At 45.6% G+C, this 57,671-nt stretch carries 60 protein-coding genes and 1 tRNA gene (1 of these 61 running past the window's edge); 18 read left to right on the top strand and 43 right to left on the bottom strand.

Annotated features, from left to right (window positions below; translation table 11 throughout):
* From rlmN to DK430_RS05600, 7 genes are all read left to right on the top strand, one after another.
* Positions 1 to 688, top strand: the 3' portion of a protein-coding gene (rlmN, locus tag DK430_RS05630; protein WP_162616814.1) for a dual-specificity RNA methyltransferase RlmN. It extends 452 nt beyond the left edge of the window; the window shows 688 of its 1,140 coding nt (coding positions 453-1,140); its start codon lies beyond the left edge, outside the window; its stop codon occupies positions 686 to 688.
* Positions 689 to 709: 21 nt separating this feature from the next.
* Positions 710 to 1,261: a type IV pilus biogenesis/stability protein PilW gene (gene pilW / locus DK430_RS05625; RefSeq protein WP_109078115.1), complete on the top strand. Its 552-nt coding sequence runs from the start codon at positions 710 to 712 to the stop codon at positions 1,259 to 1,261.
* A 141-nt stretch (positions 1,262 to 1,402) separates the two neighbouring features.
* The gene (locus tag DK430_RS05620; protein WP_109078114.1) at positions 1,403 to 2,470 is read left to right on the top strand and encodes a RodZ domain-containing protein; all 1,068 of its coding nucleotides are present in this window, start codon (positions 1,403 to 1,405) and stop codon (positions 2,468 to 2,470) included.
* 11 nt (positions 2,471 to 2,481) lie between these two features.
* On the top strand, positions 2,482 to 3,585 hold the full coding sequence (ispG, locus tag DK430_RS05615) for a flavodoxin-dependent (E)-4-hydroxy-3-methylbut-2-enyl-diphosphate synthase (protein ID WP_109078113.1): 1,104 nt from the start codon (positions 2,482 to 2,484) through the stop codon (positions 3,583 to 3,585).
* 21 nt (positions 3,586 to 3,606) lie between these two features.
* Positions 3,607 to 4,884: a histidine--tRNA ligase gene (hisS, locus tag DK430_RS05610; protein ID WP_109078112.1), complete on the top strand. Its 1,278-nt coding sequence runs from the start codon at positions 3,607 to 3,609 to the stop codon at positions 4,882 to 4,884.
* A gap of 9 nt (positions 4,885 to 4,893) precedes the next feature.
* Entirely contained in the window at positions 4,894 to 5,508 is a 615-nt protein-coding gene (locus DK430_RS05605) for a YfgM family protein (RefSeq protein WP_109078111.1), read from the top strand.
* A gap of 57 nt (positions 5,509 to 5,565) precedes the next feature.
* A complete protein-coding gene (locus DK430_RS05600; RefSeq protein WP_109078110.1) occupies positions 5,566 to 6,018 on the top strand; it encodes a methyltransferase in 453 nt (150 codons plus the stop codon).
* Positions 6,019 to 6,023: 5 nt separating this feature from the next.
* Here DK430_RS05600 and hda read toward each other — a convergent pair whose 3' ends face one another.
* From hda to DK430_RS05570, 6 genes are all read right to left on the bottom strand, one after another.
* Positions 6,024 to 6,728, bottom strand: a complete 705-nt coding sequence (gene hda, locus DK430_RS05595) for a DnaA regulatory inactivator Hda (RefSeq protein ID WP_109078109.1) — start codon at positions 6,726 to 6,728, stop codon at positions 6,024 to 6,026.
* A 105-nt stretch (positions 6,729 to 6,833) separates the two neighbouring features.
* Positions 6,834 to 8,087 (bottom strand): nucleobase:cation symporter-2 family protein, encoded by a 1,254-nt coding sequence (locus DK430_RS05590; protein ID WP_109078108.1) that lies wholly within the window; start codon positions 8,085 to 8,087, stop codon positions 6,834 to 6,836.
* Between the two features lie 123 nt (positions 8,088 to 8,210).
* Positions 8,211 to 8,837: a uracil phosphoribosyltransferase gene (gene upp / locus DK430_RS05585; RefSeq protein WP_109078107.1), complete on the bottom strand. Its 627-nt coding sequence runs from the start codon at positions 8,835 to 8,837 to the stop codon at positions 8,211 to 8,213.
* A 130-nt stretch (positions 8,838 to 8,967) separates the two neighbouring features.
* Entirely contained in the window at positions 8,968 to 10,815 is a 1,848-nt protein-coding gene (gene ppiD, locus DK430_RS05580) for a peptidylprolyl isomerase (protein WP_109078106.1), read from the bottom strand.
* Positions 10,816 to 10,942: 127 nt separating this feature from the next.
* Entirely contained in the window at positions 10,943 to 13,360 is a 2,418-nt protein-coding gene (lon, locus tag DK430_RS05575; protein WP_109078105.1) for an endopeptidase La, read from the bottom strand.
* Positions 13,361 to 13,551: 191 nt separating this feature from the next.
* Positions 13,552 to 13,641 (bottom strand) — tRNA-Ser (locus tag DK430_RS05570).
* Positions 13,642 to 13,795: 154 nt separating this feature from the next.
* Between DK430_RS05570 and dauA the strand changes: the two genes are divergently transcribed.
* A complete protein-coding gene (dauA, locus tag DK430_RS05565; RefSeq protein WP_109078104.1) occupies positions 13,796 to 15,544 on the top strand; it encodes a C4-dicarboxylic acid transporter DauA in 1,749 nt (582 codons plus the stop codon).
* 34 nt (positions 15,545 to 15,578) lie between these two features.
* Positions 15,579 to 16,220 carry a bifunctional 4-hydroxy-2-oxoglutarate aldolase/2-dehydro-3-deoxy-phosphogluconate aldolase gene (locus DK430_RS05560; RefSeq protein WP_109078103.1) on the top strand — a complete coding sequence of 214 codons (642 nt, stop codon included), beginning with the start codon at positions 15,579 to 15,581 and terminating at the stop codon, positions 16,218 to 16,220.
* 66 nt (positions 16,221 to 16,286) lie between these two features.
* On the opposite strand, the gene lipA is transcribed toward DK430_RS05560, so the two are convergent.
* From lipA to rhlB, 10 genes are all read right to left on the bottom strand, one after another.
* Positions 16,287 to 17,249 carry a lipoyl synthase gene (gene lipA, locus DK430_RS05555; protein ID WP_109078102.1) on the bottom strand — a complete coding sequence of 321 codons (963 nt, stop codon included), beginning with the start codon at positions 17,247 to 17,249 and terminating at the stop codon, positions 16,287 to 16,289.
* 62 nt (positions 17,250 to 17,311) lie between these two features.
* The gene (lipB, locus tag DK430_RS05550) at positions 17,312 to 17,950 is read right to left on the bottom strand and encodes a lipoyl(octanoyl) transferase LipB (protein WP_109078101.1); all 639 of its coding nucleotides are present in this window, start codon (positions 17,948 to 17,950) and stop codon (positions 17,312 to 17,314) included.
* 45 nt (positions 17,951 to 17,995) lie between these two features.
* A complete protein-coding gene (gene ybeD, locus DK430_RS05545) occupies positions 17,996 to 18,298 on the bottom strand; it encodes a DUF493 family protein YbeD (protein ID WP_109078100.1) in 303 nt (100 codons plus the stop codon).
* A gap of 72 nt (positions 18,299 to 18,370) precedes the next feature.
* The gene (locus tag DK430_RS05540; protein ID WP_109078099.1) at positions 18,371 to 19,564 is read right to left on the bottom strand and encodes a serine hydrolase; all 1,194 of its coding nucleotides are present in this window, start codon (positions 19,562 to 19,564) and stop codon (positions 18,371 to 18,373) included.
* Positions 19,565 to 19,594: 30 nt separating this feature from the next.
* A complete protein-coding gene (locus DK430_RS05535; RefSeq protein WP_109078098.1) occupies positions 19,595 to 20,461 on the bottom strand; it encodes a septal ring lytic transglycosylase RlpA family protein in 867 nt (288 codons plus the stop codon).
* A 49-nt stretch (positions 20,462 to 20,510) separates the two neighbouring features.
* The gene (rodA, locus tag DK430_RS05530; RefSeq protein WP_109078097.1) at positions 20,511 to 21,632 is read right to left on the bottom strand and encodes a rod shape-determining protein RodA; all 1,122 of its coding nucleotides are present in this window, start codon (positions 21,630 to 21,632) and stop codon (positions 20,511 to 20,513) included.
* Positions 21,619 to 23,565, bottom strand: a complete 1,947-nt coding sequence (gene mrdA, locus DK430_RS05525; RefSeq protein ID WP_109078096.1) for a penicillin-binding protein 2 — start codon at positions 23,563 to 23,565, stop codon at positions 21,619 to 21,621. Before mrdA ends, rodA begins: the two co-directional genes overlap by 14 nt.
* 12 nt (positions 23,566 to 23,577) lie before the next feature.
* Positions 23,578 to 24,045, bottom strand: a complete 468-nt coding sequence (gene rlmH, locus DK430_RS05520) for a 23S rRNA (pseudouridine(1915)-N(3))-methyltransferase RlmH (RefSeq protein WP_109078095.1) — start codon at positions 24,043 to 24,045, stop codon at positions 23,578 to 23,580.
* Positions 24,046 to 24,186: 141 nt separating this feature from the next.
* Complete coding sequence (gene rsfS, locus DK430_RS05510) at positions 24,187 to 24,495, bottom strand: ribosome silencing factor (protein WP_109078094.1); 309 nt, start codon at positions 24,493 to 24,495, stop codon at positions 24,187 to 24,189.
* Between the two features lie 66 nt (positions 24,496 to 24,561).
* Positions 24,562 to 25,818 carry an ATP-dependent RNA helicase RhlB gene (gene rhlB, locus DK430_RS05505; protein ID WP_109078224.1) on the bottom strand — a complete coding sequence of 419 codons (1,257 nt, stop codon included), beginning with the start codon at positions 25,816 to 25,818 and terminating at the stop codon, positions 24,562 to 24,564.
* Positions 25,819 to 26,120: 302 nt separating this feature from the next.
* Here rhlB and rho point away from each other — a divergent pair, with 302 nt between their 5' ends.
* Complete coding sequence (gene rho / locus DK430_RS05500; protein ID WP_109078093.1) at positions 26,121 to 27,383, top strand: transcription termination factor Rho; 1,263 nt, start codon at positions 26,121 to 26,123, stop codon at positions 27,381 to 27,383.
* A 122-nt stretch (positions 27,384 to 27,505) separates the two neighbouring features.
* Here the strand turns inward: rho and DK430_RS05495 are convergent, their stop codons facing one another.
* The 12 genes from DK430_RS05495 to DK430_RS05440 form a co-directional block, all read right to left on the bottom strand.
* Positions 27,506 to 28,741, bottom strand: a complete 1,236-nt coding sequence (locus DK430_RS05495) for an MFS transporter (RefSeq protein WP_109078092.1) — start codon at positions 28,739 to 28,741, stop codon at positions 27,506 to 27,508.
* 233 nt (positions 28,742 to 28,974) lie between these two features.
* Positions 28,975 to 29,205: an acyl carrier protein gene (gene acpP / locus DK430_RS05490; protein WP_005544465.1), complete on the bottom strand. Its 231-nt coding sequence runs from the start codon at positions 29,203 to 29,205 to the stop codon at positions 28,975 to 28,977.
* A 271-nt stretch (positions 29,206 to 29,476) separates the two neighbouring features.
* On the bottom strand, positions 29,477 to 30,205 hold the full coding sequence (fabG, locus tag DK430_RS05485) for a 3-oxoacyl-ACP reductase FabG (RefSeq protein ID WP_109078091.1): 729 nt from the start codon (positions 30,203 to 30,205) through the stop codon (positions 29,477 to 29,479).
* A gap of 24 nt (positions 30,206 to 30,229) precedes the next feature.
* A complete protein-coding gene (gene fabD, locus DK430_RS05480) occupies positions 30,230 to 31,168 on the bottom strand; it encodes an ACP S-malonyltransferase (RefSeq protein ID WP_109078090.1) in 939 nt (312 codons plus the stop codon).
* 96 nt (positions 31,169 to 31,264) lie between these two features.
* Positions 31,265 to 32,215 (bottom strand): beta-ketoacyl-ACP synthase III, encoded by a 951-nt coding sequence (locus tag DK430_RS05475; RefSeq protein ID WP_109078089.1) that lies wholly within the window; start codon positions 32,213 to 32,215, stop codon positions 31,265 to 31,267.
* Positions 32,216 to 32,262: 47 nt separating this feature from the next.
* Positions 32,263 to 33,282: a phosphate acyltransferase PlsX gene (plsX, locus tag DK430_RS05470; RefSeq protein ID WP_109078088.1), complete on the bottom strand. Its 1,020-nt coding sequence runs from the start codon at positions 33,280 to 33,282 to the stop codon at positions 32,263 to 32,265.
* Positions 33,283 to 33,307: 25 nt separating this feature from the next.
* Positions 33,308 to 33,478 carry a 50S ribosomal protein L32 gene (gene rpmF, locus DK430_RS05465; RefSeq protein ID WP_005544470.1) on the bottom strand — a complete coding sequence of 57 codons (171 nt, stop codon included), beginning with the start codon at positions 33,476 to 33,478 and terminating at the stop codon, positions 33,308 to 33,310.
* 16 nt (positions 33,479 to 33,494) lie between these two features.
* On the bottom strand, positions 33,495 to 34,019 hold the full coding sequence (gene yceD / locus DK430_RS05460; RefSeq protein WP_109078087.1) for a 23S rRNA accumulation protein YceD: 525 nt from the start codon (positions 34,017 to 34,019) through the stop codon (positions 33,495 to 33,497).
* Positions 34,020 to 34,119: 100 nt separating this feature from the next.
* On the bottom strand, positions 34,120 to 34,878 hold the full coding sequence (gene bioC, locus DK430_RS05455; RefSeq protein WP_109078086.1) for a malonyl-ACP O-methyltransferase BioC: 759 nt from the start codon (positions 34,876 to 34,878) through the stop codon (positions 34,120 to 34,122).
* 197 nt (positions 34,879 to 35,075) lie between these two features.
* Positions 35,076 to 35,441, bottom strand: a complete 366-nt coding sequence (locus DK430_RS05450) for a hypothetical protein (RefSeq protein WP_109078085.1) — start codon at positions 35,439 to 35,441, stop codon at positions 35,076 to 35,078.
* Positions 35,442 to 35,468: 27 nt separating this feature from the next.
* Entirely contained in the window at positions 35,469 to 36,758 is a 1,290-nt protein-coding gene (locus tag DK430_RS05445) for a phosphatase PAP2/dual specificity phosphatase family protein (RefSeq protein ID WP_109078084.1), read from the bottom strand.
* A 7-nt stretch (positions 36,759 to 36,765) separates the two neighbouring features.
* A complete protein-coding gene (locus tag DK430_RS05440; RefSeq protein ID WP_109078083.1) occupies positions 36,766 to 38,505 on the bottom strand; it encodes a bifunctional alpha/beta hydrolase/class I SAM-dependent methyltransferase in 1,740 nt (579 codons plus the stop codon).
* Positions 38,506 to 38,750: 245 nt separating this feature from the next.
* On the opposite strand from DK430_RS05440, the gene asd reads away from it, so the two are divergent.
* Together asd and bamJ are read left to right on the top strand one after the other, a co-directional pair.
* The gene (gene asd / locus DK430_RS05435) at positions 38,751 to 39,620 is read left to right on the top strand and encodes an archaetidylserine decarboxylase (RefSeq protein WP_162616813.1); all 870 of its coding nucleotides are present in this window, start codon (positions 38,751 to 38,753) and stop codon (positions 39,618 to 39,620) included.
* A gap of 25 nt (positions 39,621 to 39,645) precedes the next feature.
* On the top strand, positions 39,646 to 40,278 hold the full coding sequence (bamJ, locus tag DK430_RS05430) for a BamJ family beta-barrel-assembly machinery protein (protein WP_109078081.1): 633 nt from the start codon (positions 39,646 to 39,648) through the stop codon (positions 40,276 to 40,278).
* A gap of 52 nt (positions 40,279 to 40,330) precedes the next feature.
* Here the strand turns inward: bamJ and proB are convergent, their stop codons facing one another.
* On the bottom strand, positions 40,331 to 41,437 hold the full coding sequence (gene proB, locus DK430_RS05425; RefSeq protein WP_109078080.1) for a glutamate 5-kinase: 1,107 nt from the start codon (positions 41,435 to 41,437) through the stop codon (positions 40,331 to 40,333).
* A 161-nt stretch (positions 41,438 to 41,598) separates the two neighbouring features.
* Between proB and DK430_RS05420 the strand changes: the two genes are divergently transcribed.
* From DK430_RS05420 to folA, 3 genes are read left to right on the top strand one after another with little or no spacing between them, the layout of a single operon-like run.
* Positions 41,599 to 42,381, top strand: a complete 783-nt coding sequence (locus tag DK430_RS05420; protein ID WP_109078079.1) for a threonine/serine exporter family protein — start codon at positions 41,599 to 41,601, stop codon at positions 42,379 to 42,381.
* Between the two features lies 1 nt (position 42,382).
* The gene (locus DK430_RS05415) at positions 42,383 to 42,847 is read left to right on the top strand and encodes a threonine/serine exporter family protein (protein WP_109078078.1); all 465 of its coding nucleotides are present in this window, start codon (positions 42,383 to 42,385) and stop codon (positions 42,845 to 42,847) included.
* A 39-nt stretch (positions 42,848 to 42,886) separates the two neighbouring features.
* Entirely contained in the window at positions 42,887 to 43,372 is a 486-nt protein-coding gene (folA, locus tag DK430_RS05410; RefSeq protein WP_109078077.1) for a type 3 dihydrofolate reductase, read from the top strand.
* A gap of 136 nt (positions 43,373 to 43,508) precedes the next feature.
* Here the strand turns inward: folA and DK430_RS05405 are convergent, their stop codons facing one another.
* A complete protein-coding gene (locus DK430_RS05405) occupies positions 43,509 to 44,003 on the bottom strand; it encodes a hypothetical protein (protein ID WP_162616812.1) in 495 nt (164 codons plus the stop codon).
* A 201-nt stretch (positions 44,004 to 44,204) separates the two neighbouring features.
* On the opposite strand from DK430_RS05405, the gene DK430_RS05400 reads away from it, so the two are divergent.
* Both DK430_RS05400 and DK430_RS05395 read left to right on the top strand, forming a co-directional pair.
* A complete protein-coding gene (locus DK430_RS05400; RefSeq protein WP_109078075.1) occupies positions 44,205 to 44,993 on the top strand; it encodes a DUF7821 domain-containing protein in 789 nt (262 codons plus the stop codon).
* Positions 44,994 to 44,995: 2 nt separating this feature from the next.
* Positions 44,996 to 45,517, top strand: a complete 522-nt coding sequence (locus tag DK430_RS05395; RefSeq protein WP_109078074.1) for a DUF6630 family protein — start codon at positions 44,996 to 44,998, stop codon at positions 45,515 to 45,517.
* 52 nt (positions 45,518 to 45,569) lie between these two features.
* On the opposite strand, the gene paeA is transcribed toward DK430_RS05395, so the two are convergent.
* The 8 genes from paeA to glnB all read right to left on the bottom strand — a co-directional run bounded on the left by paeA (position 45,570) and on the right by glnB (position 52,491).
* The gene (gene paeA / locus DK430_RS05390) at positions 45,570 to 46,883 is read right to left on the bottom strand and encodes a polyamine export protein PaeA (protein WP_109078223.1); all 1,314 of its coding nucleotides are present in this window, start codon (positions 46,881 to 46,883) and stop codon (positions 45,570 to 45,572) included.
* 90 nt (positions 46,884 to 46,973) lie between these two features.
* Complete coding sequence (locus DK430_RS05385) at positions 46,974 to 47,498, bottom strand: DUF1523 family protein (protein WP_109078073.1); 525 nt, start codon at positions 47,496 to 47,498, stop codon at positions 46,974 to 46,976.
* Positions 47,499 to 47,529: 31 nt separating this feature from the next.
* The gene (locus tag DK430_RS05380) at positions 47,530 to 48,312 is read right to left on the bottom strand and encodes a TatD family hydrolase (protein ID WP_109078072.1); all 783 of its coding nucleotides are present in this window, start codon (positions 48,310 to 48,312) and stop codon (positions 47,530 to 47,532) included.
* Positions 48,313 to 48,315: 3 nt separating this feature from the next.
* Positions 48,316 to 49,299: a DNA polymerase III subunit delta' gene (locus tag DK430_RS05375; protein ID WP_109078071.1), complete on the bottom strand. Its 984-nt coding sequence runs from the start codon at positions 49,297 to 49,299 to the stop codon at positions 48,316 to 48,318.
* Positions 49,296 to 49,928 carry a dTMP kinase gene (gene tmk / locus DK430_RS05370; protein WP_162616811.1) on the bottom strand — a complete coding sequence of 211 codons (633 nt, stop codon included), beginning with the start codon at positions 49,926 to 49,928 and terminating at the stop codon, positions 49,296 to 49,298. The genes DK430_RS05375 and tmk overlap by 4 nt, the downstream gene beginning before the upstream one ends.
* A gap of 1 nt (position 49,929) precedes the next feature.
* Entirely contained in the window at positions 49,930 to 50,973 is a 1,044-nt protein-coding gene (gene mltG, locus DK430_RS05365; RefSeq protein WP_109078070.1) for an endolytic transglycosylase MltG, read from the bottom strand.
* A 120-nt stretch (positions 50,974 to 51,093) separates the two neighbouring features.
* On the bottom strand, positions 51,094 to 52,149 hold the full coding sequence (locus tag DK430_RS05360) for an AI-2E family transporter (protein WP_109078069.1): 1,056 nt from the start codon (positions 52,147 to 52,149) through the stop codon (positions 51,094 to 51,096).
* Between the two features lie 3 nt (positions 52,150 to 52,152).
* Entirely contained in the window at positions 52,153 to 52,491 is a 339-nt protein-coding gene (gene glnB / locus DK430_RS05355; protein WP_109078068.1) for a nitrogen regulatory protein P-II, read from the bottom strand.
* A 229-nt stretch (positions 52,492 to 52,720) separates the two neighbouring features.
* Between glnB and DK430_RS05350 the strand changes: the two genes are divergently transcribed.
* Positions 52,721 to 53,539 (top strand): pyridoxal phosphatase, encoded by an 819-nt coding sequence (locus tag DK430_RS05350; protein ID WP_109078067.1) that lies wholly within the window; start codon positions 52,721 to 52,723, stop codon positions 53,537 to 53,539.
* On the opposite strand, the gene DK430_RS05345 is transcribed toward DK430_RS05350, so the two are convergent.
* From DK430_RS05345 to DK430_RS05335, 5 genes are all read right to left on the bottom strand, one after another.
* Positions 53,536 to 53,706, bottom strand: coding sequence for an IS3 family transposase (locus tag DK430_RS05345; protein ID WP_109078066.1), 171 nt, complete (start codon positions 53,704 to 53,706; stop codon positions 53,536 to 53,538). The two genes, DK430_RS05350 and DK430_RS05345, sit on opposite strands and share 4 nt — an antisense overlap.
* Before the next feature lie 7 nt (positions 53,707 to 53,713).
* Entirely contained in the window at positions 53,714 to 53,899 is a 186-nt protein-coding gene (locus DK430_RS13165) for a hypothetical protein (RefSeq protein ID WP_162616810.1), read from the bottom strand.
* Between the two features lie 166 nt (positions 53,900 to 54,065).
* Positions 54,066 to 54,209: a hypothetical protein gene (locus DK430_RS13440; RefSeq protein ID WP_343212221.1), complete on the bottom strand. Its 144-nt coding sequence runs from the start codon at positions 54,207 to 54,209 to the stop codon at positions 54,066 to 54,068.
* Positions 54,210 to 54,486: 277 nt separating this feature from the next.
* Complete coding sequence (locus tag DK430_RS05340; RefSeq protein ID WP_109078065.1) at positions 54,487 to 55,965, bottom strand: surface lipoprotein assembly modifier; 1,479 nt, start codon at positions 55,963 to 55,965, stop codon at positions 54,487 to 54,489.
* A gap of 87 nt (positions 55,966 to 56,052) precedes the next feature.
* On the bottom strand, positions 56,053 to 57,579 hold the full coding sequence (locus DK430_RS05335) for a transferrin-binding protein-like solute binding protein (RefSeq protein WP_109078064.1): 1,527 nt from the start codon (positions 57,577 to 57,579) through the stop codon (positions 56,053 to 56,055).
* Positions 57,580 to 57,671: the final 92 nt, after the last annotated feature.

The following is a 57,671-nucleotide window of genomic DNA, read 5'->3' as shown; positions in this document are numbered from 1 at the left end:
AAAAATTATCGGCAATTTCGGCGTAACGGGCGTGCGTCCGATTACCAATGTGGTGATGATGGGCATGGGCGAGCCGTTGCTCAACGTGGCGAATGTGGTGCCGGCAATGGAAATTATGTTGGATGATTTCGCTTACGGCTTATCCAAACGCCGTGTGACCTTATCCACGTCAGGCGTCGTGCCGGCGTTAGATAATTTAAGCAAAATGATCGACGTGGCATTGGCGATTTCCTTGCACGCGCCGAACGACGAATTGCGCGACGAAATCGTGCCGTTAAACAAAAAATACAACATTAAAACCTTAATTGATTCGGTGAACCGTTATTTGAGCGTCTCCAACGCCAATCACGGCAAAGTGACCATTGAATATGTGATGTTGGATCACATTAACGATCATGTGGAACACGCCCACCAATTAGCGGCAGTGTTAAAAAATACGCCGTGCAAAATTAATCTAATTCCATGGAATCCGTTCCCGGAGGCGCCTTATGCCAAAAGCTCCAACACGCGCATCGACCGTTTCCAGAAAACCCTGATGGAATACGGCTTAACCGTGATCGTACGGAAAACCCGTGGCGATGATATTGACGCGGCGTGCGGACAGTTGGCGGGCGATGTTATCGACCGAACTAAACGTACCGCGCAGAAAAAACGTTTCGGGCAAAATATCGCCGTTCAAGTCCAATAACCTGTTTAGGAGGAAAAATAAATGGTCAAATCTCAAGTTTTCAACCGTGCAATACCGTTTATTTTTCCATTTTTTCTTGCCGCCTGCGTCACCCAACAACACAACGTAGATTTCGACAAACAAAAAGCCGCTAAAGCCCGCGTAGAACTGGCATTGGGCTATTTACAACAACAGGATTCCACGCAAGCAAAACTGAATCTGGATAAAGCGCTGTCCTATGCGCCCGACTATTATTTGGTATCGGCGGCACTTGCCTATTTCTATCAGCAGCAAGGCGATACGGAGCAGGCTCGGGAGACCTATTTGAAGGCGATAAAATTAGATAACAAACAAGGTGATGTCTTGAATAATTACGGTGCGTTTCTTTGTGCGCAAGGAGATTTTGACAACGCCTACATCCAATTTGAACGCGCTCTTAAAACCCCGAATTATTATCATCAGGCGGACACTTATGAAAACCTGGCGTTGTGTGCCTTATCCGCTAAAAATGATGCCGTTTACCAACAAAATCTCGCATTGTTGACGAAAATCGCACCTGAGCGCGCGGCAAAATTACCGCAAGGGATAAAATAGTCTTTTCCCTCCGCCAAAAGTGCGGTCGTTTTTACTCACAAATTTCCTTCCAATCGCAGAATAACGCCATATAACAGTTGCAAAACGGGCGTTACAACCTTAAACTTTAGCACTCAATTTTAGCCAGAAATATCGTCCGTTATGAATATGCAAAATACATCTGAAGCACAACCCAACACCGCACAACAAACCACTTTAGGGGATAAATTCCGCCTTGCCCGCGAAGCACTGAATCTTACGCCGGAACAAGTGGCAAAAGAAATTTCTCTGCGTCCCGCCCTTGTTCATCTCATTGAAAGTAATCAGTTTATCAGCGAAACCATCCCCGCCACCTTCATGCGCGGCTATGTGCGTAGTTATGCAAAATTTTTGCGTATTCCGGACAGCGATTGGGTGAATGTCATTAATTTCGGTAGCGAACAGAAAAATGATTTAGGTAAAAATGCCCGCGCCACCCGTTCCGTTAATCAATATTCCTCGCACAATAACTGGATCGGCTACCTCAGTGCCCTAGTAATTTTAATTGTCGTCGGCATGACCGGCATGTGGTGGTGGGAAAGCCATCAGCAATCCAATGCGGAACGGGATGTATTGGTCAATTCCTACACTTCCGCTCCGACAACCGCTGAAGTGAATGCCGTGCCGGTGAAGACGAATGGCAACGACGTTCCGGTTCCTCAACCGACAGCCAAAATCGAAAACACTTTAACGGATAACGCACCGAAGGGTACACATATCGAAATTGAGACCAAACCCTTAACGGACACCCCGGTTGCAGTCAATACGGCACCTGTAGCGCCTGTGCCACAAGCACAAACACCAACATCGGAGGCTCCGGCAACCGCAAATGTCTTGCAATCGGAGATGGATAAAATCGGCAGTAACGAACAACCGGCTAACCCTCAAGGTGAAGTTCAAGCGACCACCGAGCCACAAAGTGCGGTGGAAAATTCAAGTGTTTCTGCAGCAGCAACAAATGATAATTTGCATATTGAAGTCATCGGCAACTGCTGGATCAGCGTAAAAGACAAAAATCGTAAAGTGTTAGCCCAAAAAGAATACAAACAGGGCGATGTATTAAGCTTCAACGAAGAAGAGCCTTATTCTTTGATTATCGGCGCACCGGGCAATGTCAGAATTACCTATAAAGGTCAAGCCTTCCCGTTGACCGTTGACGGGCGTGTGGCGAAATTCAAATTACCTCAATAATGAGTTAAAGAATGTTAGAAAAACCAAAGATTCAGCGTAGAGAATCAACCAAAATTTATGTGGGGAACGTACCGGTAGGCGGCGATGCGCCGATTGCCGTACAATCAATGACCAATACGCGTACCACCGATGTGGAAGCCACGGTGGCGCAAATTAAATCTCTGGAACGTGTAGGCGCGGATATCGTGCGCGTGTCGGTGCCGACCATGGACGCGGCGGAAGCCTTCAAGTTAATCAAACAACAAGTCAACGTGCCTTTAGTGGCGGACATTCATTTCGACTATCGCATCGCGCTGAAAGTGGCGGAATACGGTGTGGACTGCCTGCGTATTAACCCGGGTAATATCGGACGGGAAGATCGCATTCGCGCGGTAGTGGATTGCGCCAAAGATAAAAATATCCCGATTCGTATCGGCGTGAATGCCGGTTCACTGGAAAAAGATATTCAGGAAAAATACGGCGAACCGACACCGGAAGCCTTATTGGAATCCGCATTACGTCATGTGGAAATTTTAGATCGCTTGAACTTTGATCAGTTTAAAGTGAGCGTAAAAGCTTCCGACGTCCATTTGGCGGTGGAATCTTATCGTTTACTCGCCAAAGCCATTAAGCAGCCGTTACATTTGGGCATTACCGAAGCCGGCGGCGCCCGCGCCGGTGCGGTGAAATCCGCAATCGGCTTGGGCATGTTATTAAACGAAGGCATCGGCGATACTCTGCGTGTGTCCTTAGCGGCGGATCCGGTGGAAGAAATCAAAGTAGGTTTCGATATTTTGAAATCGCTGCGTATTCGTTCGCGCGGCATTAACTTTATCGCCTGCCCGACCTGCTCCCGTCAGGAATTTGATGTCATCGGCACGGTCAACGCCCTTGAACAACGTCTTGAAGACATTATCACGCCGATGGATGTGTCCATTATCGGCTGCGTAGTCAACGGCCCGGGCGAAGCATTAGTATCCGATTTAGGCGTGACCGGCGGTAACAAGAAAAGCGGCTATTATTTATCCGGCGAGCGTCAGAAAGAACGTTTTGATAACGACGATTTAATCAATCAATTAGAAGCGAAAATTCGCGCCCGCGTTGCGCAGCAAGATCCGAAAAATCGAATTATTTAATTGTTATAACAGGAATTTATTGTGGCAAAAACTATTCAGGCAATTCGTGGCATGAACGATTGCTTACCAACGGAAACCCCGCTTTGGCAGTGGGTTGAAAATAAAGTGCGGTCGGTTTTACAGTCGTATGGTTACGCCGAAATTCGTATGCCGATTGTGGAAAGCACACCGTTGTTCGCCCGTGCTATCGGCGAAGTCACCGATGTGGTGGAAAAAGAAATGTTCACCTTTGATGACCGCGATGAAGAAAGTTTAACCCTACGCCCGGAAGGTACGGCGGGTTGCGTGCGTGCAGGCATCGAACACGGTTTGTTATACAACCAAGAACAGCGCTTGTGGTATATGGGACCGATGTTCCGTTATGAACGTCCGCAGAAAGGCCGTTATCGTCAATTCCATCAAGTCGGCGTGGAAATTTTCGGCATTCCGAATCCGGAAATCGATGCGGAGCTCATCGCCTTAACTGCCCGCTTGTGGAAAGATTTAGGCATTTTTGAGCACGTGACGCTTCAACTTAATTCTATCGGCTCCTTGGAAGCACGTAAAAATTATCGTCAGGCGTTGCTGGATTTCCTGCAAAATCATATTGATATTTTAGACGAAGACAGCAAACGCCGTTTAACCACGAATCCGTTGCGCATTTTGGACAGTAAAGATCAACGCGTTCAGCAAGTGCTCAACGACGCGCCGAAATTACACGATTACCTGGATGACGACTCCCGCGAACATTTCGCGCAATTATGCGCCTTATTGGATAATTTAGGCATTCAATACGAGATCAATCAAAAACTGGTTCGCGGTTTAGATTATTACAACAAAACCGTGTTTGAATGGGTCACTTCCGCCTTAGGCGCGCAAGGCACCGTATGCGGCGGCGGGCGTTATGACGGATTGGTGGAACAGCTTGGCGGTCATGCGACTTCTGGTGTGGGTTTCGCCATGGGCTTGGAGCGCTTGGTGTTGTTGGTGCAAGAAGTCAATAAACAAATTTCTTTACCAAGTGCGGTGGATATTTACATCGTTTATCAAGGCGAAGGTACTACCGTGGCGGCATTTGCTTTGGCGGAAAAACTCCGCTCGGAATTACCGCACTTACGCACGCTATTGCATTGCAGCGGCGGTAATTTCAAAAAACAATTCAAACGTGCCGATAAAAGCGGGGCAAAATTAGCGCTCGTTATCGGTGAAGATGAAGTGAAAAATCAACAAGTGGTGGTAAAAGACTTGTTGCAACATAGCGAACAAGTGGTTGTGGCATTAAGCGACATCACAAAGCATATTCAAGATACGTTCAAATAAGGAAAAAACATGGCTTATACCATTGAAGAAGAACAAGAACTGAGTGCCATCAAGGCGTGGTGGAACGAAAACTATAAATTCATCATCCTGTGTTTCGTCATTGCATTCGGTGGCGTATTCGGCTGGAATTACTGGCAATCACACCAACTGCAAAAAATACACAATGCCTCTGCAGAATATGAACAAGCATTGTTTAATTATCAAAAAGATCCGAAAACACAGGCGGAACAATTTGATCAGTTCATTAAAAATAATGAAAAAACCAGCTATGCCGTATTAGCCTTGTTGGATAAAGCCAAAATTGCGGTGGAAAATAAAGATTTCCCGTTGGCTGAAGAGGCTTTAAAGCAAGCCGTGGCGCAATCTACCGATGATATTTTATCTTCCATAAGCGCGTTACGTTTAGCTTCGGTACAATTCCAATTAGGACAATTGGATCCGGCGCTGGATAGCCTAAAACTGGTGAAAGAACAAACCTGGAACAGCGCAAAAAATCTGTTATCCGGCGACATTCAATTAGCCAAAGGCGATAAAGCGGCAGCGAAAGCCAGCTATGAACAGGCGCGGGAAAATGCGGGTCCGTTGGAGCAACAACTGATTCAAGTGCGGTTAAATAATTTATAGTTTTTAAGGCTTGGTTTTTCCAAGCCTTTCTTTTATTCATAGCACAAGGGAAAAATCATGTCGGCAAATAAAGTCAAACTACCGGTTCCACCACCGCTTATTTTTGTTTTCTGCGCATTGCTGATGAAGCTCCTTCCGCCACTTTGGCAGTTTCCGATTTCTTGGGGATTAGTCATTGTTTTTGCCGTCCTAGGCTGTCTCATCGGTTCGGGCAGCATTCTGCAATTCTTATTGGCAAGAACCACCGTCAATCCACTGCAATTAGAAACGGCATCACAATTAGTCACCACCGGCATTTATAAATACACCCGTAATCCCATGTATTTAGGCTTAGTTTTTGTGTTATTGGCTTGGATGTGCTATTTGGGTTCCCTGTCGGCAATTTTAGGCATTGTGTTATTCGTGTGGTACATCACCGAATTTCAGATTAAACGGGAAGAAGAAAGTCTGAGAAAAATTTTTGGAGAGACGTTTACGGCATATTGTCGCCGCACCCGCAGATGGTTGTAAGACGGTTATAAGGACAGGATTTCCTTGACGAACGGAATGGTCAGTTTGCGCTGTGCCTGTAAAGAAGCCTGATCCAGTTTTTCTAAAGTTTCAAACAGGGTTTTCATATCCCGTTCCAGTCGCTTAAATAAGAAGTTTGCCGTTTCATCCGGCAATTCGATGCCGCGCTGATGGGCATTTTCCTGCAACACGGCAATTTTTTGCGCATCGTCCAGCGGCATTAATTGATACACTTCACCCCAGGTTAAACGGGAATGTAAATCGGGCAAACGCACAGCCAAATTCGCCGGCGACTGATCCGCGCTGATCAACAACAGCGTTTTACCGGTCTCCCGAATGCGATTAATTAAATCAAAAATCGCCAACTCCCATTCTGCATTGCCGATCACTTCCTGCACATCATCCAAACACACCACATCCTGTTGCTCAAGATTCTCTAACACCGCAGGTGAAAAGTATTGCGCCTTGGTTAAAGGCACATAAAGTGCTGGGCGTTGTCGGGTTAAATAATGACGGTAAACGGCTTTCAATAAATGACTTTTGCCACTGCCGCGATTACCCCAAATATAGAAAAATTGCTGATGAAGATGAGTGAAGTTTTTTTGCAGGGAATTGAGCAGAAGCTGATTATTTTCTGCGTGGAAATTTTCCAGAGTATCATCATCCAATTGATGAATAGGCAAAGGAAGTTGGAAATGTTGCTCGCTCAAATCAAATACCGAAATGCTGACATAAAGTGCGGTAAGAATAAACGAAATTTTTTCATTTAGAAAGCCATTGGCGGATATTTTTCTCCCCACCAATGACATTTTATCTTAATCCTTAAGCGTATCGTTTTTCGCTTTCGGCAACACCAAATTTAAGATGATGGCAACCACGGCACACAAGCTGATACCTTTTAAGGAGACGCCGCCCACATCAACGAACATATTGCCGATACCGAAAGTCATCACCACCGCAATAATGCAGAGATTACGCGCTTCGGTGACATCCACTTTGGCGCGGATTAAGGTGCTCATGCCCACCACAGCAATAGAACCGAACACCAACATCATGATACCGCCCATGACGATAGTCGGAATGGTGGATAAAAACGCGCCTACTTTGCCGCAGAAAGAAATAGCAATCGCCCAAACCGCAGCCCAAGTCATGATATTCGGATTGAAGTTACGGGTCAGCATGACGGCACCTGTCACTTCCGCATAAGTAGTATTCGGCGGTCCGCCTAATAATGACGCGGCGCTGGTGGCGATACCGTCACCTAATAAAGTACGGTGTAAACCCGGTTTTTTAATGAAATCTTTACCTGTCACCGAACTGATTGCCATAATCCCGCCCACATGCTCCACGGCAGGTGCGATGGCAATCGGTAGTAGATACAAAATCGCTTCCAGTTTGAATTCCGGCGCAGTGAGATTCGGCATACTGAACCAAGGCGCGTCCAATACCGGTTGGAAATTAATCAACCCCATGAATAAACATAAAATGTAACCCACGGCAATACCGAACATAATCGGAATTAATTTCATCAACCCTTTAGAGAAAACGGCAACACATAAGGTGGTAATTAAGGTCACCATGGAAACCAACACCGCATCGTTGTATTGATACGCGCTGTTCTTGCCTAGCGCCATATCCACTGCGACCGGCGCCAAGCCCATCCCGATGATAATGATTACAGGGCCGACCACTACCGGCGGGAAAATTCGTTCCAGTGCTGCCGCACCGCGCAGTTTGACCAACGCGCTTAATGCCACATAAACCAAACCGGCACAAGCTAAACCGCCCATGGTTACCGGAATGCCCCAAGTGGCGACGCCGTATTGAATCGGTGCGATAAAGGCAAAGGAGGAGGCAAGAAAAATCGGCACTTGTTTGCCTGTACATAATTGGAAAAGTAAGGTTCCGATACCTGCGGTGAGTAATGCGGTATTCGCATCCAAGCCGGTAATTAAAGGCACTAAAACCAATGCGCCGAAGGCGACGAATAACATTTGTAAGCCGACAAACGCCTGTTTACCAACGCTTTGACGCGCTTCCGGCGCGCCTGATTGTGTTTCTGTTGTCATATAAAGTTTCAACTCTCTGTCTGAATTAACTTAAAAGTGCGGTTGTTTTTTTCAGCGTTTTTAGATCGCCTAACCACAAAAGAGGCGGATAAAAATCCGCCTTCAATTCGGTTGAAATAAGGTTTATTTCGTACCGAAAATCTTATCGCCAGCGTCACCCAAGCCCGGAATAATATAGCCGTTTTCGTTTAAGTGATCGTCAATAGACGCAGTATATAACTCAATATCAGGATGGGCTTTTTCCAGTGCGGCAAGCCCTTCCGGTGCGGCAACCAATACCAATACTTTAATATGCTGGCAGCCTTTTTGTTTAAGCAAGTCAATGGTCGCAATCATGGACCCGCCGGTGGCTAACATCGGATCCACTACGATTGCCAAACGTTCATGCAAATCACTGGCAAGTTTTTGGAAATACGGCACCGGTTCCAAGGTTTCTTCATTACGGTACATCCCCACCACACTGATCCGCGCGCTCGGCACATGTTCCAATACGCCATCCATCATGCCGAGACCGGCACGCAAAATCGGCACAACGGTCACTTTTTTGCCTTTAATACGATCGATTTCTACCGGACCGCACCAACCGTCAATAATCACTTTTTCCGTTTCTAAATCGGAGGTCGCTTCATAGGTTAATAAGCTCCCTACTTCGGTAGCTAACTCGCGGAATTTTTTAGTATCAATATCAGCGGCGCGCATTAAACCTAATTTATGCTTTACTAACGGATGTTTAACTTCTACTAATTTCATCGTATGTCTCCTTTTTCTTGGATAGTTAGACGCGAAAAATTAAATCGCGGAATTGTAAATGAAAATGTGATGGATGAACAGCACATCGCAGACAAAAATAATGCCTATGATTTCATAGGCATTATGTGAATTATTGCTCCTGATTCATAAACGAATCGTTAATTTCAATTTTGGCTTTTGCACGCAAAGCATTTAACAAATCATTTTGCAATGCCATTTGAGCGGCACGTTCAAGTTGTACGGCAAATTGTTGTTGCTCCTGCTCGCTTAATGCGCCGTCGACGACTTTATCCAATGCGATAATCACCACGTCGCCTTTGCTTTCTTTAGCGGCCTGATAAACCGTTTTACCTTCCGCCGGTTTCGGCATAGCAAACACGGCATTGTGCAACATCGGATCGTTATTTTCGGCAAAGACCAAACGTTGTTGAGAACCAAATTTCAGGCGTTCAATGGTCTTTCCGGAATCTAATTCCTGCACTAATTTATTTGCTTCCGCTAACACCACCGCCTCTGCTTTTTGACGTTTTAAGCGTGTCGTAATCTCATTTTTCGCTTCATCTAATGACTTCACGCTTTCCGCTTTATGCTCTAACACACGAATCACAACGGAATGTTGATCACCCACGTTCATCGGTTCGGAATTGCTACCGCCTTGAGAAATATCGGAGTCAAAAATCGCTGAAATCACATTCGGGTAATTTAGTGCTGCCGGAATATCCTTACGGGAAAAATAGCCGGTTTCCTGCACTTTCACCCCACCGGCTTCCGCTGCGGCTTGCAATGAGGAGGAGTCCTCAAAGGCTTTTTCCGCCACGCGTTTTTCAACAGAATAGAATTGATTACTCACCAAGTTTTGACGAATTTGCGCAATAATTTGCGCTCTAACGTTTTCCAACGGCAATACGGCAGGCTCTTTACGCTCTTCCACCAAAATAATGTGATAACTGTTATCCAGTTTAATCGGTTGGCTGAATTTGCCGACAGCTAACGCATTGGCGGCATCTTCAAAAACTTTTGGAAATTCACCCGCACTTACCCAACTTAAATCACCGCCTTTTTCTGCGGTAATCGGATCAATGGAATGATTTTTCGCTAAGATGGCAAAATCCGCACCGTTTTGTAGCTGTTGATACAAGTCCTGTGCCTGTTGTTCGGTTTTCACTTGAATATGCGCCAAACGTTGCTGACCTTGCGTCATGAATTGAGATTTATTGTCTTGATAATATTGAGCAATTTCCACATCGGTAATATTGATGTTTTTCTCCATATTGGCGTCGGATAAATCAAGATATTGTACTTTCACCGATTCCGGTAGGGTAAATTCGGCTTTGTGTCCATCGTAGTAAGCCTGAATTTCTTCTGCACTGACGGTTTGTTTGGCGATTTCATCAGCTAAGGACAATTTCGCCAAACGGACATCGCGACGTTGAAAGAACAGTTTCGCCAATTCGTCCTGCTGTACCGGCACAGTGAAGGCGGTAACCCCTAAACCGCTTTGTAATTGTTCCAAACGTAAGGCTTCGCGTACATAACCGGCATAGGTTTCTGCACTGATGCCGTTACTTTGCAATACCTGCTGATATAACGCATTATCAAATTTACCGTTACTTTGGAAACTCGGAGTAGTGACGATTTCCTGCTTAATGCGTTCATCGCTAACACCCAATTTGAGATCTTTAACGTATTGACGTAATAATTCCTGATCGATTAAGGAAGATAAAACCTGTCTTTTCAGATTTGCCACCACAGACGGGGAATCCGCTTCCTGTGGGCTCAGATTTTGAGAGGCAATATTGTATTGATTTTGAAAAGCTTGCTGCGAAATTTCTTCCCCATTCACTGTCGCCGCCGAACTATCGGTTCTGCTGTAAAGATAACCTGCCATAGAACTGATAACGAACGTGACAGTAATAAAACCAAAAAGAAACTTGGAAGCCCAGTTATTTGAGGCTCCGTGCAGTTTTTCCATTACCATTGAAATGTATCCTATAAAAATGACGCAAAAATTTGCACGATTATAATCTAAAGCGCGTTTGCACGCACTAGCAAAATAAAAAAAGCCAAATTATTCGATGATAATTTGGCTTTTGAAAAACGTTTAATTAATTGACCGCACTTCTGGTAACGGTTTTCTTACGACGGTTGGTTTTCACTGCCGAAATCGGATCCAATTTGACGAATTCGACACCCAACGGCGGATTTTCCAACGCCAGGCTCAACACCTCATCAATAGTTTCCACCGCGTGAATCTTCAGATCCCGTTTAGCATTTTCCGGAATATCTTCCAAATCCTTCACGTTATCTTTCGGAATAATCACGGTCTTAATGCCGCCGCGATGCGCCGCCAGTAATTTCTCTTTTAACCCGCCGATTGGCAATACTTTGCCGCGCAAGCTGATTTCACCGGTCATCGCCACTTCCGATTTCACCGGATTACCGGTTAAACAGGACACTAACGCAGTGCACATGGCAATCCCCGCACTCGGGCCGTCTTTCGGTGTTGCGCCATCCGGCACGTGAATGTGAATATCACGTTTTTCGTGGAATTCCGGGTTAATGCCCAATTTATCCGCACGGGAACGCACCACGGTCATTGCCGCCTGAATGGATTCTTTCATGACGTCGCCAAGAGAACCTGTATAACTGAGTTTGCCTTTGCCCGGTACGGAAGCGGTTTCAATGGTGAGTAAATCACCGCCCACTTCCGTCCACGCCAAACCGGTCACTTCACCCACGCGGTTTTGCGTATCCGCACGACCAAATTCAAAACGTTTTACGCCAAGGTAGTCGTGCAGGTTTTTCGCACTGACTTTGATAGATTTTAATTTCTTATCTAACAATAAGGTTTTCACCGCTTTACGGCAGATTTTAGAAATTTCACGTTCCAAATTACGCACACCGGCTTCACGGGTGTAATAGCGGATAATGTCCACAATGGCACTGTCGTCAATGGTTAACTCACCCGCTTTTAAGCCGTTACGCTCCATTTGTTTGGCGATTAAATGACGGGTGGCGATATTCAGTTTTTCATCTTCCGTATAGCCGGATAAACGAATCACTTCCATACGATCGAGCAATGGTGTCGGAATGTGCATGGAGTTTGAGGTCGCCACAAACATGACATCAGACAAATCGTAATCCACTTCCAAATAATGATCGTTGAAATGGGCATTTTGTTCCGGATCCAACACTTCCAGCAAAGCAGATGCCGGATCGCCACGCATATCGGAGGACATTTTATCGATTTCATCCAACAGGAAAAGCGGGTTTTTCACGCCGACTTTCGCCATTTTCTGAATCAGTTTACCCGGCAACGATCCGATATAAGTTTTACGGTGGCCGCGAATTTCCGCTTCGTCACGCACGCCGCCTAACGCCATACGCACATATTTACGCCCTGTTGCGTTCGCAATGGATTGCCCCAAAGAGGTTTTCCCTACGCCGGGAGGGCCCACCAAACAAAGAATCGGGCCTTTCAATTGATTCAAACGGGTTTGTACCGCAAGGTATTCCAAAATACGCTCTTTCACGCGTTCCAAACCATAATGATCGGCATCCAGAATTTCCTGCGCTTTGGCAATGTCCTTTTTCACCTTCGTGCGTTTATGCCAAGGCACCTGCAACATCCAGTCGATATAACTGCGTACCACCGTGGCTTCCGCCGACATCGGCGACATCATTTTCAGTTTTTGCAGTTCGGCTTCCGTTTTTTCACGGGCTTCCTGAGGCATTTTCGCGTCTGCAATTTTTTGACGAAGTTGTTCAATTTCACTGACAGTATTTTCTTCTTCGCCCAATTCTTTTTGAATGGCTTTAATTTGCTCGTTCAAATAATAATCGCGTTGGCTTTTTTCCATTTGCTTTTTCACGCGACCGCGAATACGTTTTTCCACCTGCAACAAATCCGCTTCCGATTGCATTAAACCGAGCAAATATTCAAAACGTTCCACCACATTTGTCATTTCCAATACCGCTTGTTTTTGCGCAACGGAAACCGGCAAATGTGACGCCAAGGTATCGCTCAATTGCTCAAGATTTTCAATTTGTTGCAGCGCGGAAAGAATGTCAGGCTGCACTTTCTTATTTAAATTCACATAATTTTGGAATTCATCCAACGCGGCTTTATGCACCACTTGAAGTTCTTTTTTATTACCAAGCGTGCTACCAAGCGGTTCAACCTGTGCCTGAAAATGCTCACCGGAATCCTCAATATGATGAATTTTGGCGCGTTGTTGTCCTTCCACCAACACTTTCACTGTGCCGTCCGGCAATTTCAGTAATTGAATGATGTTGGCAATGGTGCCGACATCATATAAATCCTCAATGGACGGCTCTTCCAACTCCGCCTGTTTTTGCGAAACCAATAACAACTGTTTTCCGTTATTCATGGCTTCATCAAGGCTGCTAATGGATCTTGGTCTACCGACAAATAACGGCATGACCATAAAAGGAAACACGACAACATCGCGCAATGGCAATACCGGTATCGTTTGTAATTCTGATTTTTTTGCTCTCATCATGTACTCTCTTATCTAAATTCCGCTGATTTGGCTTAATATTGGGATATATTATGTAAATTCAAGACCTAAAACAGAGGCGCCGACACACAAAGTGCGGTCGTTTTTTAAAATGTTTTTTATTGTTGGAATGGCAGTCAGTATAACCGAAATCGATTGGGGTAAGGCAAAATAAAAAGAAAATATATTAAGAATGGCGGTGAGAGGGGGATTCGAACCCCCGATGCAGTTTCCCACATACACGCTTTCCAGGCGTGCTCCTTCAACCACTCGGACATCTCACCGTGATTAGGACTTGCGCACTATAAGGATTTCATTGAGCCTCGTCAAGTATTTTTGCAATTTGTCTGATTAGACGATAAAAATTTCGCCAATAATCGGGTAAAATACGCGTTCATTCAAGGGCTATTCCATTCAATCTCACATCTTCTATTAATTATGTTAAAAAAATGGTTTCTTTCTAAAAATGTTTTTCTGGCGGTTAAACCTTTCAGCGCGCTAAAAGACAGCTTCCGTGCGGGTTATACCTCGCGTCATTTGGTTAAAGATATTATCGCGGGGTTAACCGTCGGCATTATCGCCATTCCCCTTTCCATGGCATTGGCTATTGCCAGTGGTGTGCCGCCGCAGCATGGTCTATACACTGCGATTGTGGCGGGAATTATTATTGCGTTAACCGGCGGCTCCCGATTTAATATTTCCGGTCCGACCGCCGCCTTTGTGGTGATTTTATACCCCGTCACCCAACAATTCGGGCTAAGCGGGTTGCTCATGGCAACATTGCTGTCAGGGGTTATTTTGGTCTTGATGGCGCTGTTCCGTTTAGGGCGATTAATCGAATATATCCCGTTGCCTGTCACGCTCGGCTTTACTTCAGGTATCGGCATCGTTATCGCCACTTTGCAAATTAAGGATTTTCTCGGCTTAACCATCGAACAAATGCCATCTCACTACCTCGAAAAAGTACAGGTAATTTTGACCGCACTTCCAACTATCAACTGGGCGGATACGGGCGTCGGCATCGTTACACTCATTGTGCTAACCCAATGGCATAAACTCCGTCTGCCCATTCCCGGACACTTACCGGCAGTGATTATCGCCACCTTATTATCCTTAGGTTTGGCGCATTTCGGCTTTTCCGTGGCAACCATCGGTTCGCAATTTCAATATACTCTGTCCGACGGCACCACCGGCTTCGGCATTCCGAGCGTTCTGCCTGAATTTGCCTTACCGTGGAATATACCTAATGCACAAGGTAATCTAATTGACTGGAACTTCGACACCATTCAAAGCCTGCTCCCCGCCGCGTTTTCCATGGCGGTATTAGGCGCCATCGAATCCCTGTTATGTGCCGTTGTATTAGATAATATGACCGACACCAAACACCATTCCAATAACGAATTATTAGCGCAAGGTTTAGGTAACATTGCTTCGCCGTTCTTCGGCGGTATCACGGCAACCGCCGCCATCGCGCGTTCTGCGGTGAACGTCAAATCCGGCGCGGTATCGCCGTTTGCCGGCGTAGTGCATGCGCTATTGGTGCTGTTCGCCTTGTTATTCTTCGCTCCGGCACTGTCCTATTTGCCGCTATCATCCATGGCGGCGTTATTGTTGGTGGTTGCCTGGCATATGGCGGACTTACCGCAAATCATTCAACTGATTCGCCGCTCCGGACGCAATGAAATCACAGTGCTACTGGTTTGTTTGGTACTTACCGTGTTGTTCGACATGGTGATTGCCATCTCCGTCGGCGTACTACTGGCAAGTCTGCTGTTTATCCGCACCATCGCCGAAATGACCAAATCCATCAGTATTGCCGTGCCGGAGGATTTGGACGATGTATTAATTTACCGGATTAGTGGACCGCTCTTTTTCGCTGCGGCGGATAATCTGTTCGCCGATTTGCATGACAAAACCGTACACACCGATCACGAAATCAAGCACATTGTCTTACAATGCGACGCCGTGACCGTGCTCGATACCGGCGGCATTCACGCGCTTACCCGCTTCGTGCAACACATGCTCCCGCATCAACAACTTTATATGTGTAACATGCAATTCCAACCGCTACGTACTATCGTAAAATCCGGTAGCCTGCCGGAAATCAAAAAAATCAATTTCGCGACGGATTTAACGGAAGCACTGAATAAGATTCGGGAGTTTGAGGGCATTGAGATCGCACAATAGCATGACAACAAAAAGAGATGAAAAAGGAGAAATGATGTCCGTAACATTAGAACAAATTACCACGCAACTCCGCCGACTTAAAGTCGTGCCGGTGATTGCTTTAGAACAGGCGGAAGACATTTTACCGCTGGCAGAAACCTTGGCAAACAACGGGCTGCCGGTGGCAGAAATCACTTTCCGCTCATCTGCCGCAGAAGAAGCGATTCGTTTATTGCGCCGACAACGCCCTGATTTTCTGATTGCGGCAGGAACGGTATTAACTGCCGAGCAAGTGGTTGCCGCCAAAAACAGCGGCGCGGATTTTGTGGTCACACCGGGGTTTAACCCCAAAATCGTGCAATTATGTCAGGACTTAAATTTGCCGATTACACCGGGCGTAAATAATCCCATGGCAATTGAAGCGGCGCTGGAATTCGGCATTGATACCGTGAAACTTTTCCCGGCAGAAGCCACCGGCGGTGTGAAAATGATCAAGGCGTTATTAGGGCCTTATGCACAGCTACAAATCATGCCGACAGGCGGCATCGGTATGCAGAACATTAAAGACTACCTCGCCGTTCCCAATGTGCTGGCATGCGGCGGCTCTTGGTTTGTAGAGAAAAAATTAATTAACGAAAAAAACTGGCAGGAAATCGGTCGGTTAACCAAAGAAGTGGTTGATTGGGTCAATTCGTAATCGTCAGCAACAAAAAGTGCGGTCAAAAAACACTTAAATTTTCGACCGCACTTTTATCTCAAACTTTTACTTCACCAATCCACCGCTCGCCTGTAAATCGGCGTGGTAGGAAGAACGGACGAACGGGCCGCAGGCGGCATGTTCGAAGCCCATGTTTTGGGCTTTTTCGCGGAACATGTCGAATTCTGTCGGCGGGACATAACGCGCAACCGGCAAATGGTGACGGCTCGGTTGCAAATATTGTCCGAGGGTCAGCATCGTTACGCCGTGGTCGCGTAGATCCTGCATAACATCCAGAATTTCTTCGTTGGTTTCGCCTAAGCCCACCATCAGACCGGATTTGGTCGGGATGTTCGGGAACATGGCTTTGAACGCTTTCAATAAACGCAGTGACCACTGATAATCGGCGCCCGGACGAATTTCGCGGTATAAACGCGGTACATTTTCCAAATTGTGGTTGAACACATCCGGCGGATTATCTTTTAATTTTTCCAATGCCAATTCAATACGCCCACGGAAATCCGGCACCAAAATTTCAATTTTAATGTTCGGATTTAACGCGCGGATTTCACGCACGCAATCGGCAAAATGCCCTGCTCCGCGATCAGGTAAATCGTCACGGTCAACAGAGGTAATAACCACATAACGCAGTTTCATGTCTTGAATGGTTTCCGCCAATTTACGCGGTTCTTCCGGATCAGGCGGCAACGGTTTGCCGTGCGCCACATCACAGAACGGGCAACGACGGGTACAAATAGCGCCGAGAATCATGAAAGTTGCCGTGCCGTGGTTAAAACATTCGTGCAGATTCGGACAGGACGCCTCTTCGCAGACGGAATGTAAACCGTGACGACGCATACCGGATTTAATGCTTTGAATGCGCGCGCCGTTTGCCGGAATTTTGATTTTCATCCATTCCGGTTTTTTGAGCAGTTCTTGCTCAGGATCGATATTTTTCACCGGAATAATGGAGGTTTTGGCGGCATCGCGATATTTTACGCCGCGCTCCATTTTAAAAGGTGTTCCCATTGATATTCCTTAATTTTTTGCAGATTTGCAGAGATAATGAGATAAAAAACGAGTTGTCGATGTTAACGAGTTGTTACATTATACCCCAATTGCTCGGCGAAATGTTTAACTAATTGTGGGGAAACCTTATCGCAGTCGGCATCCGATGCGGGAATAAAATCCACCAGTTGGCACATTTCTAGGCCTGCGTAGCCACAAGGATTGATTTGATGAAACGGCGCCAAGTCCATATTAATGTTAAATGCCAAGCCGTGGAAAGAACGCCCGTGTCGAATGCGTAAACCAAGGGAACAAATCTTTTTACCGTCAATATACACACCCGGCGCATCGGGTTTCGGGTAGCCTTCAATGTCGTAATCCGCCAGCGTTCGCACCACTGATTGCTCAAGTGCGGTAACTAATTGGCGCACATTTAAATCCTGATGGCGCTTCACATCAATCAGGACATACATAATTTGCTGCCCCAACCCGTGATAGGTAATCTGCCCGCCGCGATCCGATTGCACCACAGGAATAGATGTGTGCTGCAATAAATGCTCCGGTTTGCCCGCCTGACCTTGGGTAAACACTGACGGATGTTGCACCAGCCAGATTTCGTCAGGCGTCTCTTCCGTACGATTATCGGTGAACGCCTGCATCTCGTGCCAGACCGCCTCGTAATCACGAATACCAAGTTGTCGTACAATTAATTCGGGTTGCATGATGGTTTCCTAAAAATATTATTTTTTATGACCGCACTTTGATGGTTACAACACCATCCGCACACCTTCAATCTCCGCCAATTCTTTATACAGCTTCTCGATTTGTTCGATGTTCTCGGCGCGTACGGTGATAGAGACGGAGTGATAGGTACCCTTGCCGCTTTCTTTCATACTTGGGTTGTAATCGTCTTTGATGGTTTTATGCACCACCTGAACCACGTCGTCCACTAAATCGGGACGGGCGGCGCCTACCACTTTGAAGGTGAAATCACAGGGGAATTCAAGCAGATCTTTTAATTTTTTATCTTGTGCCATGTCGGTTAAATTTACCGTTTTTTTATCAGTCATGGTATTTTCCTAAAAAATTTAACCGCACTCTCCGAAAAAAGTGCGGTCGGTTTTTCAAATGTTTTTTAAAGGCTAGTCAAATAAACTTTTGATGGTGAGCACTAACCAGTCCCAGATTTTGCCGAAGATACCGCCTTCTTTCACTTCCTGCAGGACTTGCAAGTTCACGCTGGCGATGTCTTTGCCATCCAGTTGGTAAATCACTTTACCCACAACCTGCCCTTTGGCAAGCGGCGCTTCAAGGTATTTTTTCTCCAATTCATAGCGTGCTTTAAGTTCGGCGCTTTTGCCCTTCGGAATAGTGATGAATGCGTCTTGCAATACCCCTAACTGCACATTGCTCTCATCCCCATAATACACGCGCTGTTCGGAAACAGGTTTACCACCAGGTTCCAGTGTTTTGAAGGTTTCAAAGTTGGCAAAGCCCCATTGTAATAATTTCTTGCTTTCCACTTCGCGGCCTTTATAAGTCGGCACGCCCATCACCACGGAAATCAAACGCATATTGTTCGGATTGGTTGCGGATGCTACGAGGTTGTAACCTGCTTTATCGGTGTGACCGGTTTTCATGCCGTCCACGTTGATGGTTTTGTCCCATAACAAACCGTTACGATTCGGCTGTTTGATTTTGTTAAAGGTAAAATCTTTTTCGGCATAAATTTTATATTCATCCGGCAAATCACGAATAATATGGGCGCCGATAATCGCCATATCGCGGGCGGAGGAATACTGATTATCTTCATCTAAACCATGCACGGTGGTGAAATGGGTATTTTTCAAACCGAACTGTTCTACATATTTATTCATGGTATCAACGAAGTTCATTACCGTGCCGGAAACGTGCTCCGCCATTGCCACACAAGCATCATTACCGGAAACGATGATGATGCCGCGATTTAAATCGGCAACGGAAACCTGTTGATTTAGATTTAAGAACATTTTGGACGAGCCCGGGAATTTCTGGCTCCAAGAACTTTCGGTGATGGTCACCATGTCCGTATTATGAATTTTGCCCTGTTTAAGCGCCTGACCTACTACATAGCTGGTCATCATTTTAGTCAAAGAAGCGGGATATTGACGTTGGTCCGGGTTAAGAGACGCCAAAATGGCGCCGGAGTTATAATCCATTAAGACATAGGTTTGCGCATTAATTTCCGGTACGGCAATGTTAAATTGCACGTCTTCCGCCGCCATTGCGCCGAGCGACATTGCCAATGCGCCTGCAACTACCGCAATCTTGCTGTTTTTTACTGCTTTGTTAAACATAATATTGAATATCCTACAATTATGTAATTGTTATTGATTATAAGAATACACAATCAGCGGTTCGGAATGATTGAGCCGTCTTAATTGTGTCTTCAATTCGCTAATTTCTTGTTTTGAACTAAAAGGCCCCAAATGGATATGGTATTTTTTACCATGTGCGGCAATTTCCGCTTTCACGTTACTTAACGCCAGATCCTGAATGATTCGCTCGGCATTTTTCTTACTGGCGACATTGACCATTTTAATTTCATAGCGTTCGGCATTTGTAGCCTTACGGCTTTGTCGCGTCTTAGTCGTCGCCGACGCAGAAGCAGTTTCATTATCGGCCAGGCGTTTTAACCCTTCTTCCGTTCTGCTGGTCTGTGCCAAGGTAGAAGTACCCGCGCCGGAAAGCTCGCCTTTGGCATCCACATGTAACGCTTCAACTTTAACCAATCCCATGCCGTAATTGACGATGCCGATTTCCTTCGCCGCCGCATGGGACAAATCAATAATACGATCTTTGGCGAACGGACCTCTGTCATTGATACGCACAATCACTTTACGTTGATTGTACATATTAGTGACGACCGCATAAGAATTCAACGGCAGGGTTTTGTGCGCCGCCGTATATAAAGTGGAATCGTAAATATCGCCGTTAGAGGTTTTGCGTCCGTTAAACTTATGATGGTAATAGCTGGCAATACCTTGTTTGGAATAATTTTTTGCCGTTTGGTGCGGCTTTGTGGTGTAGGTTTCCCCTTTTACATTATAGGTTTGCGCTTTATCGGACATCGGACGATAGGTCAACGACGGTCCTTCAATGCCATATAATTTTTTTGTTTCGGCTTGCACGGAAAGTGCGGTGCAAAATGAAAACAAAATCATCATATATTTTACAGTTTGCTTTAAATTCATTGAGTTTTTCTCCCCCTCTGTAAAGCACACAATTAAGAAAACTGAAAACTTAATTAGTTCCTTTCAGAAAGTGTTCTTTGTGAGTATGGATTGACATGACCAAACCGAAGCCCGCCATAATCGCCACATAAGACGTGCCGCCATAACTCACCAATGGTAAAGGCACGCCCACAACGGGTAAAATGCCGCTCACCATGCCGATGTTAACAAAGACATAAACGAAGAAAATTAACGTTAACGCCCCCACTAAAATGCGCCCGAAGGCACTTTGCGCATTAACACCAATCATTAAACCGCGCGCAACAATAAATAAATAAATGGCTAATAAAATCAGGAAGCCAATCATGCCGTATTCCTCACTCAACACGGCGAAAATGAAATCCGTATGCGGCTCGGGTAAAAATTCCAGCTGGGATTGCGTGCCTTGTAGCCAACCCTTGCCCCACATACCGCCGGAGCCGATAGCAATTTTAGATTGCCAAATATGATAACCCGCGCCCAATAAGTCTTTTTCCGGATCAAACAAGGTTAGCACGCGGGTTCTTTGATAATCGTGCATGAGGTAAAACCACATAATCGGGATAAACCCGGCGAGAGCGACAATGGCAATTAAAATGAGCCACCAACTCATGCCGGCTAAAAATACCACAAATAAGCCAGAACCGCTAACCAAAATTGATGTGCCTAAGTCGGGCTGAATCGCCACTAACAAGGTCGGCACAATAATAATGATCAGGGCAATAAAAGTTTCTTTTAATTTAATCGGCTGCGGACGATTGCCTAAATAGACCGCCACCATTAACGGCACCGCCAGTTTCACGATTTCCGACGGCTGAAAACGCACGACGCCCAAATCCAACCAACGTTGCGCTCCTTTACTGGTCGCGCCGATGAGATCCACCAAAATCAGCAAAACGATGCCGGCACCAAATAAATACGGCGCAATGCGCTTATAAAATTTCGGCGGGAATTGCGCCATGACCAACATCACGGCAAATCCGAGCGCCACTTGGACAATACGGCTACGAAACATGGCTTCGTTGGCACCAGAGGCGCTATATAACACCAACATACCGTAACCGGTAATCACCACCAATCCGATAAACAACCACAAATCAATGTGCAAACGTCGCCACAGTTCCAGCCAAATATTACGATCATTCATTTTCATTCGGCTCGTCTCCCATTTCAGGTTCGGCTTCCGGCAATGCCGGCACCTCCGTTTGCGGTGTGTTCTGCTTAAAATAGTAATCCATAATTTTTCTCACGATCGGTGCCGCATTACTGGAGCCGCCACCGGCATTTTCCAAAATCATCGACACCACAATCTGCGGATTATCATAAGGCGCAAACGCGGTAAACCAGGCATGATCGTGCAATTCTTTTTTAAGGCTTCCGGCATTATAGGTCTGGTTTTCTTTCAGACTGAATACCTGCGCCGTACCGGATTTTCCGGCAACGCGATAAGGCGTGCCGATAAAGGCCTTACGCCCCGTTCCGCCGGCGCCGTTCACCACGTTATACATACCGCGTTTTGCCTCATCCCAGAAAAACTGTTTCGGTTCGGTAATATCTTCGTATAACAACGGATCTTTATAAGGCTCCATTACGGAACCTTCCACGCTTTTCATTAAGTGCGGTGTGTTTACCTTACCGTTATTCACCAAAATACTGGTAGCTTTCGCTAACTGCAACGGCGTCGCTGTCCAATAGCCTTGTCCGATCCCTACGGAAATGGTATCGCCCTGCACCCAGGCTTTTTTATAACGCTTTTGCTTCCATTCACGGGTCGGCATATTGGCGCTGGTTTCTTCCTGAATATCAATCCCCGTCGGCACGCCGAAACCGAAACGCTTCATCCACTCTGACAGGCGATCGATGCCCAGATTGTAGGCGGTTTGATAAAAATAAGTATCGGAAGATTCGGTAATGGCTTTGTTTAAATTGGTCATGCCGTGCCCGCCTTTACGCCAGTCACGGAAACGTTTGGTGCTGTTCGGCAACATCCAATATCCCGGATCATAAATGGTCATATTCGGCGTGATTACATTTTCCTGCAAGGCGGAAACGGCAATGAAAGGTTTAACGGTAGAAGCCGGCGGATACGCCCCTTGCGTCACACGGCTATACAACGGACGATTCGGATCATTCAACAAACGGCGATAATCCGCCCCGGAAATCCCGTCCACAAAGAGATTATTGTCATAACTTGGTACGGAAACCATTGCCAAGATGCTGTTATCTTTCGGATCCATTACCACCACGGCGCCTTTATGCCCCGCCAATAAATCGGTCACATACAGCTGCAAATCCAAATCAATGGTTAAATGAATGCTTTTGCCAGCAATCGCCGGCTGCTCGCGTAATTTGCGAATGACTTTGCCGCGACTGTTCACTTCCACTTCTTCAAAACCGGTTGTGCCGTGCAGGGAATCCTCATAATAACGCTCAATGCCGAGTTTGCCCCAATCGTGCGTGCCGGAATAATTGGCGTATTTTTCCTCTTTTTTCAGACGTTCCACATCACGATCGTTAATTTTCGACACATAACCTAGAATATGGGTCAGCGGCTCACCGTACAAATAATGCCGTTTAAAATACGGCTTCACGTCCAAACTCGGGAAATTGTATTGGTTCACCGCAAAACGGGCGATTTGCTCTTCCGTCAAATTCGGTTTCAACATAATCGGCGTATAGCGGGAAGAACGGCGGCGTTCCTTTTTAAAGTTCTCAATGTCTTCATCGGTCAACCCCACCAGCACTTTTAATTCTTCAAAAGTGCGGTCTAAATTTTCCACCTTTTCAGGTACGATATATAAACCGAAGAAAGTTAAATTTTCCGCCAATAATTTACCGTTGCGATCGTAAATCAGCCCGCGTGTCGGCGGCAACGGCAACAACTTGATACGATTGCCGTTGGAACGGGTTTGATAGCCATCGTAATTAACCACCTGCAAATCATACAAGTTTAAAATCAACACCACCGACAACACCAACACGCCGATAAACGACACCAAAGCACGACGGGCAAACAAATTGCGTTCGGCTTTTTTATCACGAATCGGATCGTATTGCGGTTGATTTAATAATTTCTTTAAGCTCATCTTGTAATTGATTTATTCTCGATGATACGGATGGTTAGTGGTGAGTGACCAGGCGCGATACAGACTTTCCGCCACGACCACACGTACTAACGGATGTGGTAAGGTAAGCGGCGATAACGACCAACTTTGTTCGGCGGCAACCTTACATTCCGGCGACAGTCCTTCTGGCCCGCCAATAAGCAGACAAACATCGCGTCCGTCGTTTTTCCAACCTTCTAATTGTTGCGATAATTGTTCTGTGGTCCAAGGTTTACCGGGAATGTCCAAGGTGACGATTTTGCCTTTTCCCGCCGCCGCTAACATGGCTTTGCCTTCTTGTTCCAAAATGCGTTTAATATCGGCATTTTTGCCCCGTTTCCCGGCGGGGATTTCAATCAGTTCAAAAGGCATGTCTTTCGGAAAGCGGCGTTGGTATTCCTCAAAACCCGTGGTGACCCACGCCGGCATTTTGGTTCCTACCGCAATCAACTGAATTTTCACCTTTCGCTCCTAAAAAACACCTTTAAAAACACTTGGAAAATTACTCATAAATCACTGGAGTGATTTATTCGCCCCTGCGGGGCCGTTGGCAAAGCCAACGTTCAAAAAACGTTGTTTTTTGTGACCGCACTTTTATGGCGCTTACGCCCAAAGTTTTTCCAACTGATACATTTCACGGCTTTCCGCCTGCATGATATGCACGATGGCGTCGCCCAAATCCACCACCACCCAATCAGCGGTGTCTTTGCCTTCATCGCCGAACACGTCAATGCCGGCAAGTTTGCATTCGGTAATGAGTTTCTGCGCCAAGGAAGACACATGACGGGATGACGTGCCTGTGCACAAAATCATGGTATCGGTAATGGAAGATTTGCCCTTCACATTTAACGGTAAAATATCGGTGGCTTTTAAATCGTCTAATTTATTGACGACGAAATCGACTAATGACATTATTTTTCCTCAATTGACAAAAGGCGCGAATTTTAACATTGAATAAAATTCACGCCAATCTTTTGACTAGCGTTTTGCCCGAAACGGCTTGCGACGATTGTTATTCTGCGCGTTGAAATTGCTTTGCCGTTTCAATCGATAAGGCTTCGGAATGTCCTGCAACAACGCGTTCGGATCGTATTGGCTGACGGGAATGTTGTGCCCGATATATTCTTCGATCGCCGGTAAATTCATAGCGTATTGTTCACAGGCAAAGCTGATGGAAATGCCGCTTTCACCGGCACGCCCGGTACGCCCGATGCGATGTACATAATCTTCCCGATCATCCGGCAAATCGTAGTTGAACACATGGGTCACTTCGGCAATATGCAACCCGCGCGCCGCCACATCCGTCGCCACCAAAATATCCAAGTCGCCGTCGGTAAATTGTTTCAATAAAGACAGACGTTTTTTCTGCGCCACATCGCCCGTTAATAAACCCACGCGATGTCCGTCCGCCGCCAAATAGCCCCAGATTTCTTCACATTTATGTTTGGTATTGGCGAAGATAATGCAACGCTCCGGCCATTCTTCTTCCAGCAACGTCAGCAACAGTGGGATTTTGTCGTGGTTGGAGGGGTAAAATAATTCTTCTTTAATTTGCTGCCCGGTTTTTTGTTCCGGCTCAATTTCCACATATTCCGGATCGTTCATATCTTCAAAGGCAAGCTCACGCACTTTGTAAGACAAGGTCGCCGAGAACAACATGGTCAGCCGTTGTTGTGGCGGCGGACATTTGCGCAGTAAATAGCGAATATCGCGAATAAAGCCCAAATCGAACATACGATCCGCCTCGTCCAACACCACCGTTTGAATCTGATCCAAGCGGATAATGCCCTGTTTCACATAATCAATTACCCGCCCCGTGGTGCCGATCAACACATCCACGCCGTTTTCAATGGCTTTTAATTGCTTATCGTAACCGTCGCCGCCGTAAGCAAGTGCGGTCTTAAATTTTGTCGTTTTTAAGAAAATCTGTGCGTCATGTTCGATTTGCACCGCCAATTCGCGGGTCGGCGCCAAAATCAAGGCGCGTGGCTGGTTGCCTTCCGTTTGCTTCGGATAGGTCAATAAATGGTGAAAAAGTGCGGTCAAAAATGCGATCGTTTTTCCTGTGCCGGTTTGCGCCTGCCCGGCAACGTCTTTGCCTTGTAAAGTCACCGGCAATGAAAGCGCCTGAATGGGCGTACAAAAATCAAATCCTTTGTCGTTTAACGCCTGTAAAACCAAAGGATGTAACGGGAAATCGGCGAAACGCGCCGAGCTTAAATAATTCTGTTGCATAATCTTAAATTCATCGTAAAAAATTGCCGCTAAGGATAGCACGAACAAGGCAAATCCCCAAAAATTACACGCAATTAATTGAGGGAATTTTGTAAACAAAGATTAAAGAGGAAAACGAAAAAACGCCTGTAAAAACCACCGCACTTTTCCGGCAACATCCCGGCGAAACCGAACAAAATCAGAAAAAATCCGCTAAAAACTAGACAGTGCCTAAATTTAATGCTAATTTACGCACCAATTTCAAATTCACTTCCATTCATTTATTTCTAAACATTCAACTCTAAACAAACTTCAAATTAACTATGCATCTTACAGAACTTAAAAATATGCCGGTTTCCGATCTGGTGAGACTTGGCGAAGATCAAATGGGCTTGGAGAATTTAGCCCGTTTACGCAAACAAGACATTGTTTTTGCGATTTTGAAACAGCACGCCAAAGGTGGGGAAGATATTTTCGGCGGCGGCGTATTGGAAATCTTACCGGACGGCTTCGGCTTCCTCCGTTCGGCGGATAGCTCCTATTTAGCCGGTCCGGATGATATTTATGTGAGCCCAAGCCAAATTCGTCGTTTCAATTTGCAGACGGGGGATAAAATCGAAGGGAAAATTCGACCGCCGAAAGAAGGCGAACGCTATTTTGCCCTCCTCAAAGTTGACCAAGTCAATGACGACAAACCGGAAGTCTCCCGCAGCAAGATCCTTTTCGAAAACTTAACCCCATTACACGCCAACTCCCGTTTAAGAATGGAACGCGGCAACGGCTCTACCGAAGATTTAACCGCCCGTATTTTAGATTTAGCCTCCCCTATCGGGAAAGGTCAGCGCGGCTTAATCGTGGCGCCGCCGAAAGCGGGTAAAACCATGTTGCTGCAAAATATCGCGCAAAGCATTACCCACAATTACCCTGACGTCGAACTTATCGTGTTACTGATCGACGAACGTCCGGAAGAGGTAACGGAAATGCAACGCTCGGTAAAAGGCGAAGTGATTGCGTCCACCTTTGACGAACCGGCGACCCGTCACGTTCAGGTCGCGGAAATGGTGATTGAAAAAGCCAAACGTTCCGTCGAACACAAAAAAGACGTGGTGATTTTGCTCGACTCCATCACCCGTTTAGCGCGCGCTTACAATACCGTGACCCCAGCATCCGGCAAAATCTTATCCGGTGGTGTGGACGCCAACGCCTTACATCGTCCGAAACGTTTCTTCGGTGCGGCGCGTAACGTGGAAGAAGGCGGCAGCCTGACCATTATCGCCACCGCCTTAGTGGATACCGGTTCAAAAATGGACGAAGTGATCTTCGAAGAATTTAAAGGCACCGGTAACATGGAATTGCACCTTTCCCGTAAAATCGCGGAAAAACGCGTATTCCCGGCAATCGATTTCAACCGTTCAGGCACACGTAAGGAAGACTTGCTTACCACACCTGACGAGTTGCAAAAAATGTGGATTCTGCGCAAAATCCTTAACCCGATGGGCGAAGTGGAAGCGATGGAATTCCTTATCGACAAACTCGCCGTGGCGAAAACCAACGAAGAGTTTTTTGAGATCATGAAACGCTCGTAATTCTTACCGCACTTTCCATGAAAAAGCCGCTGTTGATAATCTTAACAGCGGTTTTTTGTTATTGGTTCATCAGCAAAAGTGCGGTGAAAAAACACGCCGTTTTTAGACCGTACTTTCTTGCATTAATGCAATTCTTTGCCCTTCAACTCCGGTACAAGGAACACCGTTGCCAACATATCAATGACATAAATCACCGCCAATAAGGCAATAGCGGTTTGGAAGGAATAGGCGGACACTACGGCGCCTACCACGATCGGGCCGAATCCACCGACCGCACGCCCTAAGTTAAACAAGACATTTTGTGCGGTAGCACGGGCTTGGGTCGGGTAGGCTTCCGCCATTAAAGCACCATAACCGCCCATCATGCCGTTCACGAACATCCCTAAAAACGCGCCGGCAATCAACATGGCGGTCGGATCCGTTAATTGGGAATAGGCGAAAATGCTCACCACCGCGCCCGCTTGGAATAATAGGAAGCTTGGTTTGCGCCCGATATGATCCGCCAAGCGGCCGAAAATCCAGATGCCGACCATCATTCCGCACACGGTAACCGCAGTCCAAATACCGGATTTGGTCAGGCTGAAGCCAAGTCGTTTGGAGAGAAAATTCGGCATCCAAATCATAATGCCGTAATAACCGAAGTTTTGCACGGAAGTCAACACCACCACGCCCAAGCTGATTTTGGTGGTGGCTTTGTCTTTCACCAAGAGTTTGAACGATTGTAATTTAGACGACCAACGGCTTTTTTCCGGTTTAGCTTGGGAAAGTGCGGTCTGTTTTTGTACGAAAATTTCCGGCTCATGCAAATGTGCGCGTAAATACCACGCCACAAACGCCGGGAAGATCCCCACCACAAACATGCCGCGCCAACCGATGTGCGGCAGCAATACCGGCGTCAGTAATGCCGCGCCCAGTACGCCCACCTGCCAACCGAGCGCTACATAAGATGCCGCTTTGGCACGATGACGGGCCGGCCAGGCTTCTGCCGCCAACGCCATACCGATACCGAACTCACCGCCCAAACCGATACCGGCGATGGTACGATAAATCAGCAGATCCCAGTAGCCCTGCGCCAGCGCACATAAACCGGTGAAAACGGCGAATAAGATGATTGTCCAAGTGAGTACGCGAACACGTCCGTATTTGTCACTCAGCGCACCAAAGACGATACCGCCGAAAACCGCGCCCACTAAGGTCCAAGTTACCAAAGAGCCGCCTTGAGCCGGGGTTAACCCTAAATCGGCGGAAATGGCACTTAACATGAAACCGAGGATGAGAAGATCGAAACCGTCCATGGCATAACCCACGGCGGAACCCAGCAAGGCTTTCCAGCCATAGCTATTTACTTTTGTTGTCATTTTGAATTGTCCTTCTGTTACTCACAGGTAACATTTAAAGTTGAGAGAGAAAGGATTTCTTAGGCTGTGTAAACAAGGCTAAAAAATTGTGCGCTAGTTTACTGCTTTCAGGAAAAATTTCAACAAAGAAGGATAAAAGTGCGGTCGTTTTTAGATGTGTTTTTTTATAGCAGAAATGGGATCGGCAGATAAAATTTAGGCGGTTATGAAAACCGCCTAAATTAGAAAATCAATTATTGATTGTTTTGAACGTAATCAATCGCTGATTGAACTGTTGTGATTTTTTCTGCTTCTTCGTCAGGAATTTCGATATCGAATTCTTCTTCTAAAGCCATCACCAATTCAACAGTATCTAAAGAATCCGCACCTAAATCTTCAACGAAAGACGCTTCAGGTTTTACATCTTCTTCTTTCACGCCTAATTGTTCAACGATGATTTTTTTTACGCGTTCTTCAATGCTCATTTGTTTCTTCCTATGTTTAAGTTTTCGCTTACTGCGATAAGTTACGTAGTGTATGTATTTGCAAAAAATTTGCAACGTTTCCGGTGAGAGGTCAAACCTCAAAAAAACATTGAATTTTCACAACAACATACAGTGAAAAAATAGTTACGTCTTTCACGAACCCTTGAATGACCTAACCAAGTTACATTGCGGAGGGGATTTTAACACTAAGCCGAACGTTTGGCTATTGCTTTTCTCCGATTTGCCGCATGGAACCTTTGGCTAACGCCGCTTAGCTCATGTACATGCCGCCGTTAACGTGCAACGTTGTGCCGTTGATGTATGCCGCATCGTCCGAAGCCAAAAATGCCACCGCTTTGGCAATGTCTTTCGGCTCGCCTAAACGCCCTGCCGGAATTTGAGTTAACAGGTTGTTTTTTAATTCTTCACTTAACACTTCCGTCATGTCGGTGGCAATAAAACCCGGTGCAACGACGTTTACGGTAATGCCGCGTGATGCCACTTCTTTTGCCAAGGCTTTACTAAAACCGATTAAACCCGCTTTTGCCGCACAGTAGTTACTTTGTCCCGGGTTACCGGAAGAGCCTACGACAGAACCGATGTTAATGATGCGCCCAAAACGTTTTTTCATCATACTGCGTAACATGGCTTTGGAAAGGTGATAAACGGAGCTTAAGTTGGTTTGTAAAATATCGAACCATTCCTCATCTTTCATACGCATTAACAAATTGTCGCGGGTAATGCCGGCGTTGTTGACCAAAATATCGATGTCACCGAATTCTTTTTTGATGTATTCCAATACCGCTTCGATAGAGGCTTGATCGGCGACGTTTAGCACCAATCCTCTGCCTTTTTCGCCCAAATAGACAGAAATGCTTTCAGCGCCTTTTTCGGAGGTCGCCGTACCAATTACGAACGCACCTTTGGATGCCAATTCTTCCGCTACCGCACGACCGATACCGCGCGTTGCGCCTGTCACTAATGCAATTTTGCCTTGCATAGGTTTACTCCTTTTTCGTCCTTATTATGCTAATACTTCTTCGATTGAATCCAAGGATTTCACGTCATTAACAGACACCGCCTGCAATGAATCTACAATACGCTTGGTTAACCCGTTTAACACTTTGCCCGGGCCGATTTCCACCAACACTTCTACACCGTTGTGCGCCATTTTTTCTACCGTTTCCGTCCAACGCACAGGGCTGTAAAGTTGACGAACCAACGCGTGACGGATAGCCTCGGCTTCACTTTCCCCTTTCACATCTACGTTGTTCAGAACAGAAACCGTCGGTTCTTTTAACGTAATGCTTTCTAAAGAAACGGACAATTGATCCGCCGCCGGCTTCATTAAAGCACAGTGGGAAGGCACGCTCACCGCTAACGGTAACGCGCGTTTGGCGCCAGCTTCTTTACATAATGCCGCCGCACGTTCTACCGCCGCTTTGCTACCTGCTATCACCACTTGTCCCGGCGAGTTAAAGTTCACCGCAGAAACCACCTCGCCCTGCTCCGCTTGTTTACAAGCGTTAATAATCGCTTCGTTATCCAAGCCGATAATCGCATACATAGCGCCCGTGCCTTCAGGTACAGCTTGTTGCATAAGCTTGCCGCGCAATTCCACCAACTTAACGGCGTCTTGGAAATCTAACACACCGGCACACACTAGGGCGGAATATTCACCCAAGCTATGCCCTGCCATCACATCAGGTTTGAACTGCGGGTATTTTTCCTGCCACACACGATAAATCGCCACAGACGCAGTTAACAACGCAGGCTGAGTTTGCCAGGTTTTATTCAACTCTTCCGCCGGGCCTTGTTGCACCAATTGCCACAAATCATAGCCCAATACCTCGGATGCCAGTTTGAAAGTGTCCTGCACCACAGGATAATCCGCCGCCAATTCAGCAAGCATACCCACGGCTTGTGAGCCTTGCCCCGGGAAAACCATTGCAAATTTTTTCATACTTTTTTTCCTACTTAAAAATGTGAGAAAAACCGACCGCACTTTAAGTGTCAATACCTAAAAAGTGCGGTCATAAAATCCATTAAATTTTTGTTATTAGAACCTAACCAGTGCGGATCCCCAAGTCCAACCACCGCCGAAGGCTTCCAGCAACAACAGTTGCCCTCGTTGAATACGTCCGTCGCGCACCGCTTCATCCAACGCCACCGGCACCGTTGCCGCGCTGTTATTGGCATAACGATCGAGCGTTACCACCACTTGCGACATATCCATTTCCAGTTTTTTCGCCGTTGCCGTGATAATGCGTAAATTCGCCTGATGCGGCACCAACCAGTCAATGTCTTTTTTATCTAAGTTATTGGCAGCCAGGGTTTCTTCCACCACGTTGGAAAGCTCACGCACGGCAAGTTTAAAGGTTTCGTTGCCTTGCATTTCGATATAACCGGATTTGGCTTCACCACGCTCAGGTTGCGGAAGCACTAACGCAGCATTTTTATCTGCCGAAGCGTGTAAATGGGTAGAAATAATGCCTTCTTGTTCGGAAGTTTGCAAAATCACCGCACCTGCGCCGTCACCAAATAACACCACCGTGCTACGATCCGTTTCATCTAATTTACGGGAATTTAAATCAGAACCGATAACCAAGGCTTTTTTCACTTTGCCGCTACGAATAAATTGATCCGCAATGCCTAAGGCATACACAAAGCCTGTACAGGCGGCGGCAATATCGAAAGAAATGGCATCATCAATTTCCAACATACCTTGAATCTGGCAAGCAGCACTTGGATAAGCATGAGAATTACTGGTGGTAGCGACTAATACCAATTCGATTTCCTGCGGGTCAATATCAGCCGCTTCAATGGCTTTTTTTGCCGCTTCAAGGCCCATGGTGGAGACGGTTTCATCAGGACCGGCAATACGGCGTTCACGAATACCGGAACGGGTTACAATCCATTCATCTGAAGTATCTACCATTTTTTCTAAATCGGCGTTGGTGCGGATATTTTTGGGCAAATAGCTACCGGTGGATAAAATTTTGCTAAACATAGTCATCTCGTTAAAAATAGCAAGGAAACTCACTAACCTATTGATATTTAATTCTTATTTAAACCCGCTAAAATTTTTTGCGGAATTTGACGGCGGGCTTGTAGCGCCGCATCGGCAATGGCATTGGCAAAAGCCTCGATATTTGCACTGCCGTGGCTTTTCACCACGACGGAAGTTAAACCAATCAAAGAAGCGCCATTATATTGATCCGGATTGATTTTTTTTAAGCGTTGGTATCTGTCTTTAAATAAAGATCGGATTAAGCAGCCGAAAACGGTACTTAATATACTATTTTTCTTTTCACTTTTCAGTAGTGAAATCACATTCTTCGCGGCGCCTTCCAAAGTTTTTAGGGCGACATTACCGGCGAAACCGTCACTGACAATCACATCCACCATGCCGTTTAACAGGAAATTCCCTTCGATAAAACCGACGTAATTAAGTGCGGTGTCTTTTTGCAGTAAATCGGCGGCGTCGCGCAAAGATTTGTAGCCTTTCACCGCCTCAATGCCGATATTTAACAAAGCAATGCGCGGATAGACCAAATCCAAGGTATTTTCGGCGAAAATGGCGCCCATTAAGGCAAATTGATATAAATTTTCCGCATCACATTCTACGTTGGCACCCAGATCAAGCATGATGGTGCGCCCGCCGGTGATGGTAGGAATGGTAGAAATCAACGCAGGGCGATGGATGCCTTCCAGCGGTTGCAATAAAATTTTTGACAGTCCCATTAACGAAGCCGTGTCTCCGGCGCTGACACAAGCTTGCGCCATTCCTTTTTGCACAGCTTCGATCGCCAGACGCATTGACGTATCTTTGCTGTGACGTAAAGCATAGGAAATACCTTGCCGATTATCAATAACACGAGCGCAATGAACAATATCGCAACGTTGTCGAATAGAATTAGGGGCTGCGGATAAAAGCGGAAGGATTTGTTGGCGATCGCCGAACAGTACAAGAGAAAGCGTTGGATCACGCTCCAAGGCTAATATGGATGCTGGGATAGTAATACGGGGACCTATGTCCCCGCCCATCGCATCTAACGCAAGGGTTAGACGACTCAAGTGATTACCTTTTTGTAATGGATAATTACTTGTTAATCACTTTACGACCACGATAGTAACCGTCAGCGGTTACATGGTGACGCAAATGAGTTTCACCACTTGCTTTATCAACAGAGACTGCAGCTGTGGTTAACGCATCGTGTGAACGACGCATATCACGACGTGAACGGGATTTTTTATTTTGTTGAACAGCCATTGGCTATACTCCTAAATTATTTTTGCTTTAAATTAGCTAATACAGCGAACGGGTTCGGTTTTTTTGCCAGTTCTTCCGGCAATTCGCCAAAAACCTGTTCAGCCACGGACACTTCACAGTGTTCAGATGAATGCATTGGCACAATCGGCAGACTTAAAATTAATTCGTCTTCAATCGTACCGAGTAAATCTATTTCACCGAATTCATTGAATTCAATTGGCTCATAGATTTCCGGCAATACATCAATTTGATCCAAATTAGCCACCGGACTGTAACAAAATTCACAATCGATGGTGTAAGTAAACGGCTCACCACAACGCTGACAATTCAACTCAACATCAACATTGGCATGACCTTTCATGACAACCAATTTTTGCGGATCAATAAAGAACGATAATGTAACCTGTGCATCGCTGAGCACTTTACTGACCGATTCGGCAAGACGGGTTAATTGATTAACGGAGTAATAACCCTGATAATCCAATCTTCGTTGTGCGTCTTTCACCGGATCAACAGTGAGGGGTAGTTTTACCTTTTGCATAGGGAGCGCATATTACCCTTTGGGAATAAAATAGTCAAAGGAAATTATTACCCTTTTACTTAAAAAACCGTGTGGAAATCTCACTCCGTCGCACAATTTTTTATTTCTTTCTCACCAACACAAAAATCGGGGTATAAGTTAAGCTGACTTTGCCCGAATAATCCGCATAGCGTCGACGATACTGATCGCAAAATTGCACGATTTTATCCCGACTCCAAATCTGGTTATTGGTTGCCGTGACGCCGGTTTCTTTTAAATGTCTTAACACCAATAACGGAGAATCGAATTTTAACTGGATTTGCGTTTGTTCCAAATGCGTTAGATGAAATGCCTCCAACAACCAGCTGTACCACTGACATAAATGCGGGTAATCCAAACCGATGCCGCTTAATTTTCTTACTTCGGTAAGATTTTCCGGTGTAAAAGTACTAAATAACAAGACACCGTTGGGATTTAAGCGATCTAAACAAGATTGAATAAATTGCTGTTGATTTTCAAACCATTGCACGGTGGAACAAGACACAATCAAATCGTATTTTTTCTCGGTGAACGCCAAATTTTCGCCGTCTGCCTGATAAAACGCATAATTTTGATGAGGAAGATTCTTTTTTAATTGTTCGGAAACATCACACAAATCATTCAGGTCCCAATTTTTCGGGTGAATGTTCTGCATTAAGAGACGGGTGAAAATCCCTGTGCCACAGCCGATTTCCAACACATTTTGAAAACCGGTTAATTGATTTTTTAATAAGATTTGAAGTAAATGTTGCCCAATTTCCTGCTGAGCGATAGCATTTTGTTCATAACTTTCCAATGCTTCAGAAAAAAATTGAGCAACCCGCTGTTTATTAATCACCATGATGTTTTATGAAAAGCGCGTTGTTAGTTATTTAATAAAAAAACACCATCACTAAATAAATGGTCCTTAGGTTAGTGATAGGAGAAATCAGGGCACTATTCTACATGAAAAATCCCTACACATTTTAGGCTTTACAAGGAATTTACACTGAATTACATAGGGTTACATAAAGTTACACATTGTTACAGAAAACCAAATCAAGCGGCAAAAAACAGTAACAAGAATTGCATTCCTGTGCCGTATAAGACATATTTCCACAATGTTAAAGTCCCCTGTATACGTTCCCCAATATGACGATCACCTTGCGACATTTTCAGCTTTAACGCCTCAAGCGCATTATCCAATTCTTCCGTGGTAATGTGCTGTTGTGCCAAATCCTGAAATAGCATTTGGTCAAAATAAAGACGAATGTGCAAATAAAGCAAGGCAACGCAAAGTAAAATCTGTAAACAAAAGAACCCCAAACCAAAGCGGGAGGACAAGGCAAAAATCACCAGATTCAACACGGCGACGTAACGTGCCGTAGCAAGCAGATGAGCGGTTAAACGGGCTTGAGCGGACATAATTCCTCCTAAAAGTGCGGTTGTTTTTCAGGGCGTTTTTTGCAGGAGTTGAATCGCATCCAACACCTTTTGCTCCGTTGCTGCGGGCAGTACCATATGCGGACGCGCAACGCGTAATTGTCGTAAGGCTTCGGTTAAATTTTCACAATCGCCATAAACCGCCAGCCAAACCAACATCGCAGCGGCACTGCGCCCATATCCTAAAGCACAGCAAACCAACACCGATTGACAAGTATTGTGCAAACGTTGTATTTCCTGTGCCGCCCGTGCAAGATCGCTCGATTCGGGCGGTACCATATCTAACAGCGGCACGGAAACATACTCCTTGGGCGGATTCATGCAGGGATATTCGGCACACAAATCCAGCACCGCCTCAAATTTTTCCGCTTGCGTAATGCTACCGATAAACACGCCCGGCAACACTTGCGACGCTTTCGGTTGATGTCGTAACCAATAGAAAATATTCAGTCTCACGCCGAGCAGATATGGTAACAACAAAAGGGTTGCAGCCATGCTATGTCTGCCGTTCACCTGCTTTTGAAACAGTATTGCTCCCGACCGGGCGTAAGCATACGCCACCAACAACAAAGCAACGCTTATCCAAATACACCAAAGATATACGCCGCCAAGCAATGCCGGCAAAAGAACGATGAGTGCGCCGGTGAAGTAATAGCAGGCGAGCTTAAGGCGAAATCTATCGGCTTTTTTGCCGCGTAACGGGCTAGCCCTATCATAAGGCAATGCCCAGAGAATCAAACAGCCCACCAACGCGCCGGTAGGCATATCAATAAAATGGTGTTGGTACGTCGTCAGCACGGATAGCGCAATTAAACCCAACCAAATGATCAAAGGAAAACGCCAGATTTTCGACAAATAGCACCAATAAAAAGTGCCGACGATCATCGTCAGAATAATATGTAACGACGGCGCTTGGTTATACGGTTGATCAAAGGTCGCCAAGGAAGTAAACAACAGCCCCGAAAGTCCGTCCGCAGGCGGCTTTTGCCAACTAAATTGCAACGGAAACAGAAGAAAACAGCTAACGGCTATCAATTGTGCCGCCAATAACTGCGCCACATAACGCCGTAATTCCCGCTCGTCACGCGCCAGAAAAAACGCCAGTGCATACATGACATTGAGCGACCAATAAGGCACTATCGTCCACGCCCAAAAAGGAATATTGCTTTCCCAAGCAAAGGCGATTTCCGCCACATTTTCCCGCTGGGCGCTAAACCAGTTACTGAAGCCGTAAGTGGCATAGAACAGCACACCCACGGCAGCTAAATAAGCAAGCCGATGCCAAACCGTTTTTTTCATAGGCAGCCTATTTTTTCAGCGCCAAACTCACGGTAAAAATGCCGTCTTCATCAATCCATTGATGGATTTTCTCAAACCCGGCTTTTTCCACCAGTTGATCCATTTCCTGCTGGCTACGGCGACGCATGACCCAATCGGGGCTGCCGGCTTTATGGCTGGTTAAACAACGGGCAATAAGCTCCAGTTGCGGATGCCAAGGCTGCCCCGTATAAATTAGATAGCCGCCCGTTTCAATGGCATCGCCGAAACCGTATAAAGAATGCATGATCAAATCGTTGTCGGCAAACAGTTCATGCAACCCCGACACGATCCCCAGCGTCGGGCGCGGATCAAGATTTTGGTAATTATTGCGATCGTAAGCATTCACTTGATCAAAACTGACCACCTCTTGTAACCGACGTTCTTCAATCAGCTTATGTCCCGCTTCTACGTTAATCGGGCTGTAATCACGCAACCGTACGGAATCGGGCAGCTTGTCCGCAGTTAATGCATCCAGCACATAACGCCCGTGCCCTGAAGCGATGTCCAGAACATGCACGGGTTTGCCCGCTGCGCGTAATTTTTCCATTGCCAGCTTAATCGCCTTGCCGATATTCACTTTACGCTGACGAATGCCGCGCCAACCGATGGCATTTAAGTAATTCTTATCCACTAATACACCGAATTTATTGGTGCCTTGCGGTTGGTTACGATACACATAATCCAGCGTGCTGCCGGAATCATAGCCGGTTTCCTTACCGATTTTCAGCCCCTCGCTCCAATTTGCGCCAAGTTTCATCAAGCTTCGATAAGCCGCCCAAAACGCGCCGCGCAGGCTAAAAGGCGAAAGCGGTGTTGCCAGTTCATCAGCCTCAATACGGCTGGCACTATGAATATGCGCGTTGGTCACATCCACGCTTTGTAGCGGCTCGGCAAAACGCTGACGAATGAAACGACGTATTTCTGTAAACGCCAGCTCCCGATTTTCTTCGCCCAACGTATCGTGATAAAAACCGGGCAGCACATGACGTTCTTTAATGTGGCTGCCCAAGTGATTATAAAAATCATGTTGCGGTTTGTGATGCACCACCCAGTCGCTGCCGGAAATCAATAACTGAATCGGTGTAGTAATCGCCTGTGCGTCCGCCACCACGCGATCCGCCGCTTCATATAAACCGAGCAAAATGCGCACGGAAATGGCACGGGCAATGAGTTTATCGTTATTGTAACTGTCCTGACGGGCTTTATTATGGGTGAGGTAATGGGCTTTCACATAGCTGTTGACGAAGAAATTACCGCGCAGACGGTACATCAGCTTCAACCCCGCGCGGGCAAAAGGTACATACAGTTTCACTTTAAAGGCGGGCGACGCCAACACCGCACAACGAATTTTCGGCGCATAATCATGTAACCAGGAGGAAACCAACACCGCCCCCACACTTTGCGCGATTACGCAGATATTTTCCGCCTTAATGCCGTATTCCCGTTCAATATGCTGCATAAACGCCTGAATATCGGCAACGGAAGTGCCCAAACTCGGGCTGTCGCCGCGCTCTCCCGGGCTTAAGCCGTGTCCGCGCGCATCCCAGGCAAAATAAGCGAAATCTTCAAAACCGAGTTCATCCGCCACAAACATCATGCGTCCGGAATGTTCGTGTCCGCGATGAAACAGCACAATCGCCTTATCACAACTGCCGTCTTTTGCCGGACGATAACGATAAAAAAGCTCGGTATCATCACTACCGCGAAAATATTTTTCTTGTTCCATAGTTGCTTCCTTCTTATTAGGTTAAAAGTGCGGTGGAAATTTTGGGTATTTTTCCCGTCGATTATACTCAACATCACCGTTGCTAAGCATTGCGAATGCGATGCATTTTTGTCGATTTTGTCACAAAATCGGAAAATTTTCCCCCTAGCCGTACCAAACGCACAAAAAGGCTCGTCATTGCACAAGCCGAATAAGTTGTTATAATCACCCCTCATTCATTTAATTTTGTAGAAAAAATAACCATTATGAATAAATTTAGCTATTGGCAACGTCTGAAAGTTGCTTTTCAATACGTTATGCCGCAACTGTCTCTCACCCAACTGGCGGGCTGGTTCGCCAAACAAAAATGGGGCGCAGTGACGCATTTTGTGATCAAACTCTTCGCCAAGAAATACAACGTGGACATGAGCGAAGCGAAAAAACAACACTTCAGTGACTACGAAAGTTTCAACCAATTTTTTATTCGTGAACTGAAAGACGACGCACGAAAAATAACGGAAAATCCTACCGCACTTTGCTTGCCGGCAGACGGCCGCGTAAGCCAAATCGGACACATTGAAGACGACTTATTATTACAAGCCAAAGGGCATTTTTTCAGCCTGTCCGATTTGTTGGCGGGCGATGAAGAATTAGTCAACACCTTTAAAAACGGCGAGTTCGCCACTATCTACTTATCACCGCGCGACTATCACCGCGTGCACATGCCGTGTGACGCCACTTTGCGTAAAATGATTTATGTGCCGGGCGATTTGTTCTCCGTGAATCCGTTCTTGGCAGAACATGTGCCGAATTTGTTTGCCCGCAACGAGCGGGTAATTTGCCTGTTCGATACGGAATTCGGCCCGATGGTGCAAATTCTGGTAGGCGCCACCATCACCGCCAGCATGAGCACCGTATGGGCGGGCGTAATTAATCCGCCGCGCGCCAATGAAGTGAAAGTGTGGACTTACCAAGGGGAAAACGCGGTGAAATTAACCAAAGGTCAGGAAATGGGCGCGTTCCAATTAGGCTCTACGGTCATTAACTTATTCCCTGCCGATCGCGTGACATTAGCGGAACATTTACAGGTGGACGTGCCCGTAAGAATGGGTGAAATCCTCGCCACCATCAACTAGTTTTATCAACAGAAAGGAAAACAACATGACAGCAGAATTTTTCAATCAAGTGAAATTAGACGATACCCAAGCCAAAGGCAGCTACGGTATCGGTTTACAAATCGGTCAGCAATTATTGGAAAGCCAATTGGCAGTGAAAGCGGAAGCCGTGGCAAAAGGCATTTATGATGTATTAAATCAACAAACGCCGGCATTGGATTTCAACGAAATCAGCCAAGCGTTGCAACAGCTGCAACAACAAGCGGCGGAAGCGCAACAAGCGCAATTCAAAGAAATTGAAGCGGCAGGCAACGCTTTCTTAGAAGCCAACAAACAAAAAGACGGTGTGAAAGTTACCGACTCCGGCTTGCAATATGAAGTATTGGTTGAAGGCAACGGCAATATCCCTTCTCCAACGGACAAAGTCCGTGTACACTACACCGGCACGCTACCGGACGGCACCGTATTCGACAGCTCCGTCACACGCGGTCAACCGGCAGAATTCCCGGTCAACGGTGTCATCAAAGGTTGGGTGGAAGCCCTTTCCATGATGCCGGTGGGCTCCAAATGGCGTTTGGCGATTCCTCACGAACTGGCTTATGGCGAACGCGGTGCCGGTGCGGCAATTCCGCCATTCAGCCCGTTAGTGTTTGAAGTGGAATTATTGGATATTCTTTAATCCGACAAATCATCCGATAAAAACGGCGTTAGTGATAACGCCGTTTTTCTTTTTACAACACGATCATATCGTCCCGATGAATCGCTACCGCGCCGTATTCGTAGCCCAGCAGTTGCTCAATATCATGAGATTGTTTGCCTTTGATTAACGCCAACGCATCACTGTTATAGCGCGGCATACCAAGGGCGATGTCCTTGCCTTGCGCATTACGAATACGCACCACTTCGCCCCGCGAGAAACGCCCACTCACCTGAACAATCCCCGCCGGCAGCAAAGATTTATGCTGAATAAGCACCGCACTTTGCGCCCCGTCATCAATGGTCAGCACGCCGGCGGACGGTGCGGCGAAAAGCCATTGTTTGCGACTTTCCAAACAATCCGCCTGCACCGTGAATTTGGTGCCGATTGCTTGGTCATACGCCAAATCCACGATCACATTGGCTTGATTGCCCGGCGCGATAATGGTTTCGATGCCCGAACGGGTCGCCACGTCCGCCGCCGTAATTTTGGTGGACATACCTCCCGTGCCCAAATTCGTGCCGCTGCCGCCCGCGATAGCACGAATCTGATCGGTGATTTTCTCCACCACCGGAATCAGCTTCGCTTGCGGATTTTTGCGCGGATCGCTGTCAAACAAGCCTTGTTGATCGGTCAATAAATATAGCTGTTCCGCCTGCACCAAAATCGCCACCAGCGCCGATAAATTGTCATTATCGCCCACTTTAATTTCCGCCGTCGCCACGGCGTCATTTTCGTTAATCACGGGGATAATGTGATTGTCCAACAACGCGTGCAAGGTGTCGCGCGCATTCAGAAAACGCTCGCGATCTTCAATATCGGCACGGGTCAGCAACAGTTGCCCGATATGGATATCATAAATGGCGAACAACTTTTCCCAGGTTTGAATCAGCTGACTCTGCCCCACCGCCGCCAATAATTGTTTGGACGCTACGGTGGGCGGCAATGACGGGTGGTTTAAATAATGACGACCTGCGGCAATGGCGCCGGAAGTGACGATCACCAAGCGAAAGCCCGCCTGATGTAATTGCGCCAACTGGCGGACGATTTCCATCATATAGGCTAAATTCAGTTTCGGTGTGCCTTGTGTAAGCGTGCTGGTGCCGAATTTCACCACAATGGTTTTGTTATTCTGTTGCATACTGACTCCTCTCAAAAATGCGCTTAACTTAGCATAAATCCTGAAATTTATCCAAAAATCCCACCGCACTTTTAAGCCTATTTTAGGCTTATTCCATTAAGCGTTTTTTGTTCAATGGGAAAGATCTATAATACGTCTAGTTAATTTTAGGTAGATTCATCATGGAAACAAAAACTATCCCCGACTATCAGCGGGAAATCACGCGTTTATGCGTGCAAACGGCACTGTTGTTGCTGCAACATGGTGCGGAAAGCACCGTTGTGGCGCAAATGGCGCAACGGCTTGGGTTAGCGTTAGGGGTGGAAAGCGTCGAATGCGCCCTCACCGCCAACGCCGTTATTATCACCACCTTAGCGAACGGTCACTGTATTACCACTGCCCGCAAAAGCACCGATAAAGGTATTAATATGCAAATGGTGACGGACGTCCAGCGCATTGTGATATCCGCCGAACATAAAATCTACGATATTCACTTGGTGAAGAAAAAACTCGCACAACTCAAGCCGTTAAAATATAACCGCTATTTTGTGGTCTTGATGATCGGCTTATCCTGCGCCTCTTTTGCCCATTTATCGGGTGGCAATGCGTTGATTTCGCTCATTACCTTCTTAGCCGCATCCGTCGCCATGTTCGTGCGTCAGGAACTCTCCAAACGGCACTACAATCCGGTTATCGTATTCGCCGTCACCGCCTTCGTCGCCTCCCTCATCGCCGGCGTCAGCCTGAAATATCAGCTCGGCAACGATCCGCAAATTGCTTTAGCCTCCAGCGTGTTATTGTTGGTGCCGGGCTTTCCGTTAATCAATTCTCTGGCGGATATTTTAAAAGGTTATGTGAACATGGGCATCGGGCGCTGGACAATCGCCACCATTCTCACTTTCGGCGCCTGTCTCGGCATCGTCTTCGCCTTGAGCGTACTCAACATCACCACTTGGGGGCATTAAAATGGATTGGTTACTTTTATTACTGGATGATATGTTTTTCGCCGCCATCCCGGCGGTGGGCTTTGCCTTGGTGTTTAACGTACCGCCGAAAGCCTTGAAATATTGCGCCCTGCTCGGTGCGCTAGGGCACGTCACCCGCACCATTTTAATTCAGTGCGGCGTGCCCATCGTGTTCGCCACCTTGGTGGGCGCAGCACTCATCGGCTTTATCGGCGTGCATTTATCCCATCGCTATTTGGCGCACCCGAAAGTGTTCACCGTCGCCGCGATTATTCCCATGATCCCCGGCGTGCAGGCATATAAAGCGATGATCGCCATCGTGCAAATTCACCATTACGGCTTCTCCGACGCCTTATTTGAACAGATGATCGCTTCCTTCATCAGCACCACCTTTATTCTCGGCGCGCTGGTTTTCGGCTTGGCATTGCCCGGCTTACTGTTCTATCGGGAAAAACCTGTGGTATAGTAACCGCACTTTAACCCGTTAAATGCATTAGGAAAATACATGAGCTTAAGCCTGATTGTCGCCATGACGAAAAACCGTGTCATCGGCAAAGATAACCAAATGCCGTGGCACCTGCCCGCCGACCTCGCCTGGTTCCGCCAAAACACCACCGGCAAACCCGTCATCATGGGACGCAAAACCTTTGAAAGTATCGGACGCCCGCTCCCGAAACGCACCAACATCGTACTCTCGCGCCAACCTTTCGAGCATGACGGCGTGATTTGGAAAGACAGCTTGGAAAGTGCGGTGGATTTTGTGCGCGATTCGGACGAAATCATGCTTATCGGCGGCGGTCAGCTATTCAAACAATATTTACCCCAAGCCACCCGCCTTTACCTCACCGAAATCCAAACGGAACTGGACGGCGACACCTTCTTCCCGCAAATAGATTGGAATGACTGGCATCTCAAATTTGAACAACACCGCCCTGCCGACGAACAAAATCCTTATGATTGCCGTTTTTTGGTGTTGGTGCGGAAGGGATAGTTTTTGTGTAAAAGTGCGGTAGGTTTTAAGGATGTTTTTTATATTTAACATTTATAAAAACACGCGTCCTGCCCGATATAAAAAACACGAAAAAAAACGACCGCACTTTTAGCCAAAACAGTGCGGTCGTTGTGTTTTAAAGACTAATTTCCGGGTGATCGATAAACCAGTCGCTTAATTCTTTTGGTAATGGCGTAACCTGTTCTTCATCAATCTGCCGAATGAGCGATTTTACCTTGCTTTCACACTCGAAATGCTCAACCAATCTACCCGTTTTACGGCTTAAAATCTTCGCATTCACCTCAATGACGTCTTTCTCATCCGCTAAACCGACCTCTTCAAAAACATACCAATGATTGCCTTTTGGCACAATAAACTCACTGCCATTAGAAAAATGCGAAATATAGGCTTGTTCAAGGGGAATGTCCTGAAGATAGTATTTCACTTCGTGATGATATTCTTCGGGCTTTTCTGTTCCCGGGACTAATTTATCCGAATAAGTACGGGAAAAATAAATCCGGCTTGGTATTTCATCGGTTTTTTGCACGGAAAGATCTAATTCGGATTTATCCGCCAAAACACAGCTAAACAAACCCACCGATTGAATATCCGCTTGTGCAACGGGTGCCATAAATAATAGCGGTATCAAAAATGAAGCGGAAAATAATAGTTTACGCATAAACGCCCTTAATATTGGAATAGGCGATGAATTCTAGCACTGCGATTAAATTAAAAAAATACCTAAATAAAACACTTAGCTATTTCTAATGCTAAGAAAGTGCGGTAGGATTCGACGCTTATTTTTATGAAAATAATAAAGGAAAAAAATCAGATGCGACGTTTCGTTGTACTTGCCATCATTGCTTTTTTACTGGCGTTGCCGGTGACTTGGTTTTTAGGTATGCACCCCTTTCAATCCATATCGGATTGGGAAAGATGGGGCTATTGCGACGGAATGGAAAGCCTTGAGGCTTGCGCGGATAAAATCACCACCGCTTGGCTTTTCTGGCGAAAATTCCCTACGTTTTGGGGCGTGATAATGGGCGGTTTAACGCTGTTTTATATCAGCGGAAAACTGTTGGTTTGGACTATCAGGAAATTAATTATGCCGAAAGATGTTATCGTAGTTAATCAACAATTATCCAATATCGCCACTTATATGGATAAACTTGAGATAGTTAGTTTAGCGGTCAAAAATTACACATTTCTATCGAACATCAAAATCAATAAAATCAATTTTAGTAAAGATATATTTGAATGTTTTGAAGAAAATAAGGAATTATTTAACGGGCTGGATTTTGACGGCACACCTTATGATTTACAACAGCAATTCTTCGCTCTGGCAAATGCCGCGCCGATTAGCGAAGCGGAATTTAACCAAAATATCGGGTATGAAATCATGCATTTCAGCTTTTATTTTTATGCCGATAAAGAAACCCGAAAATCCGGCATTCACTCCTTTCCGGTAGATTTTATTGCCTACGCACCTTATGTAAATCAGCCTTACTTGCTATTTGATACGAAAAAACCTTATATACCACCGATTTTTTTGAAACCATTCTTTATGCCAAACCGCTTAATGAAAATGAGCCACGATTTACTCTATTTAAACAGGCGCTAAATGTGGTCAATAATTTCATTGAAAATGACGGAAAAGAAGAAGTTATTGACAAAAATGCCCGCTTTGATGAATTACTAACTTTATTGGAAAGCCCTAAATATATTGAGCCGGAATATCTTGCAGAAGCCAAACAACGTTATCAACGGTTTAATGAAGATCCTAAAAAACTTTTTGCCGAACTTGTTAGAAACGATTTTGCTTATGAAGAAGATGCCTTTGAAAATTCCGTCAAGCTTTTCTTTTTAAAGGTTTATTTCAACCATTATAACGATGACTGGAAAATAGACTACGAAGCCCTAAGTGATTTTATTTCGGCAAGCACAGGCAAACCTTTTGAGATTACCTTTGAAGAAGCTGAACACGAATTTGAACCGATTAAAGCCAAAGTCGAAAACGAAACGGATTACACCTTATTGGATGTTGACACCGGTGGCGATGAAACCCTTTTCTTAATTTGCCGAAAAGCAGCCGAATTTCGAGTGTTAGAAATTGCCCGTATGTTGGCATTCCCGATTGAGGGCTAAGAAATGGCAATGTGAATGTTCGCTTTACCAATGGTTACGAAGGGTGAATAAATCACCCCTCACTCTTCTCCGCCATCGCTAAATCCTTCCTAAACGACACCATCAGCTGATCGATTTTAAAATTCTCGGTGTCGATGATTTCAAATTTATAGCGGTCGTAGAGCACGAAATCGGTTTTTTTCGGGATTTTGCGTAGCATATACATCATAAAACCGGCGATGGTTTCATAATTTTCGTCGTGCGGGAAGGTTTCGATGTCCAACGCGCGTTTGACGTCTTCCAACGGCGTGGCGCCGTCCACCAGCCAGGAATCTTCGTCACGGCGGATAATTTGCTCTTCTTCGCTGGAAACCAGTTCGCCCATCACGATGCTCATCACGTCATTTAAGGTGACGATGCCGACCACCAAGGCGTATTCATTGACGATCACGGCAAAATCCTCGCCGGTGGATTTAAATAGCTCCAACACTTCATATAAAGATAACGTATCCGGCACGAACAACGGTTTGCGCAATAAACGGTTATCGGTGAGTTGCACCTGTTCTTCTTTGAGAAATAAGGTCAGCAAACTGTGGGATTCCACATAGCCTAGAATATGATCCAAGCCCTGATCGCAAATGAGCAGTTTGGAATGGGCGTTTTGGGTGAGGGTATCCAGCACCTGCTTACGGGTAAAAGTGCGGTCTAAAAAAATGATGTTTTCACGGGTGGTCATGGTAGAGGTGACCGTGCGTTGCTGCATATCGAAAATGTTCTCAATCAGATAATGCTCCTGTGCTTTTAACACGCCCGCTTCCGCGCCCGCATCTACCACCGCCACGATGTCTTCCGGCGTCATGCTTTCTTCGCGCACGGTGGAGACTTTGAACAGACGGAAAATGAAATTGGCGATGGAATCAAACACCCACACAATAGGTTTTAACAGGAAGATACAGATTTGCATAATCCGCACCGTACGCAGCGCCACCGTTTCAGGATTGGTCATTGCCAAACGTTTCGGCATTAAATCCGCAAGCAAAATAAAGGACGCAGTGACGATAAAAAACGCCAACCAGGACGCCGCGCTTTCCACCCAAGCGGCATCAGTATATTGATGAATAAAACTTTGTAAATGCACGCGAATGGTCGCTTCGCCGATCACCCCGCCCAACACGGCGACCATGTTCAAGCCGATTTGCACGACGGTGATAAATCGCCCCGGCTGTGCTTGTAATTTGAGCACCATGGCAGCCTTGACGTTGCCTTCGTTGACCATATTCTGCAATTTAATGCGTCTTGCGCCCGCCAGGGAAATTTCGGCGGCGGAAACCACGGCACTGATAATAATCAGCAGAATTAAAACTAAAATTGCGGTAAGTAAACTCATAACGTTCTCAATTCATTGATGTCAATAAAGAAAAAGTGCGGTCGTTTTTTAAAACGTTTTTCAACCGCACTTAAAAGAGAAAGGAAAAGGTTAGTTTTCGCTGTCGAACCAGCCGCGCACAAACTGCACGGAGAAGAATAAGGTGAACAGCAAAATCACATAGAAAATGTAGGCAAAAATCGGATGGCTTGGCGATTCACCTTCCGCCACGGCTTTCACGGATAAAGCATTCGGAAACTCGTTAAACATGGTAATACGCCAGCCGTAGTATTTCATTTGCACGGTTTTTTGTTCGTTGCCTAATGCTTGCGCTTCCGCCTGAAGGTTTGCCGAACCGAATTTGAAATAGAACGGAAAGCCCCAGCCGGTGTCTTCGTTGCGATACACCCGCACTTTGCCGTCGGGATGTTGGGTGTTGATGAAATACACGTCACGGGTCGGGCCATCCGCCGGGTTGGTTTTGGTAATCAAACCGTCTTTGTCCATACGCTTCACTTCTACACCGGTAACCTGCGTCACGTCATAGCGCGGGAAAACATAATGCACGGTGGCAAACAAAAACAGGTGAAACACAAAAATCACCGTAATGAAAAAATATTTAAAAAATTTACGCATTATTCCGTCCTTTTTCCAACTCGATTGAGCCTCATTGTACCTGAATTTTAAATAAACGCTCGAAGTTTTGCGTGGTGATTTGCGCCATCTCTTCCGCCGACACACCTTTCAACGCCGCCACGTATTCGCACACTTCGCGGGTGTAAGCCGGTTGGTTTTGTTTACCGCGATAAGGCACCGGCGCCAAATATGGCGAATCGGTTTCCACCAATAAACGATCTAACGGCAATTTACGCACCACATCGCGAATCTCCTCGGCATTTTTAAAGGTAATAATGCCGGAAATGGAAATATAAAAGCCCAGATCCAAGGCTTGTTTTGCCATGTCGTCGTTCTCCGTAAAACAATGCAAAACCCCACCGCACTTTTCCGCGTGATTGTCACGTAACATACGGATCGTGTCTTCGCGCGCCTCGCGGGTATGAATAATCACCGGTTTATTTAACTGATTGGCAACCTCAATCTGGCTGGCAAACACCGCCTGTTGCGCCGCTTTATTTTCCGCACTGTAATAATAATCCAGCCCGATTTCGCCGATGGCGACCACTTTCGGATCTTGCGCCAAACGCAGTAAACGCGCGGCATCATAAGGTTCTTCTTCAAAATCCAACGGGTGCACGCCGCACGCAAGAGAAACGTTGTCAAATTGCGCCAATGCCGGATAGGCTTTTTCAAAACGGCTCAAAGTCACGCCGATTGCCAGCAAATGCTTCACATCCCGCGCCTTGGCTTTCGCCACCACATCAGCGATATTTTCATGTAATTTTTCGTAATCCAAGGCATCCAAATGGCAATGGGAATCCACAATAAACATATCTTATCCTTCAAATACTTCGGTAATTAAACGGGTCAGCCCGTCCAGTAAAATCAACTCCAAATTCAACGTGGAATTCGCCGCCAAATCCGACCGCACTTTGCCGACAATTTGCGTCGCTTTTAACAACGCCTGCGCGGAAAGCCCTTGGCTAAATTGCACCACGCCGCGTTCAATATCCTGACAGATCCAATCTTCACGAATATTAAGTTTGTTTTTCAGACTATCGCTCAAAAACGCCGACAGCCAATCCAGTTGCTGCAACACAATCTCTTTATTAAAAAACGGCAATAATGCCAACGGCGAACAGCGACGATAAAACAACCAGAATTGGCGTAAAAATTCCCGTCGTTGTTCCAATAGATTTTGCTCCAACATAGCAAGCGCCAACAGCGGGCGACCATAATTCACGCGAAGTGCGGTTGAAATTTCCGACGTTTCTGCGGACGTCTGAGATTGCAACCACTGCACGGCAACCGCCGTTTCCGGCGGCAGAATATTCCACACCTGACAGCGGCTGTAAATGGTCGGCAACAAGGCTTTTTGCATATCGCATTGCAAAATAAAATAGGTATTCGGGCGGGGCTCTTCCAAGGTTTTCAAAATGGCGTTGGCGGCGGCTTCCGTTAAACGGTGCGCCTGTTCGATATAAATCACCTTATTGCCGTTTTGTTGCGCGTGCTGAGTCGCTTGTTCGTTCATGGCGCGAATTTGATCCACACCGATGTCTTTGTTTTCAATGGACGCAATAAGATGAAAATCCGGGTGACTGGAGGCCTGCATTAAATGACAAGCATGGCACGTACCGCAAGGCGCCGCGCCCTTCGGCGTTAAGCACATCAAACGTTGTGCCAAAAGGGTACAAAGCTGCTCCGCTCCCAAACCGTTATCGGCACGAATCAGCAGGGCATGATGCCCTAAGGCCTCCTCAAAAGCCTGAGTGATTTTCTGATAAACGGGGGAAAGCCAGGGGTATAAAGACGTCATTTTGACAGCGAAATCCACCAATTTTTGACCGCACTTTGGATGTCCGCCTGCACCTTCTCAACAGGCTGCTCCGCATTAATCATGACCGCCTTCGGATTGTCTTTCACCAATTCCAGATAACGGGCGCGGGTGCGGTGGAAAAAATCCAAATTTTGCTGTTCGATACGATCCAGTTCGCCGCGTCCGCGAGCGCGTGCCAAACCGACGGTGGGATCGATGTCCAGATACAGGGTTAAATCCGGTTCAAAATCGTCCAATACGGTTTGCTTTAAATTACTTAGAAAGGCATGACCTAACTGACGACCGCCGCCTTGATATGCCTGCGAGGACATATCATGTCGATCACCGACAACCCATTTACCTTGCGCCAACGCAGGCTTGATGACATTTTCCACCAACTGCACGCGCGCCGCATAAAGCATGAGTAACTCCGCTTTATCAGTCACCGGCTCTTCATTTTCATGTTTGATGAGCTGACGGAGTTTTTCCGCTAAAGGCGTACCGCCCGGCTCGCGGGTGAAAATGACATTTTGAATACCCAGTTCTTTTAGGGTATCCACGACACATTGGTGGGCGGTGCTTTTGCCCGCGCCCTCCAAGCCTTCAATGACAATAAATTTGCCTGCCATATTATTTTCCGTTTTGTTGGCGATACCAGCGTAAATAGTCTTGCACCGCTTTGTTATGTTCATTTAGGTTGCGGCTGAATTTGTGACCGCCCGTGCCGTCCGCCACAAAATAATAAAAGTCCGTTTGTGCCGGGTGCGCTACCGCCTGTAACGCGCTTTCGCTCGGCATGGCGATCGGTGTCGGCGGTAAGCCGTCAATCACATAGGTGTTATAAGGTGTCGGTGCTTCTAAATCTTTTTTACGAATATTGCCGTTGTAGTCATCACCCATGCCATAAATCACCGTCGGGTCGGTTTGCAGTTTCATTTTAGCTTTTAAGCGATTAATAAACACCGACGCCACCTGTGGGCGTTCCGACGCGATACCGGTTTCCTTTTCCACAATAGAAGCGAGAATCAACATTTCGTAAGGGTTCGCCAACGGCAGATCTTTATCACGCCCGTTCCACGCTTTATCCAAGGCTTTTTTCATGCGTTCTGCGGAACGTTGTAAGAGTTCCAAATCGGTGGAATTCGGCGTGTAATTATAGGTGTCGGGATACAACCAGCCTTCGATTTTCAGCCATTCATACACCTCTTTCGAAGCTTCCGGAATCGCCAGTAAATGAAAAATCTCCTGCTCGGATTTGTCTTTTAAGGTCTGTTTTAAGTGCGGTGCGTTTTCAAGGCGTTTTCGCCAGGTTTTGAAAGTATTACCTTCGATGAATTGCACGTTAAACTGCGCCTCTTTGCCGGAATTCAGCAGTTTCAGCAAATCCTCCACGGTTTTAACGTTATCTAACGCGTAAGTGCCCGCTTTCACTTTGTTAAATTCAGGATGAATTTTTAACACCCAAGGCAATAAGGCGGCATTGTCTAAAATGTGCTCTTGTTCCAGCAATGTCACCAGCTTATTGCCCGTGGTGCCGCGCTCCACCGTGAGTAATTGATCTTTTTGTACATTCACCGGTTGTTGTACAAATTGTTGCAACTGTTGGTATCCCCAAAATCCGGCGGCGGCAAAAAGCACGAGTAAGAATAAAAGAAATAAACAAAATTTTTTCATAAGCGTTATCGTAAGGTAATGAAATGGTTTGTCAAAATCATGACAAAAAGTGGCGGGATTATAGCATAAGATCGCCTATTTAAGAAAATGAGCCTTGCCGCAACAAGGCTCTATTTAGCATTATTCTTTTTCGGTGGGGTTATCCGAATCGCCGAGTAACAGCGCATATTTCGCCGTTGTCGCGCCGGCTTCCAAGGCAATTTTTAGTGCCATAGTCAACGGCACGGACAGCAACATCCCCACCGTGCCGAGCAACCATCCCCAGAATAATAAAGACAGGAACACCACCAAGGTAGAAAGCCCCAGTTTTTTGCCCATCAGACGAGGCTCCAGCACATTACCAATCACCATGTTAATGGCGACCACGCCGATAATCACCTCTAACCCCACCACAAATCCGTTCAGCAACAAGGCTTGAACGATAATCGGAATAGCGGCGATAATGGAACCGATGTTCGGAATATAATTGAGCAGGAAACTCAAAGTCGCCCATAAAATCGGGTATTGCACGCCGAGAATTTCCAGCAACAACCAAATGCACACGCCGGTGAGCAAGCTCATCATGGTTTTCACGCCGAGATAGCTGATCACACCTTGCAACATGCGATCCAAATAACGTTCCTGCTGCCCGATTTCATTGGCGTTGCTGCTCAGCACCACAGCAAATTTATGTTTGGCATAAGGCGCTTCCAACAACATAAAAATGACCACTAACAGTAGCACGAACGTATTCGTCACAACGCCGGAAAAACTCAGGAAGACGCGGCGCACAAAATTCATGATCACGCTCGGGTCGAAATTCTCCATAATACTTTTTTCGGAAATATCCAACGGGATTTTCATGCTTTGTGCAAACGCAACCAAACTATTCACACGTTCGCCCAATAATTGGCGATATTGCGGGATAGATTGGCTAAATTCCTGGATCGTGTTGTTAATTAATCCGAACAGGAAGAAAAACACGATTAAAATAAATACCAATAATAAACCGATGGCAAGCCCGTAAGGCACTTTTTTCTTGGTTAGATAATTCAGCGACGGCGAACAAATAATCGCAATAAATAGCGACAACAAAAACGGCACCACAATTTCCGATGCGGCTTTCACACCGGCTAAAATAATCACGATGGAAGCCGCCGCTACCAAGGCTTTTACTAAAGAAGACTGATTTTCCATCAATTAAATTGCATCCTCGTTTTCTTCACCGGTGCGGATACGAATCACCCGTTCCACCTCATACACAAAAATCTTGCCGTCGCCGATTTTGCCCGTTTGCGCCGTCTCAATAATAGCGTCCAGACATTGTTCCAACAAATCGTCCGGCACCACAATCTCCATTTTCACTTTCGGCAAAAAATCCACCATATATTCGGCGCCGCGATACAATTCCGTATGCCCTTTTTGTCGCCCGAAACCGCGCACTTCGGTCACCGTCATGCCGGTAATACCGATGTCGGACAAGGCTTCGCGCACATCGTCCAGTTTAAACGGTTTAATGATCGCTTCGATTTTTTTCATTCTTCTTGCTCCTAAAAATCCTCGTTAAAAAGCAGGCTGCTATGAGCGCAGACTTTATCAGATCTTGCCCGTGAAGAACACCGGAAACCATAAAAACACCGCAAAAAATGACCGCACTTTTACGCCGCCACGCCTAAAACGAGGAACAAAAGTGCGGTAGTTTTTTCACGCACTTCGCTCTATACTACGGCAATCCATTCGTTTCACATTTCTCTACAAAGGACATCTTATGGCATACCAAGTTATTGCATTTGATCTCGACGGCACGCTGTTAAACAGCCAAGGCAACATCCTCCCCGCCAATAAACGCGCTATACAACGTGCGCGCGAACAAGGCATCAAAATAGTTTTCGTGACCGGACGCCACCACACCGCCGTGAAGCCGTATTATCACGAAGTGAATTTGGACACGCCGATTATTTGCTGTAACGGGACTTATCTTTACTATCCGCAAACCGATGAAATCAAATTCGCTAACCCGCTTTCTGCCGAACAATGCCATAAAGTCATTGACATCGCGAACCGATTCGACACCCATTTGCTAATGTATAGCCGCGACGCCATGAATTACACCCGCTTAAATCCGCACATGGAAAAATTCACCCAATGGGTCATGAGTTGTCCGCCGGAAGTGCGCCCGAATGTATGCAAAGTAAATGATTTCAAAGAAATTATAGATAATCCAAAGGAAAATATTTGGAAATTCGTCATTAGCTCCCCCGACCGCCAAGCCATGGAAAGTGCGGTCAACTCCCTGCCCAAATCGGAATTTAGCTGCGAATGGTCATGGATCGATCGCGTCGATGTCGCCAATAACGGCAACAGCAAAGGCGGACGTTTACTGGATTTGCTGAAATTATGGGACATCGACCCGCAAAACGTCATCGCCTTCGGTGATAACCACAACGACATCAGCATGATCACCTCCGTCGGGTTAGGCATCGCCATGGGCAATGCGGAAGAGGCAGTAAAAGCCAAAGCAAAACGGGCTATCGGATCGAATGATGAAGACAGCATCGCGCAGTTGATTGGAGAGATGCTTGATTAGATGAAAAACGGTATTCCGTTGTGGTGACAGATGTAATGTGTTAAACACATTTGTTTCGCTTCAAACATCATCGGTGATAAATTCCCCAATGTTGAATGAAGCCGTTTCGGATTGTAAAAATCCTCAATATATTCTGTAATACCCAGTAGTGCGGCAGTTTTGGTCACGTAATTCTCAAATTGTTAATTTAACCAATTCTCCAAAGAATTTGGTCGATTTACCGTAAAACTTCAGCGGATAACAGGGTTTTAGCTGTAATTCCGTCATCAGTTTACGGGTATTATATCGCCCGATTTCCCAACCTATCTGCCATAACGTCAAACTTAATCGACGTAAGCCGTAAGCTTGTCCACTTTCCAAAAATAGACGGGTGATTTCCACCTGAATACTTAATAGGATCCAATTCGATTTGGTTTGCTTCCAACGGAAAAGAGTTGAGCGGCGAATGTCAAAACAACGTCCGACTTGTTGAGAATAAGCGCCTTCTTAATGAAACTTCAAAGCCAAACGTTTTATTGTTTGTCTATCAAGAAGGCGAGACCTTTTTTAGCAACACGTTATCACTGCACAGCTGTTCATTTTCAGCCCGTAGACGTTGAATTTCCCGTTGCTCGGCTATAATGGTAGGTTGTTTAGGGGGAGAACCTTGTTGTTCATTGAGATACTGAATCCGCCAATGCTGTAGTGCCGATGTGCTAACCTACATTATTTTGCTGATTTGAGAGAGTGTGTGATTTTGTTTAAGCACTAAATCAATGCATTGTGGTGAATTGTGGACTAAAGAGTTTGGTCATGCTGTTTCCTTCTGCTGGTTTTAATGGGTTTATCAAACTGTCTTTGAGGTGTTGCAGAAAGTTAAGTTGTTACAAATTAGACCCACCGTTAGATTGTAACAAAAAGAGTGATAATACAAATGATTACCACTCTATGCATGTAAATTGAATTTTTTAGAATGTTTTGCTGATCTCTATGAATGTTTGATTTTTATCATAACTGTAAAGCGGAATGTTACTCTTAGTTTTAGTGTAAGTCCAAGTCAAACGAGGTGTAAATCCACCATAGTGAATTTTTTTATGCCATATAGAGATAGAGCCATTATATTCATTATTCTCTTGTTTTCCTAAAAAAGAGGCTTCTTTATAATCTCTTTTAGCAATACCTAAAGAGGTATTAGTAGAAATACCTAGTGGCCATTCTTGTCCCCACCCTAATCTCACCCCCTTTCTCAGAAATGAATTACTTTTATCTCTTGCATTTTTTGTCATCAAATCGAAAGATAATGACCAATATTGAGTTGGACCAGGCACATACATTATGCTATTACTCACTAAATGCGTTCCACCTTGATATTGGGATGCGTAACTTTCTTGGTAATATTTTTCATATCCATAATCGTAGTAGAACGAATACTTAAAGTTTTGATTTAACCAATAAGATGATGAAAGTGATATACCATAGGTATTATAATATTGCTTCAGACTCTCTGAGGCATTCACTCCCCCTGAATACCAGCGCTTATTCACGTAAGGTAGTAATTCTATGTTAAAGCGGGCATCAGAATATCCTAGACCAAGACCAAACATACCCGTTAACTCATTATATTTTTTATTATTCCAGTAATATTTGGTATTAATTCCAGTATTCAATACAATGTAACTTCCTCCTGATAATGCCCACTGTTTATTAGCTCCAAGAGAAATACCTACGCCATTACCTTTCTGACGCGGAGTTCGATAAACTGCAGTATTACCATTAGGTAAAACAATGACTGTACCTTCTTTTGCAGAATTACTTAAGTTTTTATCATTAAGATAAGTTAAACCAAAAGAATAAGTCCATTGGCTTTTTTCATTAATTGCTTTGATAAATTGATCGAAAACTTCTCTATCCTGCATTGACACACTGTCTGCTGCTCTTAGTTTTTCAAATTGATTTTTTGATGCATCAAATTCCTGATTAAAAAATAAAACTCTAGCTAACTGGAAACGAATAAAATTATTTTCTGGAAAATTAGCAAGAAGTTTTCTATATTCTGCAACCGAATCATTTAGATTCGTATCAGTTAATAAGATTGCATTTCCCCATTCGATTAGAGATTCATCCCTATTAGGGACGCGTTTATATAAAGCTATAAGTGTAGGAATTACTTGTTTATTTGTATTAACAAGCGATTCTACAAGAATTTTTTCTAACACCTCTGGATGCTCAGTTAAGTATTTCCCTGTAAAACGTATGTAATCATCCTTATGGTTTGTATTTGATCCTTCTAAACTTTGTTTATTTAAAAGCGCTTTTTGCAATGTTTGTTGCTCTGTTTTAATTACTTGATTAAGTTTTGCTTGATCATGATCATTTTGTTCATTGGCATAAACATACTGCTGTGTAAGCAATGAAAATACAATGCCATAAAGAAGAGATTGTTTCATGTTATGTCCCTAATTTAGCTTCTAAAAATTAAAACAGCCCACGCAGTGCAGGCTGTTTTTTAGTATTTAAATTTCAAACTTATGAAATTATTTTACTTGACCAGCTGTATTTTCATCAGCACGAGCCGCCCAAGGTTTGTTGCGGATAGGTTCTTGAGTTACGACTGGATCAGTTACGTATGCTTTTGCACCAAATACAGCACCCCATTGTGTTACAGTAGTATCAGCATTTTTATTACCTGCAACGTTACCACCTAACTCAGTGGCTTGAGAACCAAATAAAGTTGCATTGAATGAGCCTGCTTTATTTGCACTGTCATAGGCTAATTCAGAGTTACCTGCAATGTTACCGTAGTTATCTAATTTACCGTTGAAGTTAACTAAGTTAACGTCGAAATCAGTATTTTTGTTATCACTCCAAGTGTTATAGATAGAACCAGTAACATTTTTGTTATCTAAGTTAACTTTTGCAATAACATGGTAACCACTTTTAAGTGTAGGATCAGCTTCTTTTACTACACCGATAGCATTTGGAGCATCAGTTTTCTTCGCTTCAACTACACCACGGTAGTTATTATCTAAACCGTAAGCTACTGCATGACCATGATATTCAAGCTCACCAGAAAGTTTAGCTAATTCAGCACCGGTAGTATTGTTTAAACCACGATAGAAGTAAGAGTTCTCGGTACCTTCTTCGCCATAGTGAGCAAAACCAATAACATTACTTGTTACGTTACTGTTTTGATCATCCAATAAACCTTTTTTGAATACGTTTAAATCGTTCTCTGTAAGGTTGTGTAATTTAGTTGTTACACGACCGTATTGGACAAAACGTAATTGACCATCTTGTTTAGAGGCTAATTTATTAGTTTCTTTTACTAATGGTAAATTATTTGCGTTGTTATCTTCTAAGTTACCATTTGTAGCTTCTCTAGAGTTAGTTCTCAAGCCGTAAACTTCTGCTAATGTATCCTTGCCTTCTACACGATTATTAAGATCTGCACGGTCAAAATATTTAACACGATCTTTTTCGTAAACTAAAGCAGTACCGCTTTCTGTACCTCGTGTATTAGTTTTGGTGCGGGTTTCTGCACGTGAAACACCATTAGTTGTATTACGTTCTGTTGAGTCGTCGTAAACACCTGTTAGGGTGAATGTACCATTTTGAGCTGTATTACCTACAAATTGGAAATCTTCAACATAAGCGATTGCTTTAGACTCAGCTCCATCATGTGGATAAGCTACAACGATAGTATCTAAACGAGGGTCTAAATCTTGAACAGTCATTGCTAACGGTTTAGATTGAGTAGAGTCAGTTTTATCTGCATTTACTGTATTTACGATAAAATCAGATTTTTCTCTTTTAGAAAGCAAATAACCTGGGTTGGATTCGCGAGTAGTTGTTTGAGCTGCTTTGTCAGCTGCTGCTTTTTCTGCAGCAGCTTTAGCAGCCGCTTCTTGAGCTGCTTGTTGTTGAGCTGCTTGCTGTTGAGCTTGTTGTTCAGCCGCTGCTTTAGCTGCTGAATCATCACCACCGCCACTTGAACCACAAGCCGCTAGTACCGCTGAACAGATTAATGTTAGACTGAATTTAACAAGTTTGTTATTTTTCATAGTTTAGTAACCTTTTTGACATCCTCCCCGCCCTAAAGGACGGGGATTCCTACTAGCTCCCCCGCTTTGCGTGGGCTACTCTCGGTGGGTTC

Origin of the sequence: Aggregatibacter kilianii (genome assembly GCF_003129965.1) — a bacterium.
Lineage (GTDB): Bacteria > Pseudomonadota > Gammaproteobacteria > Enterobacterales > Pasteurellaceae > Aggregatibacter > Aggregatibacter kilianii_A.
This window is presented reverse-complemented; position numbering and strand designations above follow the sequence as displayed.

Excerpts from the sequence above, each read along its gene's own strand:
- pilW (WP_109078115.1), top strand. The coding sequence starts at position 710 with ATGGTCAAATCTCAAGTTTTCAACCGTGCAATACCGTTTATTTTTCCA.
- DK430_RS05620 (WP_109078114.1), top strand. The coding sequence starts at position 1,403 with ATGAATATGCAAAATACATCTGAAGCACAACCCAACACCGCACAACAA.
- ispG (WP_109078113.1), top strand. The coding sequence starts at position 2,482 with ATGTTAGAAAAACCAAAGATTCAGCGTAGAGAATCAACCAAAATTTAT.
- DK430_RS05605 (WP_109078111.1), top strand. The coding sequence starts at position 4,894 with ATGGCTTATACCATTGAAGAAGAACAAGAACTGAGTGCCATCAAGGCG.
- DK430_RS05600 (WP_109078110.1), top strand. The coding sequence starts at position 5,566 with ATGTCGGCAAATAAAGTCAAACTACCGGTTCCACCACCGCTTATTTTT.
- DK430_RS05590 (WP_109078108.1), bottom strand. The coding sequence starts at position 8,087 with ATGACAACAGAAACACAATCAGGCGCGCCGGAAGCGCGTCAAAGCGTT.
- upp (WP_109078107.1), bottom strand. The coding sequence starts at position 8,837 with ATGAAATTAGTAGAAGTTAAACATCCGTTAGTAAAGCATAAATTAGGT.
- ppiD (WP_109078106.1), bottom strand. The coding sequence starts at position 10,815 with ATGGTAATGGAAAAACTGCACGGAGCCTCAAATAACTGGGCTTCCAAG.
- lon (WP_109078105.1), bottom strand. The coding sequence starts at position 13,360 with ATGATGAGAGCAAAAAAATCAGAATTACAAACGATACCGGTATTGCCA.
- dauA (WP_109078104.1), top strand. The coding sequence starts at position 13,796 with ATGTTAAAAAAATGGTTTCTTTCTAAAAATGTTTTTCTGGCGGTTAAA.
- DK430_RS05560 (WP_109078103.1), top strand. The coding sequence starts at position 15,579 with ATGTCCGTAACATTAGAACAAATTACCACGCAACTCCGCCGACTTAAA.
- lipA (WP_109078102.1), bottom strand. The coding sequence starts at position 17,249 with ATGGGAACACCTTTTAAAATGGAGCGCGGCGTAAAATATCGCGATGCC.
- lipB (WP_109078101.1), bottom strand. The coding sequence starts at position 17,950 with ATGCAACCCGAATTAATTGTACGACAACTTGGTATTCGTGATTACGAG.
- ybeD (WP_109078100.1), bottom strand. The coding sequence starts at position 18,298 with ATGACTGATAAAAAAACGGTAAATTTAACCGACATGGCACAAGATAAA.
- DK430_RS05540 (WP_109078099.1), bottom strand. The coding sequence starts at position 19,564 with ATGTTTAACAAAGCAGTAAAAAACAGCAAGATTGCGGTAGTTGCAGGC.
- DK430_RS05535 (WP_109078098.1), bottom strand. The coding sequence starts at position 20,461 with ATGAATTTAAAGCAAACTGTAAAATATATGATGATTTTGTTTTCATTT.
- rodA (WP_109078097.1), bottom strand. The coding sequence starts at position 21,632 with ATGAAAATGAATGATCGTAATATTTGGCTGGAACTGTGGCGACGTTTG.
- mrdA (WP_109078096.1), bottom strand. The coding sequence starts at position 23,565 with ATGAGCTTAAAGAAATTATTAAATCAACCGCAATACGATCCGATTCGT.
- rsfS (WP_109078094.1), bottom strand. The coding sequence starts at position 24,495 with ATGTCATTAGTCGATTTCGTCGTCAATAAATTAGACGATTTAAAAGCC.
- rhlB (WP_109078224.1), bottom strand. The coding sequence starts at position 25,818 with ATGCAACAGAATTATTTAAGCTCGGCGCGTTTCGCCGATTTCCCGTTA.
- rho (WP_109078093.1), top strand. The coding sequence starts at position 26,121 with ATGCATCTTACAGAACTTAAAAATATGCCGGTTTCCGATCTGGTGAGA.
- DK430_RS05495 (WP_109078092.1), bottom strand. The coding sequence starts at position 28,741 with ATGACAACAAAAGTAAATAGCTATGGCTGGAAAGCCTTGCTGGGTTCC.
- acpP (WP_005544465.1), bottom strand. The coding sequence starts at position 29,205 with ATGAGCATTGAAGAACGCGTAAAAAAAATCATCGTTGAACAATTAGGC.
- fabG (WP_109078091.1), bottom strand. The coding sequence starts at position 30,205 with ATGCAAGGCAAAATTGCATTAGTGACAGGCGCAACGCGCGGTATCGGT.
- fabD (WP_109078090.1), bottom strand. The coding sequence starts at position 31,168 with ATGAAAAAATTTGCAATGGTTTTCCCGGGGCAAGGCTCACAAGCCGTG.
- DK430_RS05475 (WP_109078089.1), bottom strand. The coding sequence starts at position 32,215 with ATGTTTAGCAAAATTTTATCCACCGGTAGCTATTTGCCCAAAAATATC.
- rpmF (WP_005544470.1), bottom strand. The coding sequence starts at position 33,478 with ATGGCTGTTCAACAAAATAAAAAATCCCGTTCACGTCGTGATATGCGT.
- yceD (WP_109078087.1), bottom strand. The coding sequence starts at position 34,019 with ATGCAAAAGGTAAAACTACCCCTCACTGTTGATCCGGTGAAAGACGCA.
- bioC (WP_109078086.1), bottom strand. The coding sequence starts at position 34,878 with ATGGTGATTAATAAACAGCGGGTTGCTCAATTTTTTTCTGAAGCATTG.
- DK430_RS05450 (WP_109078085.1), bottom strand. The coding sequence starts at position 35,441 with ATGTCCGCTCAAGCCCGTTTAACCGCTCATCTGCTTGCTACGGCACGT.
- DK430_RS05445 (WP_109078084.1), bottom strand. The coding sequence starts at position 36,758 with ATGAAAAAAACGGTTTGGCATCGGCTTGCTTATTTAGCTGCCGTGGGT.
- DK430_RS05440 (WP_109078083.1), bottom strand. The coding sequence starts at position 38,505 with ATGGAACAAGAAAAATATTTTCGCGGTAGTGATGATACCGAGCTTTTT.
- asd (WP_162616813.1), top strand. The coding sequence starts at position 38,751 with ATGAATAAATTTAGCTATTGGCAACGTCTGAAAGTTGCTTTTCAATAC.
- bamJ (WP_109078081.1), top strand. The coding sequence starts at position 39,646 with ATGACAGCAGAATTTTTCAATCAAGTGAAATTAGACGATACCCAAGCC.
- proB (WP_109078080.1), bottom strand. The coding sequence starts at position 41,437 with ATGCAACAGAATAACAAAACCATTGTGGTGAAATTCGGCACCAGCACG.
- DK430_RS05420 (WP_109078079.1), top strand. The coding sequence starts at position 41,599 with ATGGAAACAAAAACTATCCCCGACTATCAGCGGGAAATCACGCGTTTA.
- DK430_RS05415 (WP_109078078.1), top strand. The coding sequence starts at position 42,383 with ATGGATTGGTTACTTTTATTACTGGATGATATGTTTTTCGCCGCCATC.
- folA (WP_109078077.1), top strand. The coding sequence starts at position 42,887 with ATGAGCTTAAGCCTGATTGTCGCCATGACGAAAAACCGTGTCATCGGC.
- DK430_RS05405 (WP_162616812.1), bottom strand. The coding sequence starts at position 44,003 with ATGGCACCCGTTGCACAAGCGGATATTCAATCGGTGGGTTTGTTTAGC.
- DK430_RS05400 (WP_109078075.1), top strand. The coding sequence starts at position 44,205 with ATGCGACGTTTCGTTGTACTTGCCATCATTGCTTTTTTACTGGCGTTG.
- paeA (WP_109078223.1), bottom strand. The coding sequence starts at position 46,883 with ATGAGTTTACTTACCGCAATTTTAGTTTTAATTCTGCTGATTATTATC.
- DK430_RS05385 (WP_109078073.1), bottom strand. The coding sequence starts at position 47,498 with ATGCGTAAATTTTTTAAATATTTTTTCATTACGGTGATTTTTGTGTTT.
- DK430_RS05380 (WP_109078072.1), bottom strand. The coding sequence starts at position 48,312 with ATGTTTATTGTGGATTCCCATTGCCATTTGGATGCCTTGGATTACGAA.
- DK430_RS05375 (WP_109078071.1), bottom strand. The coding sequence starts at position 49,299 with ATGACGTCTTTATACCCCTGGCTTTCCCCCGTTTATCAGAAAATCACT.
- tmk (WP_162616811.1), bottom strand. The coding sequence starts at position 49,928 with ATGGCAGGCAAATTTATTGTCATTGAAGGCTTGGAGGGCGCGGGCAAA.
- mltG (WP_109078070.1), bottom strand. The coding sequence starts at position 50,973 with ATGAAAAAATTTTGTTTATTTCTTTTATTCTTACTCGTGCTTTTTGCC.
- DK430_RS05360 (WP_109078069.1), bottom strand. The coding sequence starts at position 52,149 with ATGGAAAATCAGTCTTCTTTAGTAAAAGCCTTGGTAGCGGCGGCTTCC.
- glnB (WP_109078068.1), bottom strand. The coding sequence starts at position 52,491 with ATGAAAAAAATCGAAGCGATCATTAAACCGTTTAAACTGGACGATGTG.
- DK430_RS05350 (WP_109078067.1), top strand. The coding sequence starts at position 52,721 with ATGGCATACCAAGTTATTGCATTTGATCTCGACGGCACGCTGTTAAAC.
- DK430_RS05340 (WP_109078065.1), bottom strand. The coding sequence starts at position 55,965 with ATGAAACAATCTCTTCTTTATGGCATTGTATTTTCATTGCTTACACAG.
- DK430_RS05335 (WP_109078064.1), bottom strand. The coding sequence starts at position 57,579 with ATGAAAAATAACAAACTTGTTAAATTCAGTCTAACATTAATCTGTTCA.